This window comes from Dehalococcoidia bacterium (genome assembly GCA_035310145.1).
Lineage (GTDB): Bacteria > Chloroflexota > Dehalococcoidia > CAUJGQ01 > CAUJGQ01 > CALFMN01.
Genome location: DATGEL010000017.1, coordinates 1 through 55072, shown reverse-complemented (window position 1 = coordinate 55072; position 55072 = coordinate 1). Strand labels below are relative to the sequence as shown.

Below are 55072 nucleotides of genomic sequence, written 5' to 3'. Positions count from 1 at the left end.
GCCCGTCCTCCGTCATCCACTTCCCGTGTTGCGCGGCGCCGCGGCCGAGCACAGAGCCAGTATATTCAGCCGTGGAGCGTTTTCAGGGCCGGTAGAATCCGTGCAGCCGTACGACAGTTGCGAAGACGCACGATTCGCCCGTGCACACCAGGTTCCCGCCGGCACAGCGGCGGCGGCGGTGGCCTATCCTGAATACGGCGGCCGGCCATACCGGCCGGCCACACGGGGCCGCGGGAGGAACACGCATGGCAGGGCTGCCGGATGCGCTGACCGCCAACCTGGCGCCCGGCCCGACGGGCAATCCGATCACCACCCAGTTGCGCCCCTTCGAGGAAGACCCGCTGCGCTTTCTGCTGGAGATGCAGCGCGGCTACGGCGATGTCGTGCGCCTGCGCCTCTGGCCCCAGGTCTTTCACCTGATCAGCAGCCCCGGCGGCATCCGTCACGTGCTTTCGACGCACGCCGGCAACTACCACGGTCCGCCCGCTGCGCAGCGCGGCCGCCTGCGCGACCGCCAGCGCCTGCTGAGCGGCGGCATGCACAGCCTCTCCGATGACCTGTTCGTGCTCACCCGGCGCATGGAGAAGCTGGGGCGCGAGGTGTTCCACCGCGAGCAGGTCGAGAGCTTCGCGGAAACGATGACCGCCGGCAGCGCGGCGCTGCTCGACGGCTGGCGCGAACGAGCACGCGACAGCGCGGCCTTCGATGTCGAGGCCGAGCTGCTGCGCCTGACGCAGACGATCCTCGGCGACACGCTTTTTCACGCCGACCTCGGCGAGGTCGGCCTGGCGCTCGGCGGCCTGCTCGACCGCTCCGCGCCGCAACTGCGCGTCTCGCTCTTTCAGCGGCTGGAACGCTCGTCGGAGGAGGAGGAGCGCGCCTGGCATGCGGCGATGGCGGCTGTGGATCGCTTCGTCACCCGCCTGATCGCGGAGCGCCGCGAGCGCGGGCCGAGCGCGCGCGATCTGCTCTCGATCCTGATCTTCGACGAGGACGAGGTGACGGGGGAGCCGTTGCCGCCGCAGAAGCTGTGGGAGGCGGTCACGGTCTTCCTGATCGCGGGGCATACGGCGATCGCCAGCGCCCTGACCTGGACCTGCTGCCTGCTGGCGCAGCACCGCGAGGCGATGCGGCAGGCGCAGCGCGAGGTCGATGCGGTGCTGGCGGGGCGCGTGCCCACCCTGGCGGACTTGCCGCGGCTACGCTTCACACACATGGTCGTGCAGGAGGCGCTGCGCCTCTACCCGCCGGTGTGGATGTTTGCGCCGCGCATGGCCGCCGCCGACGACACGATCGAGGGCTTCCGCATTCCCGCCCGCTCGATGGTGCTGATCAGCCCGTACGTGCTGCACCGCCATGCCGCCTACTGGCAGCAGCCCGAGGCGTTCCTGCCGGAGCGCTTCGCCGCGCCCGCGCCGCCGGTGTACATGCCTTTCGGCAGCGGGCCGTGGGGCTGCGTGGGCAGCCAGTTCGGCCTGCTCGAAGCGCGGCTGGTGCTGCCGATGCTGCTGCAGCGCTACGACTGGGAGCTGGCGCCGGGCCAGGCGATCGCGCTGGACCCGCAGCTCGCGCTGCGGCCGCGGGGCGGGCTGCGCATCATCGCGCACGCGCGTTCAGAGCCGCCGGCATAGCCGCGAGCGCAGGGTGGAGCGGGTGGCCGCGTCCGTCTTCAGCAACGCGGCGGCGTCCTGCAGCCGCTCACGCAGGGTGCGCAGCGCGTCGTCTCGGCGCAAGACGCGTGCTGGGGCGGGTATCGCCTGCGCCTGCCTGCACCGCAGGAGCTACGGCTCGCGCTGCAGGATGTTGCGCCGGTCGCGGCTCAACGGTTCGAGGCGATTCTGCACAACGCCCCAGACGAGTTCGAGATCGACCGCATAGTAACCGTGGGCAAGAATATTGCGCATCGCTCGAATCGTAGCCCAGGGCGCCGCGGGATAGTGATCGCGAATCTCCGCGGGCACTCGTCCGGCTGCCTCGCCGATGACTTCGATGTTGCGCACCACTGCGTCGACCTTCTCCTGATTCGCGACGAAGGCGTCGTACGAGACGGCCTGCGTGTAGGCCAGCGCCCGCTCGACGCTGCGCAGCATATCTTCGATGTACAGCTTCCATTCTCTACTCGGCAGGGATTGCCTCCGCGAATATTCGCTCCCGGAGTTGCGGCCTGACACTTCGCTCCAACACTAGGTCGACCTCCCGGCCAAGCAGCTTTTCAAGCAAGAGCTTGACATCGGCAAGATCGAAGAGATCGATCGGTTGGCTGAACGTCACCAGCAGATCGACGTCGGAGTCGGGGCGGGCCTCGTCGCGGGCGACGGAGCCAAACAGGCGCAGGCTGGCCACCTTCAGCGCCGCCAGCTCCGCCCGGTGCTCGCGCAGGATGCGCAGCGCATCCTCCCGGCGCATTATGAGTGCAACTCCTGCAATGATCTGAGGACAACAGCCCGATGGGGAATGACGCTCACGGCTCTTCTCGAAGCATGCGTTCCAGAATCGGTGTGACCACTGGAAAGTCATCAGTCAGGGTGTTCCAGAGAGTATCGACGCTTATACCGAAGTACATATGAACCACAATATTGCGCATTCCGCGTATCTCCTGCCAGGGAACGGCGGGATATCGCCGCCGAAGCGCCAGCGGAACATGCGAAGCGGCCTCGCCCAGCACGCCAAAATTGTATGCGACTGCGTGAAGCGTCCGCAGATCACCGCGAAAATCCTCAACGGTCATCCCTTCTACGAACTGCCGAATGTTCTCGATGGCCTCCAGAATGTCATCGATCCGATCTCTCCAGTCCCTCGGTTGCAGGGATCGCCTCCCTCATGATGTGCTCTCGGTAGCGCGGCTTTAGGCCGTCCTCAACGATCAGGTCCACCGGCCGCCCGAGCATCGCGGCGATCTCGTCCTGCACGCGGAAGACGTGGAAGTAGCCCACGGGCGCGCTGAACGTCACCAGCAGATCGACGTCGGAGTCGGGGCGGGCCTCGTCGCGGGCGACGGAGCCAAACAGGCGCAGGCTGGCCACCTTCAGCGCCGCCAGCTCCGCCCGGTGCTCGCGCAGGATGCGCAGCGCTTCGTCCCGGCGCATGGCGTTTCCCCCTGCTGCCAGTCTACGCCGGGCCCGATGAGCTGCACGCATGCTCACTCGGCCGAGGCGAGGCCGTTACGGTAGGCGAAGGCGGTGGCGTCTGCCCGGTTTACCGCGCCGATCTTGCTGTAGAGGTTGGTGACGTGGCGCTCGACCGTGCCTTCGCTGATCACCAATCTGGCCGCGATCTCGTGCGTGCTGCAGCCCGCGGCGATGAGCTGCAAGACCTCGCACTCGCGCGGCGAGAGTTTGGCGCCGGCGGCGTCGGTGGTCTGTGCAACCTTGCCATCCTGTGCGCCAGCGCCGGCAACGAAGGCGGCGATCGCTTCGAATATCTGCGCCGTTTCCGGCTCTTGCGGCTGCGGAATGTGATTACGGCCGGCCAGCGGCAAGAACGTCGCGCCGGGAATCGTCGCGGCCAGCTCGCGGCCAAGGTCGAAGGGAACGCCCTGGTCATCGCGCCGGTGGATCACAAGCGTTGGCACACAGATCGATGGGAGCAGGCTGCGAACATCGATGGTGGGCAGTGACGCGATGTACGCGGCGGCCGCGGCTGGATCGATCGAGACGCGCTGCAGCTCGTTGAACCAGTCGTAGAAGGCGCTGTCTGCATCGGGGTGGAAGAGGGTGGCAAACAGCTGGCGCAGCGCGGGGCTGTTCTGGCCCCACAGGTGCCGCACCAGCATCTGCAAGCCTTCGAACTGCTCCAACGATGCGGGGTCGAGTCGTTGGTGCGCGAGTGCGCCATACAGGACGAGGTGGCTCACCCGTTCGGGGTGTGCCGCCGTGTAGGCAATCGCGGTGTAGCCGCCGTCGGAGCTGCCGACGAGGGCGAACCGCTCCAGCGCCAGCGCGTCCACGACCGCGGAGAGGTCCGCGATACGGGCTTCCAGGGTGAAGTCTGTAGCCTCGCGGTCGGAGAGGCCGATGCCGCGCATGTCATAGCGCACAAGCCGGTGGCGGCCGCCCAGGTGCCGCACCCACGGCTGCCACAACGGCCCGCCGCGCTCGAACTCCAGGTGCGTGAGCCAGCCGAGCACGCGCACGACCGGATAGCCCTCGCCGCTTGTGGCGAAGGCGATGCGCACGCCGTCTGCGGTTGTGCAGTAGCGGATCGTTTCCTGCATTGCGTCGTAGTATAGCGCGGTTGCAGGGCAGTTGGCGGCGCTGCAATGCCCGCATGCGCCGCGAGCGCGGAAGGCACCGGCCGCCGCTGCATCGCGGCGGCGCTCATGCCGACTCCGGTAGGCGCGGCAAGGCGGCAGCTTCGAGACGAAGCCGCCGCCCGTCGCGCCGCCATCGCGGCGTCTCACCAATGGCTACCAGGTGCGTTCTGCTAGCGCAGATCGATCACCTGCGCCGAGACCCCGTCTGCCGCGGACATGTAGTCGTTCAGCACGCTGCCGGCATCGGCGCTGCTGACGACGATGGCGAACTGCAACGCGGGCACGCCGCCTGTGGCGCGGATCGCGTTGTCCGCTGTCAGGCCCGTTTCCAGGTCGTTGGCGTCTGCCTGCGTGTTGACGATGTAGAGCGCCAACTGCGGCGCCGTGGCGCTGGTGTCGGTCTGCGCCAGGGCACGAAGCGTCAGCGGCGCCAGGGGCGTCAGCGTAGCGCTGGCCGCGTTGGCGGCGTCGATCGCCTCGGCCTCGCCGCCGCGGGGAATCGGCTGACTCGCAGCCGCCGGTTGGGCAGCCGTGATTTGCGCCGCTTCGGCCGCCGCTTCCTGGCGCAGGTGCGCCTGCTGCACGGCGTCCGTCACCGGCCCGTTGACCACGGCGCCGATCGGCTGACTGGCGGCGGCGACATCTGCGGGAGCCACGTCGGTGCCCGCGAAGCCGCCGGAGTTCGGGATCTCCCAGCCGCGGCCGTTCGTGGCCAGGGCGCTGTGGCCACTGCCGCTGTTGTGCTCGTGGATCCGCCAGATACCGATGCCCAGGCCGGCCGCAAAGGCGACGAGCGCCGCGGCGGCTAACCACCAGGGCAGCCATGTCCGGCGGGCGGCGCCACGGGCGGGGGCGGCGGGGGTTTGCGTGCTCATCTCATTGATCCTTGCTGAATGGTGCGCGAATACGCGGGTGCCCGCGCCATGCGCGGCGGCGCGGTCCAGGGCTCTCCCGACCCAGCTTCATCTTCACGGCGACTCCTTTCGGGCTGGCTCCGCGCCTTGCGGTGCGAAGGCTCTGCACCAGGGAAACATGGCCGGACCCGCTGCCGGCGGAGGGATGGGCCATGTTCCTCTGCACGCATCAACGAAGGCATTCAACGTTTTCTGCTGACGCGCTCACGATTGATGCTGTTACGCATGATCTCGTGCACGGAATGCAAGATAGTTGTGATCCGCCGCGCGCTGCCGTCGCGGAAAGCCCGCATTTCCGTGCAGGGGCAGCATCAACGGGGAATGAGGAAAGCCCGTAGGCGCTACGGTTGCGAGGAACGGTCGAGGCCGTGGCGGAAAGCATAAGCCGTGGCCTCGGCACGATTCGCCGCGCCGATCTTCCTGTAGAGGTTGGTGACGTGGCGCTCGACGGTGCCCTCGGCGATGGTCAACGCCGCGGCGATCTCGCGTGTGCCCTTGCCCGCCGCGATCAGCCGCAGCACCTCGGCCTCGCGGACGCTTAGATGATGCGGCGGCAACGCCGCCACTGACTGCTGGTCAGGGGGCGCGTCATGCAGCCACCGCTCCGCTTGCGCCTGCCGCAGCGCCGCGGCTGCCGCCTGGCCGGGCGAAAGCGCCCGCCCCGCCGCCCAGAGGGTATTGAACGCTTCCTCACCGAGACGTGCCTGCACGAGCTGCACGTCTTGCTCGTAACGCGCCTCAGAGCCCGGCCAGTGGGGCGCGTGGCTCGATTCACGGACCGCCGCGGCCGCTCCAATGATCCCGGCCGCCTGTTCGAATCGCTGGTCCAGCCTGCACAGACTGGCCCACCCTTCCAGCGCTGGGACGAGGAAGTAGGCGCTGCCCAGCTCGCGGGCGAGCGCGAGGCTCTGCGCGAAGCACGCCGTCGCCGCGGGCAGATCCAGACCATTTAGGGCGACGTAGCCGAGGCCAAGGCGGGCGAATGCTGCATTTCCCTTGTCATCCAACGCCGTCGCCAGCGCCAGGGCCTCGGCGAAGCGTGCCTGCGCCGTGCGGCCGTCGCCCTGCTGAAGGTCCAACGCTCCGGTCTGGTTAAGGACGCGCGCAAGCAGGTGACTGTCCTCGCTCGCCCGCAGCAGCGGTTCGCTCTCCGCAAAGAAACGGTGCGCCGCTTCTCGCTCGCCGGTGAAGAGGGCCACGTAGCCACGCCCGGACAGGGCTCCGCCGAGACCGCGCACATCGCCTGCCGCGCGCATCAGCGCTACCACCTCATCGCCCGCCGCGCGTGCCGCTTCGAAGCGTGACGTGTCACCCTGTGCGGCGATGTTGCTGCTGAACCAGCCCAGCGCCATAACCAGCCACCAGCCACGATGGCCGCGTTCGCGAAAGGCCGCGACACTCCGCCGCAGTGCGTCTTCGGCGTCGGGGAGCCTGCCTTGATTCGCACGCATTACCCCGAGCACACACAGGCCGCGCGCCCGCGCCAGCATGTCATCCGTTGAGCTCGGCTGCGCGAGCAACGTCTCCGCCCAGGTGGCTGCTTCGGTGAAGACCGCGCGCAGCTCCCAATAGTCGATCAAGGCACTCACGATCCGTAGGCCGGTCTCGGTCGCGCCGTGCTCGACCGACCATGCGAGCGCCGCGCGCGTCTCCGCGAGTTCGCGGTCGATCCGCCGCAACCAGTCGGCGGCGCGCGCGCCCTGAAGGCCTGCTTCGGCGCACTCGGCGAGCGTAAGCAGCCACGCGGCGTGGCGTTGCCGGAGGGCATCGTATTCCGCGGAAGCGGTGAGCTGCTCCAGGCCGAAGTCGCGAATCGTGGCCAACATGTGAAAGCGCGGCTCGGCCGCGGCGCCCGGCTGGCGCACGAGCAGATGCTGTTCCACCAGCGCTGTGACGCCGCTCAGCGCCGTCATCTCGTCGGGCGCGTCCGGCAGGCAGACGGCGGCGACGGCTGCAAGCGTGCAGCCGCCGGCGAAGACGGCGAGACGGCGGAAGAGCGATTGCTCCTCCGGACTGAGCAGGTGATAGCTCCAGGCGATCGTGTCGCGCAGGGTTTGCTGGCGTCCCGGCAGGTCGCGCGGGCCTGCGGTGAGTACGGCGAGCGCATGATCCAGCCGTGCCAGCAGCGCCGCCGGCGGCAGCACACGCACACGGGCGGCTGCTAGCTCGATCGCCAAAGGCAGCCCGTCCAGCCGGCGGCAGATCGCGGCAATGCCGGCCGCGTTCGCCGCCGTGAGCGCAAAGTCGGGGCGCACGGCGCTCGCCCGCGCACAGAACAGGGCCACCGCGGGCGATTCGGCCAGCGCCGCGGTCGCCGTTTCGCCCTCCGCCGGCAGAGCGAGCGGAGGAACCGGGAACTCGTGTTCGCCGGAGAGCCGCAGCGCCGCACGACTGGTTGCCAGCACCGTGAGCGTGGGCGAGACGGCGAGCAGCTCCGCCACCAGCGGCGCCGCGGCGAGCAGGTGCTCGCAGTTGTCGAGCACGAGCAGCAGCGGCTGCTCGCAGTGGCGCAGGTGGGCCAGCAGCGTTGCCAGCAGCGGCTGACCGCCCGCCTCTCGGACGCCCAGCGCCGTGGCGATCGTGGCCGCTACCAGCGCCGGGTCTGCCACGGGCGCGAGCGAGACGAAGACCACGCCGCCGGGAAACTCCTCCCGCACGCCGGCGGCGAGGGCGAGCGCCAGCCGCGTCTTGCCGGAGCCGCCGGCGCCGGTCAGCGTCAGCAGCGCGATCTCGTCGCGCCGCAGCAGCGACCGCGCGGCGGTCAGCTCCGCCTCGCGGCCCAGCAAGGGCGTGGGCGGCCGCGGCAGTGCGGCGCCGGGCGCAGCGACTGCCCCGCTGGCGGAAGCCTCATACGGCCGGCCGGCGCTGGCGGGCATAGCGTAGCGCTCCAGCGTGCTTGTCGTGGCTGTCCGCCAGGTGTCGGCCGTTGTTTGGATCGCCGGCGGCGGCTGCCTGGCGTGGCAGCATCGTCTGGTTGCGTGTCATCGTAACACCGCTGACTCGACGGCGATGCTGAGCGCCGGCGCCGGGAGACGGCTCTGCCGCCTCCGACGCCGGCTTGGTGGAGTGCGCGGCAGCTACGGCTGCCGCAGATCGACCACGCTCACCTGGAACTGCGGGTAGACGCTTTGCAGGTCCGCCTGCGTATCGCCGCCGCCGTCGTCCACGACGACGACCGTCTGCTGCGGCGCCACAGCATTCGCTGAGGCGATCGCCGCCGCATCGTCCAGCTCGCCCTGGACGGCCTGCCGCTGATCCTCGCTGGCGACGAGGTACACGGTCAGGGCGGGCGACGTGGTGACGCTGCCGGTGGCGGCGTCTGCCGGGAGGTCTTCGCCGACGCCCTGGCGCTGGGTCGCGGCCGCCGGCCGGCCGAAATCGATCGCCTCAGCCTGGCCGCCACGCGGCTCAGCAGCCTGAGCGCCGACGACCGCACCGCTGTTGACGCTGTCGACGGCCCCGTCGCTGACGAAGGGAGCGCCGCTGGCGCCGCCGGCCACGCTGCCGGCCACGACGGCGTGGTGGCCGCCGCTGTTGTGCTCGTGGATCTGCCAGATGCCGATGCCCAGGCCGGCCGCGAAGGCGGCGAGCGCCGCCACGGCCACCCACCAGGGCAGGCGCAGCCTGCGAGCGGCGCCGCGGGCGGGGACGACGGGGGTTTGTGTGCTCATCTCAGTGTTCCTTCTGTTGCCTGGTGATTGCCACGGAAGCCGCCGGGGCACGTGCCCCGTGCCTGGATGGCCGGAATCTGCTCGGCGCGAGTGCGCTCTCCAGCGCTGGCTCCTTTCTGCTGCGCCCTGCTCCCTCACGCTGTTGCGGCCATGCGGGATGGAGCCTTCTGCCCGACCGGCCCGGCCGCGCCTACCGCCGGCGGGCAGCGCGGGCCATGGTTCGGTATCCATATCAACGGGGGCCGCGCGCCGATTCGTGATTCGCTTCAGAAATTCGCCGAAGAAAATGATCTGCAAGAACAATGCGAGCCCGCGGCTCCGCCGCACCCACGGGCCGCGGCCCTTCAGGCGCGCCGGCGCGCTTCGATACTCAGATCGGAGAGATGGGACGGAACGCGGTGAGGCTGCGGGAAAGCGAACGCGCATGAGCGGGTTGACAGCCACAACGGGCACTGAACGCCTGGAGCGCGTGCTGCAGCAGCACGCCCTGATCCGCTCCTGCGGCGGCGGTTTCGCCCAGGCGATGCCGACGTTTGCCGAACTGTGCGCCGCCTACGATCTCCCCCTGGGCGGCGGCCAACCGGATCGCCGCGCCGAGCCGGGGCGTTCCCAGAGCGAGCAGCTCCCCCTGCGCCGGTCCGCATAGGCGCCGGGCCGATCTGCTCGTGCGGCTCGATACGCTGCCCCGCGGCTGCGGCGCCTACGCGGACAGGTGCTCGCGGAAGAAGGCGAGCGTGCGCCGCCAGGCGTCCTGCGCCGCTTCAGGCTTGTAGGCCGACGCGCTGGTGTCGTTGAAGAAGGCGTGGTCGCAGCCGGGGTACACGTGCAACTCCGCCTGCTTGCCCAGCGCCTGCAGCCGCGCCTTGAGCGCCTGCACCTGCGCGGGCGGCGTCCACTGGTCGTGCTCGGCGAAGATGCCGAGCAACGGCGCCTGCAGCCGCTCGATCTGGGAGTCGCTGCCCTCGAACACGCCGTAGAAATCGACGCAGGCGCCGAACGCGCCGGCATTGTGGCAGGCCTCGTACAGCGCCAGCCCGCCGCCCATGCAGAAGCCGACGATGCCCGCCTTCTGCCCGCCGGTCGCCTCGTGCGCCAGCAGATAGCGCACCGCGCCGTCCAGATCCTTCGCCGCTTCCTCCAGGCGCAGCGCCATCATCAGCTTGCCGGCCTCGTCCGGCTCGTTCGCCGCCGTGCCGTGATAGAGGTCCGGCGCCAGCGCCACGAAGCCCTCGCCCGCCAGGCGGTCGGCCAGGTCCTTGATGTGCGGCACCAGCCCCCACCACTCTTGCACGACGATCACGCCCGGATGCCGCCCGCCGCCATCAGGACGCGCCAGGTAGCCGTCCGTCTGCTCCCCGTTCCGCGCAAAGCTGACCATCTGCCCTGCTGTCCCTGCCATCAAGGGCCTCCCGCACTCCGACTCTTTGCCGCACCGTGGGCGCACGCATCGCCCAGGGCGCGGCGATCCGTTGCGCACTCTAGCGCATTCCGGCTCGTGCCGCGTACCACGACCGTGCAGCGGCCAGCGCCGGCGTAATCCCCGCGCAACACGAACGTCTTCGCAGCGTCATGTGCGCACAACAGCGCGGTAACCTGGCGCGGCTAGGCTGAAAGCGGAGCGGCGCCAGCGCGCCAACCCCGTGCAGCGATCAGCGCCAGGGCGGAACGGCGATGACGAGTCTTGCCACGGTCGAGCCCATCTACACGATCGCAACCGGCGCCGGCCGGAGCGAGGCCGGCATCGCCGAGCTGCACCCGCCGCGGCCGCTGGCGCAGCAGGAGCGCATCGAGCGCCGGCGGGCGGCGTTCGCGGCGCTGGGCGGCGCCGTCCGCCCCCTGCTGGCGCGGCTGGGCGGCGTGCCCTTCAGCACGCAGGAGCTGACCGTCTACGACGCGATCTACGCGGCCACGCCCGAGATCGGCGGCTTCTGGACGCTGGCCAACCGCCGCTTCGGCCTGCTCAGCCACCAGATCGCCTCCTACAGCGTGGCCCTCGCCTTCGACGAGCAGGACCGCCCGCGCTGCTTCGTGATCGACGCCGCGATCACCGTGAAGACCGAGGACGCCAGCCCGGCCGCGCTCGCGGCCGGCATCGAGCAGGCGCGCCGGGCCGGCCCGCTGCGCACCGCCGCCCGCCACGCCTTCCCCGGCTTCGCCCTGTAGGAGGAAAGAGGAACGAGGAAATAGGAAATAGGGGACGTTCCTCTGTTTCCTGCCCTGGAACCTGTCACCTGGCCAGCAGGGTGTCGCGGCCGCGGCGCGAAGGGCGCGTGGCCTCCCCCCGGCCCCCTCTCCATTTCATGGAGAGGGGGAGTTCTTGGCTTCGCGCTGCGACCTACGCCCTACGCCCTCTTCCTTGTTCCCTGTTCCCTCCCCGTGTGCTACCACCAGACCAGCGATGGCTGCACAAAATCAAGGCACCAGGGCGGTGCGGGAGGCGAACGGTGGGCTTCAAACTCTCGGTCGGGGTGAACTGGTCGGGCGGCGACCGCGACGCGGCCTTCGATCGCGTGCGCGCGGCGGACGAGGCGGGCGTGCATTCGGTCTGGGTGGCCGAGGCCTGGGGCTACGACGCCGTGCCGATGCTGACGCAGATCGTGGAGCGCACAACGCAGATCCAGGTGGGCACGGGTATTTTGAACATCTTCTCGCGCACGCCCGGGCTGATGGCGCAGACCTTCGGCACGCTCGATGCGCTCTCCGGCGGGCGCATGATCATCGGCCTGGGCACGAGCGGCGCCAACGTGATCGAGCATTTTCATGGCGTGCCCTTCAAATACCCGCTGGCGCGCATGAAGGAGTACGTCGAGATCATCAACATGCTCATGCGCAACGAGAAGCTGGTCTACAACGGCAAGATCTTCAAGCTCAACCGTGGCTTCACGCTGCGCTTCGACGTGCCGCGCCCGCACATCCCCATCTACATCGCCTCGCTTACGCCGAAGAGCGTGGAGCAGACGGCGCAGATCGCCGACGGCTGGCTGCCGATCTGGACGCCGCTGCAGAACATCGCCGCCGAGGTGCGGGCGTTCCGCGCGGCGGCGAAGGCGGCGGGGCGCGACCCGGCCGCGCTCAGCGTGCGGGCGCCGGGCAGCATCGTGCTCACCGACAGCAAGAACGTCGAGCGGGCGAAGCAGGGCGTGGCCGGCGGCCTCGCCTTCTACGTGGCGCGGATGGGCACGTTCTACTACGAGCACGTCTCGCGCCTGGGCTACGCCGACGAGGCGGCGGCGATCAAGAAGGCGTTCGACGAGAGCGGCTCCGGCGCGGCCACGGCGCTGATCTCCGAGGATCTGCAGCAGGCCGTGGGCTTCGTCACCGACTCGGTGGACGCGGCGCGCGAGCGGCTGGCCGCGCAAGAGGCGGCCGGCATCGATCTGCACGCGCTCGAGGTGCAGGCGGAAACCCCCGCCCAGATGCAGAAGCTCTACGAGCGGCTGGTCGCCTGAGGCGGCGGCCTGAGCACACGAAGGGCGGGCCATCGTTGCGGATGGCCCGCCCTTCGTCGTTGACAACGCCGTGTGCGCCAGCGCTCAGCGCACGCCGTACAGCGGATGGACCGGGCGTTGCAGCAAACGCCAGGGATCCGCCGTTGATGTCATCAGTATCAACGATTGCGCCGATTAAATCTGCCCGCCGCCGCGAATATTGTTGTGACTCCGCATAACGACGCGTGCAAGGACCGAACGGCTCAAGGGCTGAGCCGATTCTCGCGCTCGCCCCCATCCTCGATGACGTTCAGGACGTTCAGATAGAGCAGCGTCGCTTCCTCGATCGCGCGGAAGGCGTCCTGCACCGTGTCACCGCAACTGGCCACGCCCAGCTCGTCGCAGTACGCGGCGAATTGGCCGTCTTCGGCGCGAACCCGAAACGTGAGCAAGACATAGCCGAGCATGGCGGCTCCTCGCGCCGAGGGGCAACTTTCGGTGCGGCCAATTTTACACGATCAGGTTCACGTCGCCGAACTCGTGCCAGAGATAGCCCGCGGCCAGCGCCTGCCGGTAGGCGGGGCCGAGCAGCGCCGGCGAGACGAAGGCGCTGAGCAGGTCCAGGTGGCTGGCCCGCGGCTCGTGCAGGCCCGTCAGCAGGCCGTCCACCGCCCGCAGCTTGTGCGCGGCGGAGATGTAAAGGCCCGTCGTGCCGGCGGCCGCGTGCACGCGACCGCCGGCGTCGGCCACCGTCTCCAGCGTGCGCACCACCGTCGTGCCCACGGCGATCACGCGGCGGCCGTGCGCCCGCGCCTCGTTCACCCCCGCGGCCGCCGCCGGCCCGATGCGGTAGTGCTCCTCGTGGCCCAGGCGCAGCGCATCCAGCGCATCGTCGCGCACGCTGCTGAGGCCGGTGTGCAGGGTGATGAACGCGGTCTGCACGCCGCGCCGGCGCAGCGCCAGCAGCAGCTCCCAGGTGAAGGGCCGCCCGGCGGAGGGCATCTCGACCGAGCCCGGCTCGGCGGCGTAGACCGTCTGGTAGTCCTCGATCGGCAAGATCTGCGGCACGTAGGTGTAGCGCACCGGCTCGCCGGCACGGTAGACGCGGTCTAAAAGCTCGGCGCCGGCCGCGTCGAAACGCAGCCGCCAGAGCCAGGGCACATCGGGCCTGCGCTCGCTCACGTCGGCGTGCAGCCCCGCACGGAAGGCGATGCGCTTTCCGGCGTGCTCGCCGCCGTGCGGCAGCAAGAGCGCGTCCCAGGTGTTGGCATCGAGCTGCCGCGCCAGGCGCACCTCGATCGGCGTACCGTCCCCGAAGGTCCCGGGCAGCAGGGCCGGCAGGGTGCGGCTGTCGTTGAAGACGAGCAGATCGCCGGGCTGCAGCAGCTCGCCGATGCGGTCGAAGCGCGTGTGCAGGGTGGCGCCGCTGCGGCGGTTGAGCAGCATCAGCCGCACCTGGTCACGGCGCAAGCCGCGCCGCTCGGGCGGACCGGAAGCCTCCAGCTCGTGCGGGAGGGTGAAGCTGATGGGCGGGGCGGCCTCACCCCCCGGCCCCCTCTCCAGCAAGGCTGGAGAGGGGGAGATTGTGGTGGGAAATTGATTGGCGCGGTGGATGAGGGCGGGGTCGTGGCGCCGGCGGGCAGTTTCGAGGTGACGAATCTCTTCGTTCACGTAGCCGTCGAGTGTGGGCAGGCTAAACATGGCTGGTCTCCGTTTGTACTCCTGATGCCGCCAGCTCACGCAACTCGGCGAGCGCGGCGCGATCCTGCGCCTCGAAGCGACGGCCGTTGACGCGGCGCGGATCGGCCCGCGCCAGCAGCGCCAGCGCCGGCGCGATCGCGGCTGGATCGGCCCACTCCTCGGGATTTTCGTCCGGCTCGGCGTCGCGGTGCATGACGGTGTTCATCGAGCCGGGGTCGATGGCGGCGATGCCGACACCGGTGCCTTCCAGTTCGGCCGCCCAGACGCGGGTGAGCTGGTCGAGCGCCGCCTTGGAGACGCCGTAGGCGCCCCAGTGCGGATAGCCTACGGCGGCGGCGTCGGACGTGACGTTAATGATCAGCCCGGCGTCGCGCGCCAGCATCTGGCCGGCCAGCGCCCGCGTCAGCAGGAACGGTCCGAAGAGATTGGTCTCCAGCGCCGCGCGGAAGCCCTCCACCGGCGTGTCCAGCAGCAGCGGCAGCGGCAGCGGTCCCAGCGTCGAGGCGTTGTTCACCAGCAGATCGACGCGGCCGAAGCGGCCCAGCGCCTCCGCCGCCAGCCGTTCGACATCGGCGCGGTCGGCCACGTCGGCCGATACGGCCAGCGTTTCGGCGCCCAGCGCCCGTGCCTGTTCGGCCACACGCTCCAGCTCGGCGCGGCTGCCCTCGCGGCTGGCGAGCACCAGCTTCATGCCCGCTTTCGCCAGTTCCAGCGCCAGCGCGGCACCCAGCCCGCGCGAGGCGCCGGTAATCAGCGCCACGCGGCCGTGCAGGTCGCCGTCGCGGTTCGTCTTCTCGGTCATCGAATTCCTCCAGCGGCGGCGGTGGCCGCCGCGCACTCTTCGTGTGCTGCATGAAGTTGCGCCGAACCTGGCTCCGCGGCCATCGCCCTGTGCGCCCGCAGCAGAGCAGCAAGCGCAGAGAGCGGCACGTGGCGCAGCTCCGGCGGCAGCGCCTCGGCTTCCATCAGCGCCGCCTCGGCCGCCTGGATGAGCAGCGCTTCGCCCGAGCGGACGGCGGCAAGCGCCAGCGCCCGCGGTTCCGGCGCGGGCTCGCGCGCCTTCAGCAGTCCGCGGTCCGGCGTGGGTGAAAGCTCGGCCGCGACGCCCAGCCAGGCGGCCAGGGCCGGGGCGCCGCCGATCTCCGCCAGCCGGCGCACGGCATGGGCGGCGATCAGCCCCGTGGCTTCATCAGCATTCGGCCGGGCATGCAGGCGCAACGCCGCGGCCACGCTCAGCGCGTCGACCAGCGCGGCGAAGCGCAGGCCGCCGGCGAGCGCCTGCCGCGCCGGCTCCAGCGGCGGCTGCCCGAGGCAGCCCGCCCATCTCGCCGTCTCGCCATCGCGCGGCGGACGGGCGTTGCCTGCCGCCCAGGCATTCAGGCCACCGCGGGCCGCGCTGCTTGCCCAGGCGATGCGTTCGGGCGCCGCCGGCATGCCAAGCAGCAGGCTGTGCGCGGTGAGGCGCAGCCCGCGGACGGATCTGTGGTCGAGCCGCGGTTCAAGCTCCAGCAGGTGTTGCAGCAGCGTCACCGCCCGCGAGGTATCGGTCCGCGTGCCGGCCAGTCGAGCCAACGCGGTGATCGACGGCCGGCGCCTGCCGCGCCATGGCTGTACTGCTGCCGGCTCGGCGTTCGGCGTCGATACCTCGGAGATGAGGCGGCGGGCAGCGCTGGCCACTACGGCGGCGTGCTCGTTGGCGGGCAGGTAGTCGCGCAGGTAGAAGACCGCGTTCAGCGGGGCGAGCACCGCGAGCGCCGTGGGGTTGAGTCCGCCGCTCGTCCCGGCGACAACGGCCCGCAGCGCCGCGTCGTAGGCGGCGTCGGCCGCATCCGTTGTCTCGTTCTTCGCTTGCTCTGTTCGCGCTGCCATCGCGCCGTGCCTCGATCGGGCGGGCCTTACAGGTGGTTTCAAAACCGGCTCGAGTTCCCGCTTGTAGGTGTGCGATCGCACCTGAACGCTGGTTTTGAAACCATGTCTTAGATTCGCCCAATTCGATCGTAGACGCCGCCCTCCGACGCGACGACGGCCGAAGGCCACGGCGGGCCACTCGCAAAGAGACCGGCCACCCGGCCTGTCCTTGTGGACAGGCCGGGTGGCCGGCGGCGTGGACGGGTGCGCGGCGCGTCAGGCGTGCTGCGCGGCGACCTGGCTGAGATAGCTTTTCAGCTCGTTGGCCAGCAGCAGGCTCACGTGCTCGGGCGCCAGGCCGGCGGGCACGCTGGTGACGCCGACCACGCCGTGGCGGCAGCTCGTGCAGGCGCCGCGCCAGGCGTAGCGCACGGTATCGCCCTCCAGCGCGTGCACGGCGCGGTCGGTGATGGCAGCGGCGGGGTGACTGCAGCGCATGCAGGCCCTCCTGAACAGGTGTCCACGCCGTCTTCTGTCGACGGTCGCGGCGAAGCGTGGTGGGTTGCTTGCATGGTACCGGCTGGAACGCTGGGCGCAACGGCGTGCGCCGGCGGCACGCGAGCTGCATCTGGACCGGAGACATAAACTGCCCGGCGGCGCGCTGCACCGCCTCCCTCGCGCTTGTCAGGCCCCAACCCTGCTGTTACGCTATAACAACGCTTCCGGCGAAGCGACGAGGACGCGCATGCAGCAGCGCCGCTACGACGACGCAGGCGAGGAGCCGCGGCCGGCGCCCGCGCGCCCGCGCCTGCTCAGCGATGCCGACTTCGGCGACGCCGGCATGCAGAGCGGTACGACGAACGCCGTGCGCGACGGTGCCGGCGGCGAGGCGCCGGCCGTGCCGCAGCTCTGGCAGGCCGCCCTCGGCCAGTTGCAGATGCAGGTGACGCAGCCGATCTACGAGATGTTCCTGCGCGAGACGCAGGGCCTGCGCCTCGCCGCCGGCATGCTGACCGTAGCCGCGCCTTCGGACTTCGCCACCGAGTACCTGGCGCTGAAGCTACGCCCCACCATCCGCCAGGCGCTGGCCCAGATTGCGGGCGAGCCGCTCGACGTGACCTTCGAAGTGCTGGGCGCGCCCGGTCCAGCTCAGCCGGCGCCGCTTGCTGCTGGCACGGCCGCGCAGCCGGCCTCCGAGCCGGCGAGCAGCCTCTTCGGCGCCGGCGACGGCGGCCGCCTGCGCGACACCTACACCGATGCGCCCTACGCGCCGCCGCGGCTGAACGAGCGCTACACCTTCGAGACCTTCGTGGAGGGCGACAACAACCGCCTGGCGCTCGCCGCCTGCGTCGGCGCCTGCGAGCGTCCCGGCCAGACCTACAACCCCGTCTTTCTCTACGGCGGCGTGGGCCTGGGCAAGACACACCTGCTGCACGCTATGGGCCACGCGCTGCTCGCCCGCGGCCTGCGCGTGATCTACGTCACCTCCGAGCAGTTCACCAACGACATGGTGGCCGCGATCCGCTCCGGCCGCAACGAGGAGTTTCGCAGCCGCTACCGCAGCGCCGACCTCTTGCTGATCGACGACATCCAGTTTATCGCCGGCAAAGAGGGAACGATGGAAGAGTTCTTCCATACATTCAACGACATGCACGCGCACGGCCGCCAGATCGTGCTCACTTCGGACCAGCCGCCGAAGAAGGTGACCGGCCTGCAAGACCGGCTGATCTCGCGCTTCGAGTGGGGGCTGATCGCCGACATCCAGCCGCCCAGCCCGGAGACGCGGCTGGCGATCCTGCAGGAGAAGGCGCACGTCTCCGGCCGCGGCGTGCCGGAAGACGTGCTGGTCTTCATCGCGGACCGCAACCGCGAGAACGTGCGCGAGCTGGAAGGCTCGCTCAACCGCGTGATCGCGTACGCCGACCTGACCGGCGGCGCGATCACGCTTGACCTGGCCCTGAAGGCGCTGGGCGAGGCGCCCGCCGCCACGCGCCGCCGCGCCCCGCAGCCCGAGGAGATCCTCGACGCCGTGGCCGAGTACTACGGTGTGAAGCAGACGCAGCTCGCCGGCCAGGGGCGCGACAAACGCATTGCCCACGCCCGCCAGATCGCGATGTACCTGCTGCGCGAGGACGCCGGCCGGCCGCTGACCGAGATCGGCCGCATCCTCGGCAAGCGCGACCACACGACGGTGATGTACGGCAGCAAGAAGATCGAAGACGCCCGCCTGCTCGACCCCGAGCTGCGCCAGCAGCTCGCCGACCTCCGCGCCGCGCTAGGGAACAGGGGTTAGGAAGTAGGGAACAGGGATTAGAAGGAGCGATTCCTCTTCAAACGAACTACTTCCTGCCTACCCCTCTCCAGTTCCCGGAGAGGGGGCCAGGGGGTGAGACCACGCCGCTTGCCTCATCATGGACATCGCCGAAGACGGCGAAGGGCCGGCGCAGCGGCATCGAAGGCCGCGGGCTGTGCGCCGTCGCGCCGATCGCCGCGGGCGAGTTGGTCGCGATCAAGGGCGGGCACATCATCGACCGCGCCACGCTCGACGCCAAAGCCGCGCTGATCGGCGACTCCTACATCCAGATCGCGGACGACGCCTTTCTCGCGCCACTTCTGCCCGAAGAGGTCGAGCGCGTGATGCTCTTCCTCAACCACTCCTGCGAGCCGAACGTCGGCGTACGCGGCAACGTGCTCTTCGTCGCTATGCGCCCGATCGCGGCCGGCGAGGAGCTGACAAGCGACTACGCCATGATCGACGACGAAGACGGCGAGTTGACCTGCCGCTGCGGCAGAGCAAGCTGCCGCGGCACGATCGGCGGCCGCGACTGGCGCCGCCCCGAGCTTCAGGCCCGCTACGGCTCCTATCTCTCCGCCTACCTGCTGGCGAAGCTGCCCGGATCAGGGAACAGGGAATAGAGAATAGGAGGGCGGTCCTCGGTCTCTCCAAACAACTCAATCTACAGCTTCCCCCCTCTCCAGTTCCTGGAGAGGGGGCCAGGGCCAGAGCGCAGCGCGACCGTCGGAGACTTTGAATGAGGCCGCGCTCAGCCGCCGAACAGCCGCCGCAGCCAGCCGCGCGGCTCCTCCGTGCTCGCCGCGCGCAGGTCGTCCTCGCGCCGCTCGCGGGCCAGCTCGTCCTGCGGCCGGGCCTGCGCCGCCGTCACGGGGCCCTGCGCCATGAAGATCGTCGTCACGCGCACGTCGGGGGCGTAGACGCGCGGGTCGTCGCTGATGAAGGAGACGCCGCCATCGCGCCAGCCGCGCAGCTCGCGCGCCGCTTCCGATGTCACCGCGATCGTCAGATCGACGCTGCCCCGCCGCGGCATCTCCAGCTCCGGCCGCGACACCTCCAGCCAGGGCGAGCAGGTCGCGCGCAGCGTCACGGCAAAGGGCGCGTCGCTGTGCAGGGTGACAATGCGCGCCGGCGGCCGCTCCACGCTGATGACGGCGAGGTTGAAGGCGCCGGGCGCGGCGCGCACGATGTGCTCGGGCGGCGCCTCGGCGCCCTCGTGCAGCCCCCAGTTGTTGCCGCGGAAGTAGGGCCGCTGCCCGCGGCCGGCGCCGTGCGCGGGCGTGGCGCCGTTGGCGGGCGCCGCTGCCGCCAGCGTCGCGTCGTAGGCGCGGCGCCGCTCCGGCGCGTTCAGCACCGCGAACGCCTCGTTGATCTCCTGCATGCGCTGCGCCGCCGCCAGGTCATGCGGGTTATGGTCCGGGTGAAAGCGCTGCGCCAGTGAGCGGTAGGCCGCCCGGATCTCCTCGGCCGACGCCGAGGTCTCGACCCCCAGAATCGCGTACAGGTTCTCCACCCGGCCTCACCTCGCCTCCATCGTACGACAGGCTTCGGCCCTCATCCCCGTCCCTTCCCCCAATCCTGGGGAAGGGCGATCCTGCGGCGGGGGTTCCGGAGCCGAGTCGGGTGAGTCAAGCGCCGTGTGGCAAGGCTGCTGCCGCGAAGGACACGCGGGGTGCACCCTGACCGGCGCCCGCAGCGTTTCGCCTTCAGCCCCGGACCCCCGCGCCATGATCTCCCCTTCCCCTAGTATTGGGGGAAGGGGCTGGGGGATGAGGGCTCACGGCGCTACGCCGCCCCCTGGCCCTCCAGCAGCGCGATCGCTTCGCCAAAATCCTCGGCGGCCTGGTCCAGCTCCGTGCGCGGCACCGCGGCGGGCAGCGCCGCGGCGTAAGCGTCCAGCCGCTCGCGCGTCTGCCGCAGCGCGGCCAGCAGCGCCTGGTGCTCGCCCGGCCGGGTGTCGGGCACGCAGATCGCCGCCTCGCTCAGCGCCTCGCGCACGGACGCGGTGGAGACGGCCAGCGCCGCCGGCGCCGTTGGCAGCACGAAGTGCCGGAAGCGGCCCCAGGCGTGGTTGCCCGCGTCGAAGGCGGCGATCGCCTCCGCGAGCGTTGCCTGGGAGAGCGGTGGTCGCGGCGGTTGCTCACTCATGCGCCGATTGTATGGCGGCCGGGCGTGGCGCTCAGCCCTCCTGCCCGGCGTAGGCCGGCGCGGGCACGGGAGTGTAGGTGTAGTCGCTCTTGATGCACTCGTTAAAGTAGACGCCGAGCGACGGCGCCCGCAGCAATCCCTGATAGACGCGCCGCGGCACGCGCAGATAGCGGTAAACGTGGCCGTTGTTGAACTCGACCTCGAGCACGCCGCCGGCGGGCTGGAAACCGACCGATTTCAGACTCTCTGAGGTAACTGGTTGCCGTCGCATGCCGATCGCTCCGTGCGGCTGCCGCGCCGTGGTGCGCGGCGCCCGCTTCCAGTGTCGGCTGCCGCGGGCGGCTGCGCATACACCGTGCGGGCGAGGGCGCGGCGTCAGCTCAGCGGCACCACCTGGCCGGCCTCCACCCAGGCCCACTCGAAGGCGGCGAGGCCGGCGAGCGCCGCCAGCGCCCCGATGGCCAGCAGCGCGCCCGCGGCGCCTGCCGAGAGGTAGAGCAGCGCCGCCAGCAGCGGCAGGGCCGCGCCGCAGAGCACGGCGCCGAGCCAGAACCAGCGGCGGAAGCGGCCGAAGGCCAGCTCGTGCGCGGCGCGGGCCGCATCGGCCGTGGCATGACGGCTCACGGCCTCCGCCAGCGCCAACAGGCCGGTGGCCAGCGCGCCCAGCGCCAGCGCACGCGCCAGCGGCAGCAGCGTCTCGCGCCCCTCGCCACCGAGCAACGCGGCGATGATCAGCAGCGCCGCCCCGCCCGCGACGGCGGCGGCGATCAGGTGCGGCAGGAAGAGGGTGCTCTGCCAGAGGTCGCGCCCTTCTGCCTGCCCGAAGAGAAAGCCGGTGTAGCCCGCGGCCGCGATCGCGCTCAGCCCGCTCAGCCACCAGAAGACGGGCAGGGCGCCGCGCGCCCCGGCCAGGTTCAGCAGGAACCAGAGGCCGGCGAAACCGCCGAAGGCGATCAGACACCAGGCGCCGCGCACCAGCCACGAACCCGGATTGGGCTTGAGCAGCAGGTAGAGGAAGCGCTCCGGCCGCTTCAGATCCCAGACCAGCAGCCCGGCCGTCAGCGCGGTGAAGACGACGGCCAGCGCCGGCGCCGCGCCGTCCAGCAGCCAGGAGCGCGGCAGCAAGCCGAAGGCGAGCAGGAAGGCGGCGACCAGCGCCGCGCCCGCGCCCACGCCCTTCGTCCAGAGGTACGCCGCGACCTTCCAGCCCCAGGGCTTGGCGTGTGTCACGTCGTAGACCTTGCGGCCGACGGCGCCCGCGGCCGTGCCGTAGGCGGACGGGGCGGGCTGGATGGGAATCGGCGCGGCGGCCGGGCGCTCGGCCCAGAGATAAGCGCCGTCGTCGCGCAGGGCGCCGGGCTGCAGCGCGATCTCGTCCACGCCGACGTAGAACAGCTTGGGCCGCGTGCCCTGCTCCGGCTTGCGCACGGCGACTTTCTGCCGCCCCACGATCTGCGCGATGCGGCTCTCCGGGTCGTCAAGGTCGCCGGGGATGATCGCGTTCACCGGGCAGACGACCACGCAGGCCGGCTCCAGCCCGCGTTCGGTGCGGTGGGCGCAGTAGTTGCACTTCGCCGCCGTGTGCGTGTTGGGATCGAGATAGATCGCGTCGTAGGGGCAGGCCTGCATGCAGGCTTTGCAGCCGATGCAACGGCTGTTGTCGAAGTCGACGATGCCGTCGGCGCGGCGGTAGAGCGCCCGCGTGGGGCAGATCGTGGTGCAGGGCGCGTTGTCGCAGTGGTTGCAGCGCAGCACGGCGAAGTGGCGCGAGGTATCGGGAAAGCGCCCGCGCTCGACGTACTGCACCCAGGTGCGGAAGACGCCGACGGGCACGTTATGCTCGGCCTTGCAGGCCACCGTGCAGGCGTGGCAGCCGATGCAGCGGGTCTGGTCGATGACGAAGCCGTAGCGCACGCCGTGCCTCCGCGGGGGGTGCTTCCGAGCATACGCGAAGGGGCAGGGCAGAGGGTATGGGGCAGCGGGCATGGTCTGCGCCGCGCCCATGGAGTCTATCCGGAGGAGGCACAGTAATGACGGCGCCGCAGCTTCCGGCGATCGTGACGCTGGCCGAGCGGCTGGCGGCGGATCGCGGGCCGGACGGCCCCGCCTTCTCGCTGAGCAGCGGCGACCTGAACGTCAATCTCGTGCGTTTCGATGCCGGACGCGGTGTGCCGGAGCACGTCAACGCCGAGCTGGACGTGCTGCTGCTGGGCATCGCCGGCCAGGGCGTGCTGGAGATCGAGGGCGTAGCGCGGCCGTTCGGCGCCGGGCAGCTCTGCCTGGTGCCGCTGGGGGCGCGCCGGGCCATCCGCAGCGCGGGCGGCCCCTTCGCCTATCTCACCTGCCATCGCCGGCGCGGCGGCCTGATGCCCGTCTGAAGCCGTCCGCGCCGTGCCACGTCAGATGCAGATGATCGTGCCGAAGATCGTGAAGAAGCAGCCGGGCGGCAAGACGAAGGGGAAGAACGGCTGCTGCACGAAGACCACGGGCTGCTGCTGGGCGACGAGAAGCGGCTGCGCCGGCGCAAACGGCGAGGCGCCGTTCGCGCAGAGCAGGTCGCCGAAGGCGTCGAAGGTGCAGCCGGGCACCGGCGACTGGGTCTGCGCCGGCGTGAACGGATTGACGGTCTGGAAGCAGGTGACCACGCCGGTGAACGGGTTTTGCACACAGGTGACGCCGGTTTGCGCGTGCGCCGTGCCGCTGCTGAATGCACCGACGACAAAGACCGCCACGAGCAGGCTGGAAGCGAGCAGTGCCGTCCGCAACAGGGTCTTCCCCATGGCTATCCCCTCCCCGCACCACATCCCCAAAGCCAGAAGCCAAAGACCATATGGAGTATACGCGCCGCCACCGGCGGCAGCAGAACACATCCGCGCGTTTGTGAGCAGATTGCAAGCCACGGAGCGGACCGCAGGTCGGCGCACCGCATGTAAGAAGACAAAGGGATGGATCAGAATGAACCCTCAGCGAAGCATAGTGATGCCGACGCCGGCGCTCGGTGACGGCTAGCCGTCGGGCCTCGAATCGCGCGGGCAGCCGCCCAGGAGCCGTAACCGTGTCGCCTGTACGACGCGTAAGCGCCGACGGCCGGGAGCGCTGATGTGAGCGTGGATCTCCGGCAGCGCGGGGCGCGCTGCACGCGCGAGAGCGCGATCGTGCGCGCCCTCGTCCATCCCGACGCGATTCTTGTCGATTTGCCGCCCGCTCGTTCGTCGTCTGAGTAGAGGCGCCGTGGCGCCGGCGCTGCCGGGCGTCACCAGCACCGCGTCTCCGCAGGAGGCACCGAGCCATGACATCCGAACCGGCGATCTCTCCGGCCTTTCCGTACGCGTCGCACTACGTCGAGGTTGCGGGCACCAAACTGCATTACATCGACGAAGGCGCGGGGGAGCCAATCCTCTTCCTGCACGGCAACCCGACCTCGTGCTATCTCTGGCGCAATGTCATCCCCCATCTCACGGCGCAGGGCCGCTGCCTCGCGCTGGACCTCGCCGGCATGGGCAAATCCGAGAAGCCGCGGAGCGAGTACCGCTTCTTCGACCACGTGCGCTACGTCGAGGGCTTCATCGCGGCGCTGGGGCTGCGCAACCTCACCCTCGTCCTGCACGACTGGGGCAGCGCCCTGGGCTTTCACTACGCCAGCCGCAACGTGGCGAACGTGCGGGCGCTCGCCTTCATGGAGGCGATCCTCATGCCCTTGCCGGGCTGGGAGCTGCTGCCGGACGAGGTCCGCACCCTGTTCCAGGCGTTCCGCACGCCGGAGGCCGGCTGGGAGCTGAGCGTCAACCAGAACGTGTTCGTGGAGCAGGTGCTGCCCGGCGGTGTGCTGCGCGGGCTGAGCGAGGAGGAGATGAACCGCTACCGCCAGCCGTTCACCGATCCGGCCAGCCGCACGCCGCTCTGGCGCTGGCCGAACGAGATCCCGATCGCCGGCGAGCCGGCAGACGTGGCCGCCGCCGTGGCCGCCTACAACGCCTGGCTGCAGCAAACGGAGCTGCCGAAGCTGCTGCTCCACGCCACGCCCGGCGTCACGCTCGGCGCGCCGCTGGTCGCGTGGTGCCGCCAGAGCCTCAAGAACCTGACGACGGCCGATCTCGGGCCGGGCCTGCATTTCCTTCAGGAGGACAACCCGCACGGCATCGGCGAGGCGCTCGCGCGCTGGTACGCAGCGCTCTGAGCCGCCGTGTGGGGCGCTTCACATTCCGGCTGTGATGCTGGATATCGCCCGCGGCCAGCTTCGCGGCCGCGGACGGATACGCTGCCTCGCAGACGCCGTGTGCAACCTCCGGCATGCTGAAGGAGACGCGGGAGACGTTCTCCCGGCCCAGCATGATGAGGAGGCCACCATGCGCCCGTTGCCGTACCCGTTCCCGTACCCGTATCCGTTCCCCTTCCCGTACCCGTATCCCTTCCCCTTCCCGTACGGGCCGTTCGAGCCGGCGCCCATCCACATCCGCCCGCTGTAAGCGCGACGGACAGACCGCCATCGCCCCGCGAGCCGCACCCTCGCCGGGGCGATGCGGCGCGCCAGAGCGCCGCGCTTGCCACATGCGCCGCTCGCCCGCACACTGTGGCAATGGAACCGATCGCGCGCAGCTACACCTCGCAGCGCCTGCGGCTCAACTACGTCGTCTGGGGCGACGAGACCAAGCTACCGGTGCTGCTGGTGCACGGCGGCCGCGATCATGCGCGCAACTGGGACTTCGTGGCCGCGGCGCTCCTCCCCGAATACGCCGTCTACGCCGTCGATCTGCGCGGCCACGGCGACAGCGACTGGGCCTTCGGCAGCATGTACAGCCTGCCGGAGTTCACGGCGGACGTCGCCGCCTTCGTCGATCACCTGGACCGCGGGCCGCTGCCGCTGGTCGGTCACTCGCTGGGCGGCGCGATCGTGCTGCAGTACGCCGGCACCTTTCCCAGCAACGTCACGCGCGTGGCCGCCGTCGAAGGGCTGGGGCCGGGCGTGCGCGAGCCGCGGCCGGCGCACCTGCGCATGGCGGAATGGATCGAGCAGGTGCGCGACTTCGAGCAGCGCCGGCCGCGCCCCTACCGCGCGCTGCAAGACGCCGTGCAGCGCATGCAGGAGGCGAACCCGCACCTGACGCCCGACATGGCGCAACACCTGGCCGAGCACGGCGTGCGCCGCCACGAGGACGGGTCCTACACCTGGAAGTTCGACAACTACGTGCGCATGCACTCGCCCTACGAGTTCGCGCTGCACGACGCGCGCGAGCTGTGGAACCAGATCCGCTGCCCCGTGCTGCTGATCCGCGGCGACAAGTCCTGGGCCAAAGACCCGGAGACGGACGGCAAGGCCAGCGCCTTCCACCAGTACCGCTCCGTGCAGATCGCGGACGCCGGCCACTGGGTGCACCACGACCAGCTCGACGCGTTTCTCACCATCCTGCTGCCGTTCCTGCGCGGGGAGGCGTAGCACCGATGGAGGTCGCCAACGAGCTGCTGGTCGGCGGCATCGTCGTCGGCGTCTTTCAAGAGAACTGCTGGGTGATCGGCTCGCGCCGCACGGGTGAGGCGATCTGCATCGACCCCGGCGACCAGCCGGACGAGATCCTGGCGCTGGCCCGCGAGCTGGGCGTGACGATCAAGCTGATCGCCAACTCGCACGCGCACATCGACCACATCCTCGGCGTGCGCGGCGTGCAGGCCGCAAGCGGCGCCCGTTTCCTGCTGCACGCCGAGGACCACGCGCTGGCCGCGCAGGCCGCCGGCCAGGCCGAGCGCATGCTGCGCATGCGTGTCGAGCCGCCGCCCGCACCCGACGCCGCGCCCGCCGACGGCGACGTGGTCGAGGTCGCCGGTGTGCGGTTGCAGGTGCTGCACACGCCGGGCCACACGCGCGGCAGCCTCAGCTATTACCAGCCCGACGCGAAGCTGCTGTTCAGCGGCGACACGCTGTTCATGGGCTCGATCGGCCGCACGGATCTGCCCGGCGGCGACTATGCGCAGGAGATGGACAGCATCATCACGAAGCTGCTGGCGCTGCCGGACGAGACGCGCGTGCTGCCCGGCCACATGCTGGAAACGACGATCGGCCGTGAGCGCCAGACCAACCCCTTCGTTTTGCAAGAGCTGCGCGGCCGCGGCTAGCGTCGCCGGCAATTACGATCTGGTGATGCAGGGAACATTTTTCCAAATTAGCGAAGCAATCACTTCGTTAATTCGTTGAATGGCGCCGCGCACGCCTGTAGGATGGCCGCAGGAAGTCCGGCAGCAGCCCAAATCTGCTCGCACCGCGAGCCTCAGGAGCAGCGGCAATGACCTATATCATTACCAATCCCTGCATCGGCACCAAGGACAAGTCGTGCGTCGAGGTCTGCCCGGTGGACTGCATCCACGACGACGGCGACGAAGACAAGATGCTCTACATCGACCCGAACGAGTGCATCGACTGCGGCGCCTGCGAGCCGGCCTGTCCCGTCACCGCCATCTACGCCGAAGACGATGTGCCCGACGACCAGAAGGGCTACATCGAAGTGAACACCCTCTGGTACACGGACAAGGCGGCCGCACGCGCCAAGGTGGACGCGCTGGCCGGATAGCCGGGTTCGCGCGACCGGCGGTCCCGCAGCAGCTCGCGTCGGGGCCGGCGCCGCTCGGGCAGGAACGCGAAGCTGCGGCCGCGGCCGTCCATACGCGGCCCGTTTGCGGGACCGCCTTGCCAGCCTGCACAACCAATGAGGCGGAGGCCGTTCAAGCGGCCTCCGCCATTTCTCTTCCCGGAGACTGTGCGATCGCCGCTGTGCAGCCGGCGGCGGCGCGGCTTACCGCCCGATCAGCATCTTGGCGCCGATCAGCACCACGGCACTGCCAAAGACGCGGGCCAGCATGCGGTCGGAGAGGCCGACCGAGAAGCGCGCCCCGAGCAGGCTGCCGAAGAAGAAGCCCGCGGCGATCAGCGCGGCGAGGCGCAGATCGACGTAGCCCTGCCGGTAGTACGTCCAGGCGCCGAGCAAGCCGATCGGCGGCACGAGCAGCGCCAGCGTGGTGCCCTGTGCCTGGTGCTGCGTGAGGCCGAAGAGGAAGACGAGCGCCGGCACGATCAGGATGCCGCCGCCGATGCCGACCATGCCGCTGAGCACGCCCGCCGAAAGCCCCAACGCCGCATACGCGGCCAGGTTCGCGTCCACCCTCTCGCTCCTTGCTGTGCCGGCGCCGCGCCGTGGCTCCGTGTCTTCAGTGTCGGGCACGGCTGGCAATAAGACAAACTCGTACTAATAATGCATAGCATCAGCCGTGCTTCTAGAATCTCGGACCTGCCGATGAACAGCCACCAACTGCGCCTCTTCCTCGCCGTGGCGCGGCAGCGCAGCTTCAGCCGCGCCGCCGAGGCGGAGCACCTGACGCAGTCCGCCGTCAGCCAGCAGATCGAGGCGCTGGAGCGCGAGCACGGCCTGCGTCTGTTCGAGCGCCTGCCGAGGCGCATCGAGCTGACCGACGCGGGCGAGGCGCTGCTGCCCTTCGCCGAGCGCGTCACCGCGCTGCTGGAGGAGGCGGGCCACGCCCTGGCCGAGGTGCGCGGTGTGGCCCGCGGCCGGCTGCGCGTGGCGGCCAGTCCGACGCCGGCGACCTACCTGCTGCCGCCGCTGCTCGGCGCCTTCGCCCGCCGGCATCCCGCGATCGAGGTGCTGCTCGATGTCGATGTCAGCGCCCGCGCGGCGCAGCGCGTGGCCGACGGCGAAGCGGCGCTCGGCGTAGTCGAAGGTCTGGCGGAGGACATCCGTCTCAACGCCACGCCGCTGCTCGAAGACGAGCTGCTGCTGGTGACGCCGCCGGCCTTTGTACCAGAGCGAACCGACAGGGACGGCGTGCTGGCCCTAGACGAACTGCCGCGCCTGCGCTACCTCGCGCGTGAGCCGGACGCCTTCACGCGCACGCTGGTCGACGAGCGGCTGCGGGCGCGCGGCGTCGCCTGGCGGCCGGCGATGGAGCTGGGCAACATCGAGGCGATTAAGCAGGCGGCAGCCGCCGGGCTCGGCGCCTCGTTCATCTCGCGCTACGCCGTGGCGGAGGAGATCGCCGCCGGCCGGCTGCGTGGCTGGCGCGTCGCCGGCCTGGACCTGCGCCGGCCGTGGTACCTGCTGCAGCGCGCCGGCGTGCGGCCCTCGCCGGCCGCCGCGGCGTTCGTGGCGATGCTGCAGGCGTCGGCCGGCGCCGGCCGCGGCGCGTAACCCTGCGCGGTCCGAGCGAAACGCGGCCGCCGCGGGATCAGGCCGTTCCGCTGTGCGTGACGCCGGGCGAAGGGCTCAGCCGAAAGACCGGGTGCCGCGGCGTCTCGCGCACGAGGGCGTCGAGCGGCGAGTCTGCCTGCGCGTCGAAGTACTGTTTCGTAATCGGGGTCTCGCGCAGGTACTGCTGCAACACCGGAGCGGCCTCTTCCAGCGGCAGCTCAACGAGACCGAGCGTCTCAACCCTCTTGCCACGCCGCAGCTGCACCCGTCCGCTCGACTGGGCGTTCTTAACCCACTCCCTCTCGCCGTACGGCGCGACCAGGAAGCGCTCAGCCGCCGCGCATACAGGACCAACTGCGCGATGCTATGGTCGAACACTACCGGAAACGTGTGCCAGCAACTGCGTCAGAAAGCGTTCGCCACTCAAATCCGGAGCAGGTTCGAGGTAGTTGGGCTCTGCGTCAGCCCTGGTTGGGTCGGAGATGAGGAAGCACGCAGCGCTATACTGGCGCTCGCGTACCAGTTTCCGACACAGTAACTCGTAGCGACGGGCATAGGACGCTCCTGCAAATTCTGGAAGGATCGCGAAGTGTGGCGAGATGGTTAAGATCGGTCGCCGAGAGGCTTCACAGTCTTCCAGCAAGAATACGTATCCAAGCCAAGGCGTGGGTGACGACCCAAATGTACCTTCGCGGTAGGCCACCCAGATATCGGCGGCCGTCCCGATTGCCTCTTCAGATCGGTTATTGAAATTGTTCCCGAACGACGGCCCAACCTGAGACTTGAGTTCAAGTGCCGCTACCAGATTTCCATCTACGACAACCAATAGATCCCAGTTCTTGGTTGCTCGATAGAAACCTGGCAAGCTCATAGTGCTGCGTACCGCAACGTCTTCAGGAAGCGATCCACGCGCGGCAAAAATGTGCTCTGGCCTCACGCCAATGTTCACCAGCAGCGTGATGATGGTCCGCGCAAAGCCGTGCAGGTGGGCGCCGCCCGTCACCGATCCGCGTTTGCCTTGATCGGTGGCCCCACGAGCTATCTGAGCGCCGGACTGGGCAGTGCGAGTTCCCCAAAACGTGCGCACAGCATCTGTGAAGACGTTCGAGGGTACGAGAAACATGCCGATCAGTCTCCCGCGGCGAGTGACAGCTGGACACCGTCATGCGCGGCCATCCTGCGCTGCGCGATGTCGTAGTACTCCGCGATGATCTCCATGCCAATGCTATTCCTGCCCCAGCGGCGGGCGGCCAGATTCGTCGTCCCCGTGCCCATGAACGGGTCGAGCACGGTATCTCCCACGAATGAAAACATCCGCACAAGGCGTTCAGCAAGCGAGAGCGGAAACGGCGCCGGATGCCTCCGCGTCGACGCGCCGGCAAGCGTCCAGATCTGCTGAAACCACTCCTTGTGGGCATCCGCCGGAATCACCGACAGCACGCGCGCCGGGACGGACGGTTGACGGTAACCGCCTGATTTCCTTTGAAAGAGGATGTATTCTATATCGTTCTTGACAATGCCATTCGGTTCATACGGTTTGCCAAGAAAGCTTGAGCCGTTCTCGACCTCGAGCTTTGCATTGGCGATCTTGTGCCAAATGATCGGCGCGAGGTTATCGAATCCAATGACTCTGCATCGTTCCTGAATACTGGCGTGCAGGGGAAACACCACATGGCGGCCGAATCGACGGCGCGGCAGGCACACATCGCCGACGACGACGACGAGACGCCCGCCCGGTACAAGTACTCGATAGACTTCACGCCATACCTTGTCCAACTCACTCAAAAAGTCTGTGTAGTCATCGACATGGCCGAGCTGCGCGGGGTGGTCGACATACTCCTTGAGCGTCCAATACGGCGGAGACGTTACGACGAGGTGAACGCTCGCATCCGCGATTTCAGCCATCGCCCGGCCGTCACTGAGTAGCAGGTCATGCGAGGTAGGCAAGGATCGGATGGCCTCCTCGATTCCACGGAGTAACGTCGGATCCTTCGCGATGGCAGGAATGGCTCTCTGGTTATCTTTGCTCACCAATGCCCGCGCCTCGCCAGGCACCAGCTTGTCGAGCAAACGGTCATCGAAGCAAACAGGCGCCAACACGGTCCCCTTGTGGCGATGAGCCTGCTCCATCATAGGGTCTGGGGCACTGCGTCGCTCCAGGGACGGTGATCATAAGGCACTCGCTCGGCATGGAGAGCCAACGTGGTCGATTCTAGGCATTGGCCGACGATCGGCTGTCTCCGCCGCCGTCTGCTCCCTCGGCGCGTCGATCGCGAAGCTCGAGCTGCGAAACACGCGCGGACGTGCGCTCATCCACGTCCGTCAGAAACGTCGCGTGTACGCGGTTGACGAGCGCGGCGAGGCTGACGGCCATGCACAGCTCGAACAATTGGCGCGGCGCAAAGCGGGCTTCGAGCGCCGCGTACAGCTCGGCGTCCACGCGGTTCTCCCGGGTCAGTGCGTCGGCGTAGCGCAGCGCCAGGCGGTCGCTCTCGTCGAAGACGGGCGCCGCCTCCCAGCCGTTCAGCCACGAAAGCTCTTCGTCCGAGATGCCGGCGCTCGACCCGAGCGCAAGATGCGTGGGCACTCAGTAGTGGCAGCCGTTGAGCTGCGAGGCGCGCAGATAGGCCAGCTCGCGCAGGCGCGGCGGCAACGCGTTGTGCCGGTACAGGCCGTCCACGAAGGCGTAGAAGCCGGCGAGGAAGTCGGCCTGGCTGGCGAAGAGCCGCGCCACGTTGCGCTGCCCCCGCCCGCCGTGCGCATCGAACAAGGCGCGGACCTCGGGTGGGGCCGTTTCATACTCGACCAGAGGAATGCGCGCCATCGTGCCGAAAACCTCGCAGACGCCGGGCTCAGGACGGCATGCGACCAGGCACCAGCGGCGTAATTTGCTCTGTGTCGTAGCGGCGACGCAGCTCCGCAATCGCTTCATGGTCAGGAGGACCGCCGCCAGAAAGAATCTCACCGAGCCCCTCGAAGTAACGCTCGTGTCCGGGAGGCGCCGCCTGGAAGAAGACCCGCGCCGGGCTCGTGCCCGGGTTCGCAAAGGCATGCGGACAGCCAAGCGGCACGAACATCAAGGTGCCCGGGTCGCCGCGTATGACTCGCTCGCCGGTGTGTGATTCCCACAGCCGCCAGTCCGTCGCCGTTCGCACGCGCGGTTCAAACGCCAGCAGATCGAGTTCGCCCTCGACGATATAGAACAGCTCCTCCAGCCGGCTATGCACGTGGGCGCCCACGTCGAAGCCAGGCCAGATCGTCAGCTCGAAGCTTGAAGCGCTGCGTGCCTGATCGGCGATTACCTTCGCGCTCACTTCCAAACCAGCCGCCCCGACTTTGCTCCCACCTCCGTGTGGGACGATGAAGCCGTCCGGCATCGCCTCGCCTCCTACAGACGACTCCTTCGCGCTCGCTGTGCAACGAACCCGATGGCATGCCGCGGACGTAATGCCGCCGGACTGCGCGCCATCGTGCCGAAACCCCTCGGTATTCTGCGCGAAAGCTGCCACATCGCACTCGGAAATTGTATTCTCTGCGCGGTGGCCGAGACAGCCACGCGGGAGGATTGCGATGGCGGTGGACCAGGCTCTGCTCAAAACCATGGAGTGGCGGATGATCGGCCCTCCGCGCGGCGGCCGCGTCGTCGCCGTGGCCGGCGACCCGGCCGAGCCGGCGACCTTCTACTTCGGCGCCTGCGGCGGCGGCGTCTGGAAGAGCACGGACGGCGGCACCTACTGGGAGAACGTCTCCGACGGCTTCTTCAAGACCGCGCCGGTCGGCGCGCTCGCCGTCTCCGAGGCCGATCCGAACGTGATCTACGCCGGCACGGGCGAGGCCTGCATCCGCGGCAACGTGATCCACGGCGATGGCGTCTACCGCTCCACCGACGCCGGCCGCAACTGGCAGCACCTCGGCCTGGCCGACACGCGCCACATCAGCCGCGTGCGCGTGCATCCCAACGACCCGGACACGGTCTACGTCGCGGCGCTGGGCCACGCCTTCGGGCCGAACAAGGAGCGCGGCGTCTTCCGCTCCAGCGACGGCGGCAAGAGCTGGCAGCAGTCGCTGTTCGTGAGCGAGCGCGCCGGCGCCGCCGACCTTTCGATGGACCCGCACAACCCGCGCCTGCTCTTCGCCGCCATCTGGCAGGCGCTCCGCACGCCCTGGACGCTGGAGAGCGGCGGGCCGGACTCCGGCCTCTACCGCTCCAGCGACGGCGGCGAGACGTGGAGCGACCTCTCCGACAGGCCCGGCCTGCCGAAGGGGATCAAGGGCCGCATCGGGGTCGCCGTCTCGCCGGCGAAGGCGGGGCGCGTCTGGGCGATCGTCGAGGCGGAAGAGGGCGGTCTGTTCCGCTCGGACGACGCCGGCGAGAGCTGGCAGCGCGTCTGCGAGGACCGCGACATCCGCCAGCGGCCCTGGTATTACATGCACATCTTCGCCGACCCGCAGGACGCCGAGACGGTCTACAGCCTCAATCTGAAAATGTGGCGCTCCAGCGACGGCGGCAAGACGTTCACGCCCGTGACCACGCCGCACGGCGACAACCACGACCTCTGGATCGACCCGGCCGACCCGCAGCGCATGATCGAGGGCAACGACGGCGGCGCCTGCGTCAGCTACAACGGCGGCGCCAGCTGGTCCACGATCTACAACCAGCCAACCGCGCAGTTCTACCACGTCGCGATCGACACACAGTTTCCCTACCGCGTCTACGGCACGCAGCAGGACAACTCCGCGATCTCCGTGCCCAGCCGCTCGGCCGCCGGCGCCATCCCCTGGGGCGAATGCTACGCCGTCGGCAGCTCGGAGAGCGGGCACATCCAGGTGCGGCCCGATAACCCCAACGTCGTGATCAGCGGCGCCGTGGGCAGCTCGCCGGGCGGCGGCGGCTCGCTCTTGCGCTACGACCACGGCACGGCGCAGACGCGCATCATCACCGTTTGGCCGGAGGTCTACAGCGGCTACGGCGCCAAGGACCTGAAGCACCGCTTCCAGTGGACCTTCCCCATCCTGATCTCGCCGCACGACCCGAATACGCTCTACGCCACCGGCGAGCGCGTCTTCCAGTCGTTCGACGAAGGCTCGAGCTGGGAGCCGATCAGCCCGGACCTCACCCGCAACGACGCCAGCAAGCTCGGCCCCTCCGGCGGGCCGATCACCAAGGACACGACCGGCGCCGAGCACTACTGCACCGTCTTCGCCCTGGCCGAGTCGCCGCTTGAGCGCCGTCTGCTCTGGGCAGGCTCCGACGACGGCCTGATTCACCTCTCGCGCGACGGCAGCAGCTGGCAGAACCTCACACCGCCAGAGCTGCCCGAGTGGAGCACGATCTGCACGATCGAGCCCTCGCCGCACGACGCCGCCGTGGCCTACCTCGCCGCCACGCGCTACAAACTCGACGACTTCCGCCCGATCCTGCTCAAGACCGGCGACTACGGCAAGAGCTGGCAGCCGATCACCAATGGCCTGGGCGACGGCGACATCACCCGCGTGATCCGCGAGGATCCAACCCGGCGCGGCCTGCTCTACTGCGGCACGGAGCGCGGCGTCTACGTCAGCTTCGACGACGGCAACGAGTGGCAGCCGCTGCAGGGCAACCTGCCCGCCGTGCCCGTGCACGACCTGCAGGTGAAAGACTCGGACCTGGTGGCCGCCACGCACGGCCGCTCCTTCTGGGTGCTGGACGACCTCTCGCCGCTGCGGCAACTTGCGGGCGAGATCGCCGGCAAGGCCTCGCACCTCTTCCAGCCGCGGCCCACATATCGCACGCGGCCGCTGCCCGGCGCCGGCCGGCCCGCCGATCCGGGCAAGAACTACAACATGGGTCTCGGCTGGGCCGTCACCTTCACCGAGAAGAAGGGGGAGCACGGCGAGCTGATCCGCACCCCGATCGACGCCGGCAAGAACCCGCCGGACGGCGTGATCGTCACCTACTGGCTCAAAGAGGAGCCGAAGAGCCCCGTCACGCTCACCTTCCTCGACGCGACGGGCAACGAGCTGAAGAGCTTTACCAGCAAGCCGGACGAAGCCGTGCAGCAGCCGGTCGCGGAGGCGCCGGCCGAGGGCGAGGAGGGCGAGGAAGGCGTCGAGGCGCCCGCGGCCGAGGCGCCGGAAGAGCTGCGCGTGCCGAAACGGGCCGGCGCCAACCGCTTCCTCTGGAACCTGCGCGCCGCCGACGCCCGCCGCTTGCCCGGCGAGACGCTGACCGACGTGCAGGTGGCCGGCCCCGCGGTGCCGCCCGGCAGCTACCAGGTGCGGCTGAGCGTGAACGGCGAGAGCCAGACGCAGTCCTTCGAGATCCTCAAGGACCCGCGCGTGGCCGCCTCGCAGGCCGACCTCGAGGCGCAGTACGCCTTCGCAAGCGAAGTGCGCGACCGCATCTCCGAGGCGAACGGCGCCGTAATCCAGATCCGCGACCTGCGCGACCAGGCCGACCGCTGGCTGGCGCGGGCGCAGGGCGACGCCAACGGCACGGCGCTGCGCCGTGCCGCGACGGCGCTGAAGAAGCGGCTTTCGGAAGTCGAGGCGGAGCTGATCGACAGCCGCGCGAAAGGGGCGCTGGACCGGCTGAACTACCCGGCGAAGCTGGTGCCGAAGCTGGCCGGCCTGCCGCCCGTGATCGCCAGCGCCGACGCCGCGCCGACCAGGCAGTCGCGCGAGGTCTTCGCCGAACTCTCGGCGCAGCTCGAGGTGCAGCTGGGCAAGCTGCGCGATCTGCTGGCCAACGAGGTCGCGGAGCTGAATGCCGCCATCCGCGCCGCCAGCCTCGATCCGGTGGCGCCGCCTTCGCTGGACGACAAGGCGAAGGCGAGCGCTGGCGCGGGCGACGGGCGGTCCGCGTAACCGTCGCGGGCCGCAGGGCGCGGGTGGCTTCAGCGCCTGTGCGGCCCTGCTCTCCGATCCGCAAGAGGCTCTTCGTTTACGGAGCGTCTGCCGCGGAAGCGGAGGGCAGGGCCGCGGCCCGTGCGCTGCCGCCGTACCTGGCGAGCGTGTCGCGAGCCAGGGCAACGAGGCGCCCGCGCAGCTCCGGCGGCTCAAGCGCCTCGGCCAGGGCGCCGAAGGAGAGGATGTAGCCGCACGCTTCCGCCTCGGACTCGAAGGAGAGCCGCAGCACGCTCCAGCCGTCATCCCCTGGCGGCGCCTGCGCTTCCAGGCGCAGGTAGGCGCCGACGCTGCCCAGGCGCGCCAGCATCTCCGGCGCGACACGCAGCGTCACCGGAAAGCGGGGCAGGTTCGCGGCGAACGTCGCGCTCGACGCGGCCCAGTGGGCGGCGAGGTCGAAGCCGGGCGGCCGCACCGCTGGCTCCGCCAGCACCGCCGCCGCGCGCACACGCGAGACGCGGTAGGTGCGCGGCTCTCCCTCCACCGCGGCGACGAGATACCAGACCCGCCCCTTGGCGACGAGGCCGAGCGGATCGACGATGCGCCGCACCGTTGCGCCGTCGCCGCGCTCGTAGGTCAGCTCCAGACGCCGGTCCTGCCAGACCGCCTCCTGCAGCGCCGGCAGCAGCGGCACGGGCTCTGCGCCGCGCCGCCAGCCGCTGGTGTCCACGTGGAAGCGCTGCCGCGCGTACTCGGCGTCGTGCCGGCGCAGCGAGGGCAGCGCCAGCAGCAGCTTGATCAAGCCGCTCTCCGAAGCGCCCTGCAGGCCCAGGTCGGCCAGCACGGCGGGCGGCATGCTGAGAAAGAGCGCCTGCACCTCCGCCTCGCTCAGGCCGGGCACGTCGATGCGGTAGCCTTCCGCCAGAACCCAGCCGCCGCCGCGGCCGCGCTCGGCGTAGACCGGCACGCCGGCGGCGCCCAGCGCCTCCATGTCGCGGTGGATTGTGCGGGCGGAGACTTCCAGCCGCTCGGCCAGCGCCCGCGCGGTCAGGCGGCGCTGCGCCTGCAAGAGCAGCAGGATCGAGAGCAGACGGTCGGCGCGCATCGGCGGCCGGTCCTCCAGAGATCGCAGAGTCCAGCATAACGCGAAAATAAGACATCGGTTGACATCTTTTAGCAGATACGCTGAAGCGAGCGGGCGCCGGAGGAACGGCGCCCGCATGAGGAGGGCGATCGATGACCGAGCAGCAAACCGTGACCACGCCGCCCGAACTCGTCCGCGACCGGCCCGGCATTCCGCAGAGCTACGGCATTCAGAGCGGCGAGGAGGGGATGCTGCCCTGGGCCTGGGCGCGCCGCCGGCTGGAAGTCGCGCAGAACTACTGGATCTGCAGCACGCGCCCGGACGGACGGCCGCACGCCATGCCGGTCTGGGGCGTGTGGGTGGACGACGTGCTGCTCTTCGGCACTGGCCGCGACACGCGCAAGGCGCGCAACATCGCCGCCAATCCGCACGTCGCCATGCACCTGGAGAGCGGCGACGACGCCGTGATGGTCGAAGGCGTGGTCGAGGAGCTGCGCGACGCGGCGCTGCTGGCGAAGGGCGATGCGGCCTACCTGGCTAAATACATCGACCCGGCCACGGGCGAGGGCTTCCACCTGGCCCAGGTGGAAGGCGGCGACAGTGGCGTCTACTGCCTGCGCCCGCGCCTGGCGCAGGCCTGGCGCGAGGCGAACTACCCCGTCAGCGCCACGCGCTGGCGCTTCGGGATCAGGGGCGTTGCCTAGGGCCACCTGTGCGCTCGGCCGCGGCGTTGAGACGATCGCGCCTTTCGGCATGGCCGGCTTGACAACTAGTTGTTTAGACAACTAAAATGGGGCGTATCCCAGTAGTGAGCACGGCCGGGGGCCGCGCTCGAAAGGTCTCGCTCCATGCCAGCCGCATCCACCGAAAACATTCTCGCCCTGCCGCGCATCGCCCGGCCCGACGCCGCGCAGCGCCAGCGCCCCGTCGCGGGCATCGTCGCCGCGCCCAGCATGCTGGAGGGCGCCGGCTTCCGGGTGCGCCGCCCCTTCCCCGGCATCGACCTGCGCCTCACCGATCCGTTCCTGCTGCTCGACCATCTCGGCGCCGTCGAATATGCGCCGGGCGAGGCGAAGGGCGCGCCCTGGCACCCGCACCGCGGCTTCGAGACCGTGACCTACGTGATGGACGGCGCGCTCGCCCACCACGACTCCACCGGCGGCGGCGGCGTGATCACGGACGGCGCCACACAGTGGATGACGGCCGGCGCCGGCATTCTGCACGACGAGATGCCGACCGAGGAGCTGGTGCAGAAGGGCGGCCTCTTCCACGGCGTGCAGCTCTGGGTCAACCTGCCGCAGAACCTGAAGTGGACGCCGCCACGCTACCAGGACATCGCCGGCAGCCGGCTGCGGCTGCTCAGCTCCGACGACGGCGGCGCCCTCATCCGGCTGATCGCGGGTGAGCTGGGCGGCTACGCCGCGCCGGGCGTGACCTGGACGCCGATCACCTACGCGCACGCCACGATCTCGCCCGGCGCGCGGCTGAGCCTGCCGTGGCGGCCGGAGTTCAACGCCATGATCTACGCCCTCTCCGGCAGCGGTTCGGTGGGCGCGGAGGGCGTGGCGCTGCGCGAGGGCCAGCTCGCCGTCTTCGGCGCGGGCGATGCGATCACGATCGCCGCGGACGCGACGCAGGAGAGCCGCTCGCCCAACCTGGAGCTGCTGATCCTCGGCGGCCAGCCGATCCGCGAGCCGGTCGCCTCGTACGGTCCCTTCGTGATGAACACGCACGAAGAGATCGTGCAGGCCTTCGCCGACTACCGCGCCGGCCGCATGGGCACGATCCCAGCGACGGAGCTTGAGGCGTAGCCTCTGGCAGACCAGCGTAGCAGGGCGGGCGGTCCACGGCGGACCGCCCGCCCTTTTCTGTTTTGCCGGTAACCCGGCGGCCTCGCCAGGTTGTTTTGTTGTACTTTGGAGCCGCCGAATGCAACAACCTGCACGAGGTTGCGGCGATGCCCGCTCCCGCCTTCTGTCTGCTCTGTGGCGGCGCCCTGGCCGAACGGCTGGTCGACGGCGAGCCACGGCTTGGCTGTACCGCCTGCGCCTGGGTGCACTTCGACAACCCCGTTGCCGTGGCCGGCGTGATCGTGCGCCGCGGCGACGAGGTGCTGCTGGCGAAGCCGCGCGGCGGGCAGGAGTACGTGCTCGTCTCCGGCTTTCTGGAAGCGTTCGAGTCGGTGGAGATGGCCGCCGTGCGCGAGGTGCGCGAGGAGACAGGCTTCGAGGTGGCGATCGAGCGTATCCTCGGCAGCTACTCCTGCCGGCCGATCGGCAAGAACATGGTCTTCATCGTCTGTGTCGCGCGGCTGTGGGGCGGCGAGTTGCGCGTGGACGAAGAGCTGGACGACGCCCGCTGGTTTCCGCTGGACGCGCTGCCGCGCTGGCCGGCGGAGTGGCCCGTGGCGCGGGCGTTCGCGGACCTGATCCCCATATCGGTGTAGTGACGGGCTGCTCGTCTTTGGCGGCGCGGTTCGACCGCGCCGCGCGACGGCCGGCCCCGCCGCTCTCCTCGCCGCCCTCTCCGTGTCGGTCGTTCCCATGCCTGGTAGGGTCCCAGGGCCTACCTGCCCGCGCCCGGGTTCGCGCCCCACCTAGCACGACCGTCGCCTCTCCGTGAGCCAGGAGCGGGCGCAGGGACGGTGGTGAGGATGAGGCCCACCGCGATTGCCACGATTTCGCCCGCCACGCCGAGTTCGTGTATATCTTGACACCAAGTGCCGCTGGTGATAGTACTTAGTGTGTAGATAACACTTACTGCGGTCGGCCGCGGGTCGGAGGGCAACCATGGTCACCACCATCTCTTTGGACGCTGCGAAGGACGGCGCGGGCATCCCCGACGCCGCCTGTGAAACGGGCATCGCCACCGTGCCGCTGGTCGAAGAACGCAGCTTCCGCCAGTGGCAGGTCGAGATTCCCGCCCGCTACCGCGGCGTCGGTATCGACGCGTTGACGGCGCGCATCCGCGCCGCCCGGGCCGCCGTCGGCAGCCGCGCCGTGATCCTCGGCCACCACTACCAGCGCGAGGACATCATCCAGTTCGCCGACGTGCGCGGCGACTCGTTCAAGCTGGCGCAGTGGGCGGCGGAGCAACGCGGCGTCGAGTACATCGTCTTCTGCGGCGTGCACTTCATGGCCGAGAGCGCCGACATCCTCACCGCGCCGGAGCAGCAGGTGATCCTGCCCAACCTGGCCGCCGGCTGCTCGATGGCCGACATGGCGCAGCCGGGCGACGTGCTCAAGGCCTGGGCGAGCCTGCAGCGCGAGGGCATCGACGGCATTGTGCCCGTCACCTACATCAACTCCGCCGCCGCGCTCAAGGCGTTCGTCGGGCGCAACGGCGGCATCGTCTGCACCTCCAGCAACGCCGGCGCCGTGATCGAATGGGCGTTTCAACGCGGCAGGCGCGTCTTCTTCTTCCCCGACCAGCACCTGGGCCGCAACACGGCGCTCAAGCTCGGCATTCCCGACGATGAGATGGCGCTCTGGGACTATGACTGGCCCTTCGACGACCTGGGCGGCAACCGCGTCGAGCAACTGCGCCGCAGCCGCGTGATTCTCTGGCAGGGCCACTGCAACGTGCACGCGCGCTTCAGCGTGCCGCAGATCGAGCAGGCGCGGCGCGACTATGCCAACGTGCGCGTGATCGTGCACCCGGAGTGCACGCGCGAGGTCGTGGCCGCGGCCGACGCCTCCGGCTCGACCGAGTTCATCGCGCGGCAGGTGGCGGAGGCGCCGGCCGGCAGCGTGCTGGCGATCGGCACCGAGATCAACCTCGTCAACCGCCTGGCGAACGAGCACCCGGAGAAGACCGTCTTCTGCCTCGACCCGATCTTCTGCCCCTGCTCGACCATGTACCGCGTGCACCCGGCCTACCTCTGCTGGGTGCTGGAAGAGCTGGCCGAGGGCCGTGTGGTCAACCGCATCCAGGTCGACGATGAGACGGCCCACTGGGCGCGCATTGCGCTCGAGCGCATGCTGCAGGTGCGGTGAACGCCATGAGCACCTACGACCGCTTCGATCGGATCATTGTCGGCTCCGGCGTCGCCGGGCTGAGCGCCGCGCTGGCGGCGCGGGGGCAGGGGCGTACGCTGCTGCTCGCCAAGGATGCCCTTGAAGAATCGAACACGCGCTACGCCCAGGGCGGCATCGCCGCGGCGCTCGGCGCCGACGATTCGCCCGCCCTGCACCTGGGCGACACGCTGGCGGCCGGCGCCGGCCTGGTGGACGAGCCGGCGGCAGCCGTGCTCACCGCCGCCGCGCCGCGGCGCATCGACGAACTGCTGGCGCTGGGCGTGCCCTTCGATCGAGATAGCCATGAAGGCGGCCGCGTGGCGCTGGGGCGCGAGGCGGCGCACAGCGCCCGCCGCATCGTGCACGCGGGCGGCGACAGCACCGGCGCCCGCCTGGAGGAGACGCTGGCCGGCCGCGTGCGCGAGGCCGCGGGCGTCGAGCTGCGCGAGCAGACGCTGGTCACGCGCATCCTGGTCGAGCATGGCCGGGTAGGCGGCGTGGAGGCGCTCGACGGCCGCACGGGCCGGCTGGAACAGATCGCGGCGCCGGTGGTGATTTTGGCCACGGGCGGCGCCGGTCAGCTCTACCGCTACACGACCAATCCCGCCGTTGCCACCGCCGATGGCGTGGCGCTTGCGTATCGGGCCGGCGCCGAAGTGCAGGACCTTGAGTTCTTCCAGTTCCACCCCACGGCGCTGCGCCTGTCCGGCGCCCCGACGTTCCTGATCTCCGAGGCGGTGCGCGGCGAGGGCGCGATCCTGCGCGACGCCGCCGGCCGCGCCTTCATGGCCGAGTACGACGCGCGCGCCGAGCTGGCGCCGCGCGACGTGGTCGCCCGCGCGATCCACGAGGAGATGACGCGCGAGGACGCGGACCGCGTGTACCTCGACCTCACACACCTGCCGGCCGAGCGCATCAGGGCGCGCTTCCCCGGCATCGCCGCCGCCTGCCTCGGCTACGGGCTGGACATCACCCGCGAGCCGATCCCCGTCGCGCCCGCCGCGCACTACCTGATGGGCGGCGTGCGCACCACGCCCTGGGGCGAGACCAACGTGCGCGGCCTGTTCGCCTGCGGCGAAGTCGCCTGCACGGGCGTGCACGGCGCCAACCGCCTCGCCAGCAACTCGCTGCTCGAGGGGCTGGTCTTCGGTGAGCGGGCGCTAAAGCGGTCATTGGAGAACGTCGAGCCCGCCGTGCCGGCAGCGGAGGCGCGGGCGCTGCCGGCCGCGCGGCCGGGCGAGGCCGGGCCGCCGGCGCTTGATGAATTGCAACGGCTGCTGTGGGACGAGGCCGGCATCGTGCGCCGCGGCGAGAGGCTGGCGTACGCCTGCAACGTGCTCGGCGCCTGGCAGTGCAGCCTGCCGCCGGCCGGGGATCGCGCCGCCCACGAGCTGGCGAACCTGCTGCTGGTTGGGCGGCTGCTGAGCGAGGCGGCGCTGCGGCGGCGCGAGAGCCGCGGCGCCCACTTCCGCAGCGACTTCCCGCTGCCCTCGCCCGCAGGGCTGCGGCACTTCACCTGGCGGAGGGACGCCGATGCCCGCGACTGAACCACCACCCAACGCGACGCTGATCGATCCGCGCCTCGGCGCCGCGCCGGAGGCCGGCACGCTCGACCCGGCGCTGCTCGCCGATCTGGCGCGGCGGGCGCTGGCCGAGGACGGCGCCTTCCAGGACGTGACGACCGCGGCGACGGTCGAGCCGTGGCAGCGCGGCACGGGCACGGTGCTGGCGAAGGCCGAGGGCGTGCTGGCCGGCCTGCCGGTGATGGCCGCCGTCTTCGCGGAGGTCGATGCGCAGCTCGCGTTCACGCCGCTGCGGCTGGACGGGGAGCGCGTGCGGCGCGGCGACCGGATCGCCACGATCGAGGGCTGCTTCGCGGCGATGCTGCGCGGCGAGCGCACGGCGCTGAACCTGCTGCAGCGGCTCTCCGGCGTGGCCACGGCCGCGGCGCGGGCGGTCGCGGCGGTCGAGGGGCTGCCGGTGCGCATCGTCGACACGCGCAAGACGACGCCCGGCCTGCGGGCGCTGGAGAAGTACGCCGTGCGCGCCGGCGGCGGCCATAACCACCGCTTCAACCTCACCGACGGCGTGCTGGTCAAGGACAACCACCTGGCGGCGCTGCGGTCGCGCGGGCTCGGCATCGCCGACGCGGTGCGGCTGGCGCGGCAGCGCGCCCCGCATACGCTGCGCGTCGAGCTGGAGGTGACGACGCTGGCCGAGCTGGACGAGGCGCTGGCCGCGGGCGCGGAGATCATCTTGCTGGACAACATGCCTGCCGCGGAGATGGCCGAGGCGGTGCGCCGCTCCCGCGGCCGGGCGCTGACCGAGGCCTCCGGCGGCATCACGCCCGACACGGCGCGCGCCGCCGCCGAAACCGGCGTCGACCTGATCTCGCTCGGCGCCCTCACCCACTCCGCCCCCGCGCTCGACATCAGCCTGGAGTTGGCGCTGGCGGACTGAGCGACCGCGAGCTTTGGCAGGCTGCTGAAAAGTCCCCGGCGGGCCAAATCCAGCGTCGTTATGGCGAGCTGCAGGCGTGTCTTGTCAAGACCTCCTGGCGTTCCGGAGGGGTTTTCAGCACCCTGTCAGGGCGGGAGCTTCTAACAGCCGCGATCCGTTCCCGGTGCAACATGAGTGGTGCCCTTCCGCGTCGCTCCGATCTCGTCTTGCGATTTCTGCAAACTGGTCCGCGGAGCTGTGGAAGATGCCGTGTACGTCGGCCTCTGCCAGCTTATCGCCCTCACCACCCACGGCAATGCTGACCGATCCGTACAACCGCTGGAACTTCTGTCGATCTCTCGCCCCCTGTTGATTCCGTCTGAAAACTGACCCACCGTCCGCCGGAAACCTGACCCGTCTCCCCAGGACGCCGACCCTCGCTGTGAGACCACAGCGAGGAGACCACTGAGGAGATGCTGCCGTTGGACGCCTGGACCACGATTCGCTACCTGCACGCCCAGGGCAAGCCGATTCGCACCAGTGCCCGCGAGTTGCGGCTGGCCCGCAACACCGTCCGCGCCGCGCTCAAGGGCGACACGCCGCCGCACTACACCCGCCCGCCAAAGCCCAATCCGCAGCTCGTGCCGTTCCACACGGCGATTCGCCGCATGGCCCTGGAGCAAGGGCTGATTGGCACCCGCATCCTGCGCGAGCTGCAGGCGCAGGGCTACACCGGCGGCAAGACCGCGCTCTACCGCTCCTTGCACACGCTCACCGCCACCCAGCCCGACCCCCGCGTGACGGTCCGCTTCGAGACGGCACCGGGCGAGCAGGGCCAGTTCGATTGGTCGCCCTACACCGTCACCCTCGGCGAGCAGCCGACCAGCATCGTCGCCTTCGGGCTGACGCTGGGCTACAGCCGGCGCAAGCATCACTGGGTGAGTTGTGACGAGACGCAGAGTTCGGTCTTCGAAGCGCTCGCGGCCGGCTTCCAACATTTCGGCGGCGTGCCCAAGGAGTTGCTCGTCGATAACGCCCGGGTCTTCGTGCAGCAGGCGCAGCCCGAGCGCTTCACCTGGAACCCGCACTTCCTCGCCTTCTGCGGGCACTACCGCGTCGAGCCCATCGCCTGTGCACCCTACTGGCCGCGCACCAAGGGCAAGGTCGAGCGGCCCTTCTTCTATCTGGAGCAGCACTTCATCAAGGGCGGCAGCTGGGCCAGCTTCGAGGCCTTCAGCGCTGACCTGGCCCAGTTCGTCGCCGAAGACCTGGATGTCCGCGTCCACGGCACGACCCGAGAACGGCCGCTCGACCGCTTCGTGCGCGAGCAGCCGCAGCTCACCCCGTTGCCGGCGACGGCGTTTGTGGGGACGCACGAGCACACCCGGACCGTGAGCTGGGACTGCCTCGTCGCCTTCGCCGGCAGCCGCTACTCGGTGCCCTGGGCCTACGCCGGCCAGCCGGTCTGGGTACGCAGCTCCCAGGGTATGCGGCTCAGCGCACGCAATCAGCAGGGTGCCGTCATCGCCACGCATCTCCTGGCGACGGTCAAGGGCAGCACGGTCAGCGACCCGGCGCACTACGACGGCCTCGCCCCGCGCTTGCCCAAGACACGCGCCTTGGCGACGCAGGCCTTCCGGCACGCGCTTCCCGGAGTACGACTGGTTCCTGGAGGGGCTGTACACGCAGCACGTCCCCAACGGCACGGCCCACCTGCGCGCCATCCTCGGGCTCGCCGAGCTCTATCCCGGCGAGGCGCTCTGCGCCGCCTTCGCCGCAGCCCGCCAGTACCAGAGCTTCAATCACGCGTTTGTGCGCGGGGTACTGGAAGCCGGGGGGAGCACGGCCACACCGCCGGTGCCGAGCACGGGACCGCCGCGCGCACCACGTGGCAGCATGACCGCCGACCTGGGCGTCTACCAGGCGGTGTTGGAGGGGCGGCGATGAGCGAGAGTGAGAGCGAGCGGCTGCGGAGTCAGCTCAAGCGGCTGGGGCTGTCGACGATGGCGGCGCACTTCGAGGAGGCCGCATTGCTTGCGGCGAAGAGCGAGCTGAGCTACACCGCCTTCCTGGCACGGCTGGCCGACGAGGAGCTGGCGAGCAAGCACGACCGCGGCGTGAGCCTCCGCCTGCGCAAAGCCGGCTTCCCGGCGCTCAAGACGCTGGAGCAGTTCGACTTCCGCTTCCAGCCCACCCTGCCCGCCGCCCGCATCCGCGAGCTGGCGAGCCTCGGCTTCGTGGAGCGCAAGGAGAACGTCGTCCTGGTCGGCCGGCCGGGCGTGGGCAAAACCCATCTGGCCACAGCGCTGGCGATGAAGGCCTGCCAGGTCTCCCAGCGGGTGCAGTTCGTGCCGGCGCCGCTCTTGCTGGACCAGTTGCTGGCGGCCGCGGTCGCGCACGGGCTGGCCAAGCAGCTCGAAGCCTACGGGCGGCTGCACCTGCTGGTCGTGGATGAACTCGGCTATCTGCCCATGGACAGCCAGCGGGCGACGCTGTTCTTCCAGCTGATCAGTCATCTGTACACGCGCACGGCGGTGATCGTCACCAGCAACGTGGCGTTCGAGGGCTGGGGCCGGGTCTTCGGTGGGGACGAGCTGATCGCCGCGGCGATTCTGGACCGGCTGCTGCACTACAGCCACGTCTTCTTGATTACGGGCCCGAGCTACCGGATGCGGGACAAACAGGCCATGCTCGGCGAGCCGCCCGACCCCACGGCCAGCCCCCCGGCGGCCTAACCGGCGCGCCCGGCGCCACGGCGTGGCGCAGGAGGTGTACGCTTTCGACACTTCGAAATTTCGAAGGAGCCGGTACCCAGAGACCAAGGAGGGGGGTCACTTTTCAGGCGGACGCACGGGTCAAGTTTCACGCGGAATCTACACCCCCTTCACCAGCCGGAGGGGCGAACGACTCTGCAGCCGCAGCATGGCTCCTGTGAGCTGCCCCTCAGCAGTATGACGTGGTCGGCCGTGGCGACGGTGCCTTACGCTGTGACTGCGTCTCGCGTGGCCATGCGCCAGGCTCACCCAAGAGCCACCCCGCGGAGACCCGCAACGCTGCGGCCAAGCCCACCAGCTCGATGTCCGTCACTTCGCGCAGGCCGATTTCAATCTTGGCCACCGCCACCTGGTCGAGGGGATAGCCGGCGACCTGCAGCCGCGCGGCGAGCTGCAATTGCGTGAGGCGAGGCAGGTGGCGATACCGTGCTTCGCGCACCCGCGGGCCGACCAGGTTACGAGCGGGCATAGATTCAGTGCATGTTCCGTGCAGGGAACCAAAATGCCCGGCAATCCTATGCCCACGCCTTGCATTTTTGTTCCACCAGAGGAACATGAACAGCATCGCTCACCAATTCGTCACCAATCGTGCAGCGGCCGTGCGCACAGCCGCGCCGCCCAAGTCGCGATGAGGACTCCGCGTGATGCGCAAGCTTGCATCGCATGCCGGTGCCGACGGAACGGCGCCGCGTTATCCGGTAGGTATGCAGACTCTGCTGATCAGGACCGTGAGTGGCTGTCGCGCGGTCCCTGTCTACTCCCTGCGCAATCCCCAGCACCACGAGCCGATTGGGCGGGCCCTGGCCACAGGCCAAACCGCAGCCTTCTACGTTGGTCTGTACGGCATCGTCAAGGCCGTCCGGGCAGCGTGGGTCGCCCACGACGCCGCCGAAACCTACTGGCGGATCAAGGCCGGGCGACCACGCTACGCCAAGGTGCCGCTGCTCGCCAAACCGCAGCAGGCGCTCCGGCTGATTGACTTTGTGCCCGTCCACCCCGCCTTCCGACATCTGGCCCGGCGCGACCGCTTCGAGCGGCTGTGGACGAGCCACGGCGCACCACTCCACGTCATCGCGCCGTTGCGACAGCCGCTCCGCTTTCTCGACCCGGCCTTCGTCACCTCGCCGGCAGACCTCGACGCCTACCGACGAGACGATGCCCGGGCCGTCGACCGAGCTGTGGCCGCGCCGACGGCCAGCTTCTTCTGGATGGCCGACCCAACCTGGGAAGACCTCGCTACCTTTACCCAACTCTTCAGCACCGCGCGGGCGTTCTACGGTGCGTCGTCGTTCAACGAACACGGCCAGCCGCCGCCGTACACCTTTGCCCAGCTCGCCAGCTACGTTGAAGGAACAGAAGGGAACCAATTCGACCTCGTCATCAACGACGAGCTGTACGAGCGGACCGGTGCCTTCAGCTCGCACACCCAAGTTCGGCTGCCCCTGGTCGACGAGCCAGCCGAACTCGTGGTGGTCCGCCGTGGTGCCGTGAGCCCCGAATGGTTAGCCGACAGTACCGGCTACCCAGTGCGCGTCCTCGGCAGCGCCGGGGTTGCCTCGCGCTCGCCCGGTCTGACGGACGCGGAGCTGCGCGCCGGGCTGGAACGGCTGCGGGCGTGGCGCAGCGCATGAGGAGACTGTCCGCTTCACCACCACTCAGCGTGTTTGGCAGTGGCCGCTTGCGGCTCGATGAGCGCCTGGTCGTCGCGGCGCTCGCCGTCATCGCCGCCGCCTGGTTTCACGCCGCCAGCTACACGGCGGCCGAAGGCGCCCACCCAGCGAAACGCTGGCTTTTTCGCCGGAGCGCCGACGCCTTCGCGCTCGTCGCCTGCTACGCCCTCGTCCGCCTGTGGACCTGAGTTCAAACGCACCGTGAGGCCTGCCATGGCTGTCTCATCATCACCCGCCGCCCCAGCCGTCCATCGCTGGTCGGCGCCGACGCTGCGCCAGCGGCGCTTCCGCTTGCTCGACACGACGCTGCGCGATGGCGTCCAGGCGCCGCACATCCGCCAACCGACCCTAGCCGAGAAGCTGCGCATCATTGACTTCGACGCGGTGCTGGGCATCGCCGCCATCGACCTCTGCCTGCCCGGCGTCGGCGGCCAGTATTTCGCCGAGGGCGTGGAGTGTGCACGCTACGTGCGTGCGCGCTATCCAGCCATCGATGTTGTGGTGCTCGCACGCACGTTGGCCAGCGACATCGATGCCACCCTCGACTTCGCCAGTCAAATCGGCGGCCCCCTTTCAGCCATCCTCTTTCGCGGCAGCAGCGACCTGCGCCTCGCCGCTGAGGATTGGAGCGAAGACCAGATTGTCGCCGACATGCGGCGCTGCGCCGCCCGGCTCACCGCCCACGGCCAGCGGGTCATCTGTGCCACCGAGGACACCACCCGCTCCCGACCCCAGCTCCTGACGCGGCTCTTCGCCCCCGCGCTGGACATCAGCCTGGAGCTCGCGCTGGCCGAATAGAAGAGGCAGAGGCCGGCATCGTTTGACGCGATTTCTGCGCGAAACGTATAGTCGCGATACCGCGAGGCGAGCGGGCGAGGGCTGGCGATGCGCGATTTTTCTGCTTACACGCTCGATCAAGTCTGCCGGCTCACAGGGCTGACGCGCCGGCAGCTCGCGTACTGGGATCGCACCGGCTTCTTCTCTCCTGCTTGCGCTTCAGAAAACCGGAGCGCACCGTACAGCCGCGTGTACACGTTCAAGGATGTGGTGGGTTTGCGGACGATTGCGCGGCTTCGCAAGGCGCCGCACAGCATCCACCTGCGGGAGCTGCGCCAGGTGGCATCCTGGCTCGATCAACATCCTGCCGAGTCCTGGCCCAGCCTGGTCTTTTTCATCGCCGGCAAGCACGTGTACTTCGACGATCCTGAAAGCGGTGTCCGGCTCGCGGCCAGACCGAAGGGCCAGAGCGTGCTGCCCATCAGCATGGCCCCGATCATGGCCGAGATGCGAGCAGAGATTGAGAGCCTCAAGCAACGTACGCCGGACATGATCGGCCGGGTCGAGCGGCGCCGCTACGTGGCGCACAATGCGCCGGTGCTCGCAGGCACCCGCATCCCGACTTCCGCCGTCTGGAACCTGGCGAAGGCGGGCTACGATGCCGCCGCGATCGTCCGCGAGTATCCCCGTCTCCATGCAGAAGACGTGGAGGGAGCGCTCGCTTACGAAACCAAACGCCACCTCCGCGCCGGCTAACCGCGGTGCCGATGCTGCTGCTCATGGACGAGAATGTGCCGGACTCGGTCGCGGCCTTCTTCCGTGAGCGCGGGCATGAAGTCCATCTCGTTCGTGACCTGTTTCCCCCCGCCACACCCGATCAGGTCATTGCCCTTGCCGGCGATCGCGAGCATGCGATCGTGGTGACCTGGAATCATAAGGACTTCAAGCGCCTTGCCGCGCGCATCCCGGTCGGCGAGCGCTTGCATTTCCACCATCTGGGCCGCATCAACTTCCGCTGCAACGAGGCGCATGGCCGCCGGCGCGCCGAAGCGCTAATCGAATGGATCGAGTTTGAGTTCGAGCAAGTGCAAAGGCGCAGCGACAAGCGCTTGATGATCGAGATCGGAGAAACGAGCTTCCGCGTAATCCGCTGATCCTCCTCACCGCCGGGCCAGAGGCAGCCCCGGTAGGGCAGGCAAAGCGTTCGTCGCTCATGGCGCTCACCAGGCGCCGGGCGCCTGCCAGACGTTCTCACCGCCGACGACGGTGAGCAGCACGCGCGCCTGAGCGATCTGCTCCGGCGGGCAGGTGTAGATGTCACGGTCCAGCACGACGAAGTCGGCGTACTTGCCCGGCTCGATCGCGCCGGCCACGTCCTCGTCGAAGCCGGCGTAGGCCGCCCAGCGCGTGAAGGAGAGCACCGCCTCGGCCCGCGTCATGCACTGCTCCGGGCGCCAGGGCTGCAGCGGGCCGCCGGGGCGCGATCGCGTCACGCCCGCGGCGATGCCCAGCAGCGGATTCGGCGACTCCACGGGGAAATCCGAGCCGCCGGCGATCGTCACGCCGCTGTCCAACAGCGACCGCCAGGCGTAGGCGCCGGTCACGCGGTTGCCCAGCCGCTTGTCCGCCCAGGCCGAGTCCGAGGTGCAGTGCGTCTGCTGCATCGAAGGGATCGCGCCCAGGCGGCGGAAGCGCGGAATCTCGGCCGGCGCCAGGATCTGCGCGTGCTCCACCCGCGGCCGTTTGTCGCGGTCGCCGGCCAGCGCCCGCTCGTAAGCGTCGAGCACGCTGCGGTTGGCGCGGTCACCGATCGCGTGCGTGCAGACCTGGAAGCCGTGCTGGATGGCGTCGCTCGCCCAGCGCTCCAGGTCGGCGCTTGACGCCAGCTCCAGGCCGCTGTTTTCGGGGTCGTCGGAGTAGGGCGAGAGCAGCGCCGCGCCGCGTGAGCCGAGGGCGCCGTCGGCGTAGAGCTTGATCGCGCTGATCGAGAGCCGGTCGCGGTAGCGCCGCTCCGGTCCGCGCTCGCGCCAGGCCTGCCAGGTCTTGCCCGGCCCGTTGATCGCGCCCAGCACGCGCAGCGGGAAACGGCCGGCGTCGATCAGGCCCTGATACGTCGCGATCGTGCGCTCGTCCACGCCCATCTCGTGAACGCCGGTCAGGCCGAAGCGCAGACACTCCTGCACCGCCGCCTCGACCGCCACGCCCAGGTCATCGTCGCCCAGCGGGGGAATCAGCTCGCGCACCAGCCCCATCGCCTGATCGATCAGCACGCCGCTGGCGTGGCCGCCGGCGTCGCGCAGGATGCGGCCGCCGGGCGGATCGGGCGTGCCGTCGTCGATGCCGGCCGCCTTCAGCGCCGGCGAGTTCACCCAGAGCGCGTGGCCGTCGACGCGGGTGAGCGCGACGGGGTTGTGCAGCGTGAGGTGGTCAAGCGCGGCGATCGTCGGGAAGGCGCCGCCGGGCCAGGTGGTCTGGTCCCAGCCGCGGCCCGTGACCCAGGCGCCGTGCGGCCGCTCGGCGGCGCGGGCGGCCGCACGGCTCGCGGCGTCCTCGGCCGAGGCGGCGCCGCTCAGGTCGACGTTCAGCCGCGACTCTGCCAGGTTGCGCAGGTGCGCGTGCGCGTCGATCAGGCCGGGCAGCACCGTGCGGCCGCGCAGGTCGATCTCGTCGCCGCGCGGCGGCAGTTCGTCGGCCGCGCCGACGGCGGTGAAGCGCCCACCCTCGGCGGACATCGCGGCGGCCAGTGTGCCGGCGCGGGCCTGGGTGTAGATGCGGCAGTTGACGAAGCGCATGAAGCACGTCTCCAGAGTCGTGGCTCGGCGGGGCCGGTCCCGCGTGATCGCGCGGTCAGGCTTGCGCCCGCAGTCGTGGTGTTTCGAATGCCGCGGACCCGCGATATGCTGTTCGTGTACGGTCAATCCCCCGTTTGGTCTGCCGGGTATGAGCGGCAGACTTCGCGAGTACTAGGGCGGGAGTAGCGCGGCGCTCGCCTGTTTCGGTCATGATCGACGCCGGCACGGCACGCGTATTATGTGCGCGGAACAGTTCTCATTGGTCAAACAGTGGTCAAACAGTGGTCAAACGGCGCTCAAACGGTCAACTGGTTCCACGGTCGAAAGGCAGACGCTCATGGCAGGCCCGACAGGCGACTCCCTGCACCCCGCCACGTCCCAGGCTCCTCACCAGATTCGCGTGCTTGTCGTGGATGATAACGTGCTCTTCCGTGAAGGGCTGGTGGCCCTGCTCAAGCAGTACGACGACATCATGATCGCCGGGCAGGCCACCAACGGCCACGACGCCGTGCGCAAGGCGACGCTGGTGCGGCCCGACGTGATCCTGATGGACATCTCCATGGCCAACATGGGCGGCGTCGAGGCGGCGCAGCACATCCATCAGGAGGTGCCGCACGTGCCGATCGCCATGCTCACCGTCTCCGACCAGGACGACGACCTCTTCGGCGCGATCCGCGCCGGCGCACGCGGTTATCTGCTGAAGACGGTCGGCATCGAGGAGCTGCACGAGGCGCTGCACACGCTCTACGAGGGCGGCACGACGATCACGCCGCACCTGGCGCGGCGGCTGCTCGAAGAGTTCAACCGGCTCACCGCCGGCCGCCGCGCGGGCGGTGAGGAGGAGGTTGCTAAGCTCACGGCGCGCGAGCGCGAGGTGCTGGAGCTGGTGGCGATGGGCCAGAGCAACCAGGAGATCGCGGACAAGCTGGTCGTCGCTGTCAACACGGTGAAGGTGCATCTGCGCAATACGCTGGAGAAACTGGAGCTGCGCAACCGCCAGCAACTCGCGGCCTTCGCCGTCTCACACGGCCTGATCACCGACATCCGTGGTGAAGGTCGCGACGACGAGTAGCGCCCTGGCCCACCGCATCCGTCTCTGGACCGACCGCGCCGCCGGGCGTCCGAGTGCGCCTCTGGCGCTGCCAGCGCGGTAGGATGGGAGGGTGACTGTACAGCATTCTCCTCCATCCCCGGCCGAGAGCGGCGCGGCCTTGCCCGTCGTCGCCATCGTGGGCCGGCCCAACGTGGGCAAGTCGGCGCTCTTCAACCGGCTCGTCGGCGGGCGCGTGGCGCTGGTGGAAGACCTGCCCGGCACCACGCGCGACCGCATCTACGGCTCCGTCGATTGGCCGCGCCGCCCCTTCCGCCTGATCGACACCGGCGGCCTCGAAGACGGCGCCGCCGGCGGCTACCCGGCGCTGATCCGTATGCAGATCCGGCGGGCGATCGACGAGGCCGCCGTGATCGTCTTCGCGGTAGACGCCCGCGACGGCCTCACCGCGGCCGATCTCGAAGCCGCCGAGCTGCTGCGCCGCGCCGATCGCCCGGTCGTGCTCGTCGCCAACAAGGCGGACAACGCGGCCCGCCGCGCCGACCTGGCGCAGTTCTACGGCCTCGGCTTCGGCGAGCCGATCGCCGTCAGCGCTTACCACGACAGCGGCATTCCCGACCTGCTCGACGCGCTGGAGCCGTATCTGCCCGCGGCCGAGGCGCCGGCGGACGCGCAAACGCTGCGCATCGCCATCGTCGGCCGGCCCAACGTGGGCAAGTCGGCGCTGCTCAACGCGATCCTCGGCGAAGAGCGTGTGATCGTCAGCAGCGTGCCGGGCACCACGCGCGACGCGATCGATACGGCCTTCAGCTTCGAAGGCCATGAACTCGTGCTGGTCGATACGGCCGGCATCCGCCGCCGCGGCCACATTGATCCGGGTGTGGAGAAGCACAGCGTGCTGCGGGCGCAGGAGGCGATCGAGCGGGCCGACGTGGTGCTGGCTGTAATGGATGCGACGGAAATGCTGACCGCGCAGGACGGCCACATCATCGGCTTCGCCGAAGAATCGCTCCGCTCGCTGGTGATCGTGCTCAACAAGATCGACCTGATCGAGCGCGTGGGCGAGTGGCGGGCGGACCTGACGCGGCTGATCCGCCGGCGCGTGAAGTTTGCGCCCTGGGCGGAGGTCGTCTTCGTCTCGGCGCGCGAGCGGCTGGGCATTGACGAGCTGCTGCGCGACGCCGTGGCCGCCGGGGAGGCGCGCAACGGCCGCATCGGCACGCCGCGGCTCAACCAGATCGTGAAGCGGGCGCTGGTGAAGCACAGCCCGCCGGCGGTAAGCGGCAAGCGGCTGCGCGTGTTCTACGTCACGCAGGCGGAGACGCAGCCGCCGACGTTTGTGTTCTTTGTGAATAACCCGGATCTGGTTCATTTCTCGTATGCGCGGTACCTTGAGAACTGCCTGCGCGAGGCGTTCGCCTTCCGCGGCACCCCGATCAAGCTCACGTTTAAGGGCAGGAGCGGCGCCGAATGACCTGGCAGTACGTCCTCGTCGCGGCGATCGGCTACTTCTGCGGCGCGGTGCCGTCTGGGGTGTGGGTCGGCAAGCTCGCGCGCGGCATCGACATCCGCGAGTACGGCAGCGGCAAGACGGGCTTCACCAACAGCATGCGCGTGCTCGGCTGGAAGCTCGCCGCCGTCGTCTTCCTGCTCGACCTGGCGAAGGGCGCCGTGCCGGTGCTGATCGCCCGCAGCTTCTTCGCCGGGGCGCCGGTACAGGCCGTGGCGGGGATCGCCGCGATGGTGGGCCACATCTGGCCGGTGTACGTCGGCTTCCGCGGCGGCCGCGCCGTGCTGGTCGCCTTCGCCGCCACGACGGTGATGATGCCGCTGCTGGGGCCGATCATGATTGCGATCGGCCTCGCCATCGCCCTGCCGTTCGGCTACATCTCGCTCGCCTCGGTGGTCGGCAGCGGCGTGATGGCGGGGATCATCGCCGCGCTCGCCTTCCTCGACCGCGTGCCGCCTGAGCTGCGCGTGCCGCACGCCTACGGCGTCTTCGGCGTGGTGGCCGCGACGATGATCGTGGTGCTGCACCGGGACAACATCCAGCGGCTGCGCGCCGGCACCGAGCCGAAGTTCGGCCACGGCGGCCGGCGCCGCCCCGGCCAGGCCGACAGCCGGCCGTAATCAACCAGCAAAATATCCTCCGTGCGACGGGCCAAGATGGCTTTTGACGCGGGAGCAGAACCCGCTGCCGGCGACGAGGCCGCCGATCGCCGCGCGCTCGAAGCGCTGGTGATCGACAATCCGGACCTCGAGTGGCTGGAGGTGCTGCTGGACGAGTTCAACATCTTCGAGGCCGCCGGCTGGACGCGGCAGGAGGCGCGCCACTCCGACTTCCTCGCCTTCCTGCTCGACCCGCGCCAGACGCATGGCCTCGGCGACACCTTCGTGAAGCGCTTCCTGCAGCGCGTGCTGCAAGGAGCCGGCGGCGCCCAACTGCCGATCAGCCCGATCGAGCTGGACCTCTGGAGCCTCGACGGCCTGCTGGTGCTGCGCGAGTGGCAGAGAATCGACATCCTGCTGCTGGACGAAACGCACAAGCTCGCCGTGATCATCGAGAACAAGATCGACAGCGGCGAGCACGACGACCAGCTCGATCGCTATTGGAAGGCCATCGCGGCGCAACATCCCGGCTGGACGCAACTCGGAATCTACCTGACCCCGGACGGCGCAGCGCCGAAACATCGGGCGTATCTACCGGGTGACTATGCCCTCGTCATCAACCTCATTGAAGCCTTGCTGGAGAGCCGAGCGGCGTCTCTTGGCGCAGACGTGCAGACATCGCTTCGTCACTATACGCGAATGCTTCGGAGATACATTGTGAACGACTCTGAGATCGGTGACCTTTGTCGACGTATCTACCAGAAGCATCGCCGGGCGCTTGAACTCATAATCCAGTACCGACCGAGCCTGGAATCGCGCCCGTTGACCATCATTTCGGATCTGATCGAGCAATCTTCGGATCTGCTGCGACTTCAAGTCCGCACGAACACTGTGTCATTCGCTCCCCTTGAGTGGGACATCCCGGAGCTGCGCACGGGCACGTCGCCTCTCCCCTCTCTGCCAACCTAAGGTGAGACAATCGAAGTCTCGAAATTAGTGTAGGGCGGGGAGAGAAACGCCTGATGGTTGCCGAACCAATCCCCGCAGACCGTTCCCCCCTTCAAGGCCGTCCCCCGATGGCGGCAGTTCCC

The 55072-nt window shown here is 69.7% G+C and carries 59 protein-coding genes; 30 read left to right on the top strand and 29 right to left on the bottom strand.

All coding sequences use genetic code 11. The features are described 5' to 3' along the window. Positions 1–245 precede the first annotated feature (245 nt). Positions 246–1631 (top strand): cytochrome P450, encoded by a 1386-nt coding sequence (locus VKV26_03435; protein ID HLZ68943.1) that lies wholly within the window; start codon positions 246–248, stop codon positions 1629–1631. A gap of 150 nt (positions 1632–1781) precedes the next feature. Here the strand turns inward: VKV26_03435 and VKV26_03430 are convergent, their stop codons facing one another. From VKV26_03430 to VKV26_03395, 8 genes are all read right to left on the bottom strand, one after another. Then, positions 1782–2090 (bottom strand): DUF86 domain-containing protein, encoded by a 309-nt coding sequence (locus tag VKV26_03430; GenBank protein HLZ68942.1) that lies wholly within the window; start codon positions 2088–2090, stop codon positions 1782–1784. Between the two features lie 25 nt (positions 2091–2115). Continuing rightward, a complete protein-coding gene (locus VKV26_03425; GenBank protein ID HLZ68941.1) occupies positions 2116–2406 on the bottom strand; it encodes a nucleotidyltransferase family protein in 291 nt (96 codons plus the stop codon). A 55-nt stretch (positions 2407–2461) separates the two neighbouring features. Next, positions 2462–2758, bottom strand: coding sequence for a DUF86 domain-containing protein (locus VKV26_03420; protein HLZ68940.1), 297 nt, complete (start codon positions 2756–2758; stop codon positions 2462–2464). Between the two features lie 13 nt (positions 2759–2771). Continuing rightward, a complete protein-coding gene (locus tag VKV26_03415; GenBank protein HLZ68939.1) occupies positions 2772–3086 on the bottom strand; it encodes a nucleotidyltransferase family protein in 315 nt (104 codons plus the stop codon). Between the two features lie 53 nt (positions 3087–3139). Further along, positions 3140–4213 (bottom strand): alpha/beta fold hydrolase, encoded by a 1074-nt coding sequence (locus tag VKV26_03410; GenBank protein HLZ68938.1) that lies wholly within the window; start codon positions 4211–4213, stop codon positions 3140–3142. Positions 4214–4422: 209 nt separating this feature from the next. Next, complete coding sequence (locus tag VKV26_03405; protein ID HLZ68937.1) at positions 4423–5127, bottom strand: hypothetical protein; 705 nt, start codon at positions 5125–5127, stop codon at positions 4423–4425. A 380-nt stretch (positions 5128–5507) separates the two neighbouring features. Then, a complete protein-coding gene (locus VKV26_03400; protein ID HLZ68936.1) occupies positions 5508–8042 on the bottom strand; it encodes a LuxR C-terminal-related transcriptional regulator in 2535 nt (844 codons plus the stop codon). A 201-nt stretch (positions 8043–8243) separates the two neighbouring features. After that, the gene (locus tag VKV26_03395) at positions 8244–8837 is read right to left on the bottom strand and encodes a hypothetical protein (protein ID HLZ68935.1); all 594 of its coding nucleotides are present in this window, start codon (positions 8835–8837) and stop codon (positions 8244–8246) included. Positions 8838–9261: 424 nt separating this feature from the next. Here VKV26_03395 and VKV26_03390 point away from each other — a divergent pair, with 424 nt between their 5' ends. Beyond that, positions 9262–9483, top strand: a complete 222-nt coding sequence (locus VKV26_03390; protein HLZ68934.1) for a hypothetical protein — start codon at positions 9262–9264, stop codon at positions 9481–9483. A gap of 54 nt (positions 9484–9537) precedes the next feature. Here the strand turns inward: VKV26_03390 and VKV26_03385 are convergent, their stop codons facing one another. Beyond that, positions 9538–10236 carry a dienelactone hydrolase family protein gene (locus VKV26_03385; GenBank protein HLZ68933.1) on the bottom strand — a complete coding sequence of 233 codons (699 nt, stop codon included), beginning with the start codon at positions 10234–10236 and terminating at the stop codon, positions 9538–9540. 272 nt (positions 10237–10508) lie between these two features. On the opposite strand from VKV26_03385, the gene VKV26_03380 reads away from it, so the two are divergent. Then, positions 10509–11000, top strand: coding sequence for a hypothetical protein (locus tag VKV26_03380; GenBank protein ID HLZ68932.1), 492 nt, complete (start codon positions 10509–10511; stop codon positions 10998–11000). Positions 11001–11281: 281 nt separating this feature from the next. Beyond that, complete coding sequence (locus VKV26_03375) at positions 11282–12286, top strand: LLM class flavin-dependent oxidoreductase (GenBank protein HLZ68931.1); 1005 nt, start codon at positions 11282–11284, stop codon at positions 12284–12286. A gap of 242 nt (positions 12287–12528) precedes the next feature. Here VKV26_03375 and VKV26_03370 read toward each other — a convergent pair whose 3' ends face one another. The 5 genes from VKV26_03370 to VKV26_03350 form a co-directional block, all read right to left on the bottom strand. Next, positions 12529–12732, bottom strand: coding sequence for a type II toxin-antitoxin system HicB family antitoxin (locus VKV26_03370; GenBank protein HLZ68930.1), 204 nt, complete (start codon positions 12730–12732; stop codon positions 12529–12531). A 43-nt stretch (positions 12733–12775) separates the two neighbouring features. After that, the gene (locus VKV26_03365) at positions 12776–13966 is read right to left on the bottom strand and encodes an S-adenosylmethionine:tRNA ribosyltransferase-isomerase (protein HLZ68929.1); all 1191 of its coding nucleotides are present in this window, start codon (positions 13964–13966) and stop codon (positions 12776–12778) included. Further along, positions 13959–14768, bottom strand: coding sequence for an SDR family oxidoreductase (locus tag VKV26_03360; GenBank protein ID HLZ68928.1), 810 nt, complete (start codon positions 14766–14768; stop codon positions 13959–13961). The genes VKV26_03365 and VKV26_03360 overlap by 8 nt, the downstream gene beginning before the upstream one ends. After that, on the bottom strand, positions 14765–15835 hold the full coding sequence (locus VKV26_03355; protein HLZ68927.1) for a hypothetical protein: 1071 nt from the start codon (positions 15833–15835) through the stop codon (positions 14765–14767). The genes VKV26_03360 and VKV26_03355 overlap by 4 nt, the downstream gene beginning before the upstream one ends. A gap of 255 nt (positions 15836–16090) precedes the next feature. After that, on the bottom strand, positions 16091–16312 hold the full coding sequence (locus VKV26_03350; protein ID HLZ68926.1) for a hypothetical protein: 222 nt from the start codon (positions 16310–16312) through the stop codon (positions 16091–16093). 247 nt (positions 16313–16559) lie between these two features. On the opposite strand from VKV26_03350, the gene dnaA reads away from it, so the two are divergent. Continuing rightward, complete coding sequence (gene dnaA, locus VKV26_03345; protein ID HLZ68925.1) at positions 16560–18107, top strand: chromosomal replication initiator protein DnaA; 1548 nt, start codon at positions 16560–16562, stop codon at positions 18105–18107. A 29-nt stretch (positions 18108–18136) separates the two neighbouring features. Continuing rightward, positions 18137–18730: an SET domain-containing protein-lysine N-methyltransferase gene (locus tag VKV26_03340; GenBank protein HLZ68924.1), complete on the top strand. Its 594-nt coding sequence runs from the start codon at positions 18137–18139 to the stop codon at positions 18728–18730. Positions 18731–18858: 128 nt separating this feature from the next. Here VKV26_03340 and VKV26_03335 read toward each other — a convergent pair whose 3' ends face one another. The 4 genes from VKV26_03335 to VKV26_03320 form a co-directional block, all read right to left on the bottom strand. Continuing rightward, positions 18859–19620, bottom strand: a complete 762-nt coding sequence (locus tag VKV26_03335; protein ID HLZ68923.1) for a J domain-containing protein — start codon at positions 19618–19620, stop codon at positions 18859–18861. Positions 19621–19892: 272 nt separating this feature from the next. After that, positions 19893–20255, bottom strand: coding sequence for a hypothetical protein (locus tag VKV26_03330; GenBank protein HLZ68922.1), 363 nt, complete (start codon positions 20253–20255; stop codon positions 19893–19895). A 31-nt stretch (positions 20256–20286) separates the two neighbouring features. Beyond that, on the bottom strand, positions 20287–20526 hold the full coding sequence (locus VKV26_03325; protein ID HLZ68921.1) for a KTSC domain-containing protein: 240 nt from the start codon (positions 20524–20526) through the stop codon (positions 20287–20289). 104 nt (positions 20527–20630) lie between these two features. Continuing rightward, positions 20631–22169, bottom strand: coding sequence for a 4Fe-4S dicluster domain-containing protein (locus tag VKV26_03320; protein ID HLZ68920.1), 1539 nt, complete (start codon positions 22167–22169; stop codon positions 20631–20633). A 116-nt stretch (positions 22170–22285) separates the two neighbouring features. Here VKV26_03320 and VKV26_03315 point away from each other — a divergent pair, with 116 nt between their 5' ends. Continuing rightward, on the top strand, positions 22286–22633 hold the full coding sequence (locus VKV26_03315) for a cupin domain-containing protein (protein ID HLZ68919.1): 348 nt from the start codon (positions 22286–22288) through the stop codon (positions 22631–22633). A 21-nt stretch (positions 22634–22654) separates the two neighbouring features. Here VKV26_03315 and VKV26_03310 read toward each other — a convergent pair whose 3' ends face one another. Further along, positions 22655–23035, bottom strand: coding sequence for a hypothetical protein (locus VKV26_03310; GenBank protein ID HLZ68918.1), 381 nt, complete (start codon positions 23033–23035; stop codon positions 22655–22657). Positions 23036–23356: 321 nt separating this feature from the next. On the opposite strand from VKV26_03310, the gene VKV26_03305 reads away from it, so the two are divergent. From VKV26_03305 to VKV26_03285, 5 genes are all read left to right on the top strand, one after another. Further along, positions 23357–23479 (top strand): hypothetical protein, encoded by a 123-nt coding sequence (locus VKV26_03305; GenBank protein HLZ68917.1) that lies wholly within the window; start codon positions 23357–23359, stop codon positions 23477–23479. A gap of 65 nt (positions 23480–23544) precedes the next feature. After that, positions 23545–24432: a haloalkane dehalogenase gene (locus VKV26_03300; protein HLZ68916.1), complete on the top strand. Its 888-nt coding sequence runs from the start codon at positions 23545–23547 to the stop codon at positions 24430–24432. Positions 24433–24831: 399 nt separating this feature from the next. After that, positions 24832–25689 (top strand): alpha/beta hydrolase, encoded by an 858-nt coding sequence (locus VKV26_03295; GenBank protein ID HLZ68915.1) that lies wholly within the window; start codon positions 24832–24834, stop codon positions 25687–25689. Positions 25690–25694: 5 nt separating this feature from the next. Continuing rightward, entirely contained in the window at positions 25695–26363 is a 669-nt protein-coding gene (locus tag VKV26_03290; protein HLZ68914.1) for an MBL fold metallo-hydrolase, read from the top strand. A 167-nt stretch (positions 26364–26530) separates the two neighbouring features. Next, the gene (locus tag VKV26_03285; protein ID HLZ68913.1) at positions 26531–26815 is read left to right on the top strand and encodes a ferredoxin family protein; all 285 of its coding nucleotides are present in this window, start codon (positions 26531–26533) and stop codon (positions 26813–26815) included. 222 nt (positions 26816–27037) lie between these two features. Here the strand turns inward: VKV26_03285 and VKV26_03280 are convergent, their stop codons facing one another. Continuing rightward, on the bottom strand, positions 27038–27403 hold the full coding sequence (locus tag VKV26_03280) for a sulfite exporter TauE/SafE family protein (GenBank protein HLZ68912.1): 366 nt from the start codon (positions 27401–27403) through the stop codon (positions 27038–27040). A 132-nt stretch (positions 27404–27535) separates the two neighbouring features. Here VKV26_03280 and VKV26_03275 point away from each other — a divergent pair, with 132 nt between their 5' ends. Next, positions 27536–28444 (top strand): LysR substrate-binding domain-containing protein, encoded by a 909-nt coding sequence (locus VKV26_03275; protein HLZ68911.1) that lies wholly within the window; start codon positions 27536–27538, stop codon positions 28442–28444. 37 nt (positions 28445–28481) lie between these two features. On the opposite strand, the gene VKV26_03270 is transcribed toward VKV26_03275, so the two are convergent. From VKV26_03270 to VKV26_03245, 6 genes are all read right to left on the bottom strand, one after another. Beyond that, on the bottom strand, positions 28482–28709 hold the full coding sequence (locus VKV26_03270; protein ID HLZ68910.1) for a hypothetical protein: 228 nt from the start codon (positions 28707–28709) through the stop codon (positions 28482–28484). Between the two features lie 99 nt (positions 28710–28808). Then, a complete protein-coding gene (locus VKV26_03265) occupies positions 28809–29567 on the bottom strand; it encodes a PaeR7I family type II restriction endonuclease (GenBank protein HLZ68909.1) in 759 nt (252 codons plus the stop codon). A gap of 5 nt (positions 29568–29572) precedes the next feature. Beyond that, positions 29573–30577: a site-specific DNA-methyltransferase gene (locus VKV26_03260; GenBank protein HLZ68908.1), complete on the bottom strand. Its 1005-nt coding sequence runs from the start codon at positions 30575–30577 to the stop codon at positions 29573–29575. 79 nt (positions 30578–30656) lie between these two features. After that, positions 30657–31031, bottom strand: coding sequence for a hypothetical protein (locus VKV26_03255; protein ID HLZ68907.1), 375 nt, complete (start codon positions 31029–31031; stop codon positions 30657–30659). Then, complete coding sequence (locus tag VKV26_03250; protein HLZ68906.1) at positions 31032–31268, bottom strand: carboxymuconolactone decarboxylase family protein; 237 nt, start codon at positions 31266–31268, stop codon at positions 31032–31034. It abuts the gene before it with no gap. A 28-nt stretch (positions 31269–31296) separates the two neighbouring features. Then, entirely contained in the window at positions 31297–31821 is a 525-nt protein-coding gene (locus VKV26_03245) for a cupin domain-containing protein (GenBank protein ID HLZ68905.1), read from the bottom strand. A 193-nt stretch (positions 31822–32014) separates the two neighbouring features. Between VKV26_03245 and VKV26_03240 the strand changes: the two genes are divergently transcribed. Continuing rightward, the gene (locus VKV26_03240) at positions 32015–35290 is read left to right on the top strand and encodes a glycosyl hydrolase (GenBank protein HLZ68904.1); all 3276 of its coding nucleotides are present in this window, start codon (positions 32015–32017) and stop codon (positions 35288–35290) included. A 76-nt stretch (positions 35291–35366) separates the two neighbouring features. Here VKV26_03240 and VKV26_03235 read toward each other — a convergent pair whose 3' ends face one another. Further along, complete coding sequence (locus VKV26_03235; protein HLZ68903.1) at positions 35367–36374, bottom strand: YafY family protein; 1008 nt, start codon at positions 36372–36374, stop codon at positions 35367–35369. Positions 36375–36505: 131 nt separating this feature from the next. On the opposite strand from VKV26_03235, the gene VKV26_03230 reads away from it, so the two are divergent. From VKV26_03230 to istB, 7 genes are all read left to right on the top strand, one after another. Then, a complete protein-coding gene (locus VKV26_03230; protein ID HLZ68902.1) occupies positions 36506–37057 on the top strand; it encodes a pyridoxamine 5'-phosphate oxidase family protein in 552 nt (183 codons plus the stop codon). A gap of 144 nt (positions 37058–37201) precedes the next feature. Continuing rightward, positions 37202–38164: a pirin family protein gene (locus VKV26_03225; protein HLZ68901.1), complete on the top strand. Its 963-nt coding sequence runs from the start codon at positions 37202–37204 to the stop codon at positions 38162–38164. A gap of 98 nt (positions 38165–38262) precedes the next feature. Next, positions 38263–38799, top strand: a complete 537-nt coding sequence (locus tag VKV26_03220; GenBank protein HLZ68900.1) for an NUDIX domain-containing protein — start codon at positions 38263–38265, stop codon at positions 38797–38799. Between the two features lie 343 nt (positions 38800–39142). After that, positions 39143–40348 carry a quinolinate synthase NadA gene (nadA, locus tag VKV26_03215; GenBank protein HLZ68899.1) on the top strand — a complete coding sequence of 402 codons (1206 nt, stop codon included), beginning with the start codon at positions 39143–39145 and terminating at the stop codon, positions 40346–40348. Between the two features lie 5 nt (positions 40349–40353). Further along, entirely contained in the window at positions 40354–41916 is a 1563-nt protein-coding gene (gene nadB / locus VKV26_03210; protein ID HLZ68898.1) for an L-aspartate oxidase, read from the top strand. Beyond that, positions 41903–42829, top strand: coding sequence for a carboxylating nicotinate-nucleotide diphosphorylase (nadC, locus tag VKV26_03205; protein ID HLZ68897.1), 927 nt, complete (start codon positions 41903–41905; stop codon positions 42827–42829). The genes nadB and nadC overlap by 14 nt, the downstream gene beginning before the upstream one ends. 452 nt (positions 42830–43281) lie before the next feature. Further along, the gene (gene istB, locus VKV26_03200) at positions 43282–45543 is read left to right on the top strand and encodes an IS21-like element helper ATPase IstB (protein ID HLZ68896.1); all 2262 of its coding nucleotides are present in this window, start codon (positions 43282–43284) and stop codon (positions 45541–45543) included. Between the two features lie 208 nt (positions 45544–45751). Here istB and VKV26_03195 read toward each other — a convergent pair whose 3' ends face one another. Next, a complete protein-coding gene (locus VKV26_03195) occupies positions 45752–46147 on the bottom strand; it encodes a helix-turn-helix domain-containing protein (GenBank protein HLZ68895.1) in 396 nt (131 codons plus the stop codon). Between the two features lie 79 nt (positions 46148–46226). On the opposite strand from VKV26_03195, the gene VKV26_03190 reads away from it, so the two are divergent. The 5 genes from VKV26_03190 to VKV26_03170 all read left to right on the top strand — a co-directional run bounded on the left by VKV26_03190 (position 46227) and on the right by VKV26_03170 (position 49183). Continuing rightward, positions 46227–47213 (top strand): hypothetical protein, encoded by a 987-nt coding sequence (locus tag VKV26_03190; protein ID HLZ68894.1) that lies wholly within the window; start codon positions 46227–46229, stop codon positions 47211–47213. Beyond that, positions 47210–47440 (top strand): hypothetical protein, encoded by a 231-nt coding sequence (locus VKV26_03185; protein ID HLZ68893.1) that lies wholly within the window; start codon positions 47210–47212, stop codon positions 47438–47440. Before VKV26_03190 ends, VKV26_03185 begins: the two co-directional genes overlap by 4 nt. A gap of 103 nt (positions 47441–47543) precedes the next feature. Beyond that, positions 47544–48050, top strand: a complete 507-nt coding sequence (locus VKV26_03180) for a hypothetical protein (GenBank protein ID HLZ68892.1) — start codon at positions 47544–47546, stop codon at positions 48048–48050. Positions 48051–48137: 87 nt separating this feature from the next. After that, a complete protein-coding gene (locus VKV26_03175; protein HLZ68891.1) occupies positions 48138–48785 on the top strand; it encodes a DUF433 domain-containing protein in 648 nt (215 codons plus the stop codon). An 11-nt stretch (positions 48786–48796) separates the two neighbouring features. Next, a complete protein-coding gene (locus VKV26_03170) occupies positions 48797–49183 on the top strand; it encodes a DUF5615 family PIN-like protein (protein HLZ68890.1) in 387 nt (128 codons plus the stop codon). A 66-nt stretch (positions 49184–49249) separates the two neighbouring features. Here the strand turns inward: VKV26_03170 and VKV26_03165 are convergent, their stop codons facing one another. Further along, positions 49250–50821 carry an amidohydrolase gene (locus VKV26_03165; protein HLZ68889.1) on the bottom strand — a complete coding sequence of 524 codons (1572 nt, stop codon included), beginning with the start codon at positions 50819–50821 and terminating at the stop codon, positions 49250–49252. A gap of 337 nt (positions 50822–51158) precedes the next feature. Between VKV26_03165 and VKV26_03160 the strand changes: the two genes are divergently transcribed. The 4 genes from VKV26_03160 (at position 51159) to VKV26_03145 (ending at position 54950) form a co-directional block, all read left to right on the top strand. Beyond that, complete coding sequence (locus VKV26_03160; GenBank protein HLZ68888.1) at positions 51159–51893, top strand: response regulator transcription factor; 735 nt, start codon at positions 51159–51161, stop codon at positions 51891–51893. A gap of 91 nt (positions 51894–51984) precedes the next feature. Continuing rightward, entirely contained in the window at positions 51985–53346 is a 1362-nt protein-coding gene (gene der / locus VKV26_03155) for a ribosome biogenesis GTPase Der (protein HLZ68887.1), read from the top strand. Further along, positions 53343–54002, top strand: coding sequence for a glycerol-3-phosphate 1-O-acyltransferase PlsY (plsY, locus tag VKV26_03150; GenBank protein HLZ68886.1), 660 nt, complete (start codon positions 53343–53345; stop codon positions 54000–54002). Before der ends, plsY begins: the two co-directional genes overlap by 4 nt. A 36-nt stretch (positions 54003–54038) precedes the next feature. Continuing rightward, complete coding sequence (locus VKV26_03145) at positions 54039–54950, top strand: PD-(D/E)XK nuclease family protein (GenBank protein HLZ68885.1); 912 nt, start codon at positions 54039–54041, stop codon at positions 54948–54950. The last annotated feature ends 122 nt before the right edge of the window (positions 54951–55072 follow it).

Excerpts from the sequence above, each read along its gene's own strand:
- VKV26_03435 (HLZ68943.1), top strand. The coding sequence starts at position 246 with ATGGCAGGGCTGCCGGATGCGCTGACCGCCAACCTGGCGCCCGGCCCG.
- VKV26_03430 (HLZ68942.1), bottom strand. The coding sequence starts at position 2,090 with ATGCTGCGCAGCGTCGAGCGGGCGCTGGCCTACACGCAGGCCGTCTCG.
- VKV26_03425 (HLZ68941.1), bottom strand. The coding sequence starts at position 2,406 with ATGCGCCGGGAGGATGCGCTGCGCATCCTGCGCGAGCACCGGGCGGAG.
- VKV26_03415 (HLZ68939.1), bottom strand. The coding sequence starts at position 3,086 with ATGCGCCGGGACGAAGCGCTGCGCATCCTGCGCGAGCACCGGGCGGAG.
- VKV26_03410 (HLZ68938.1), bottom strand. The coding sequence starts at position 4,213 with ATGCAGGAAACGATCCGCTACTGCACAACCGCAGACGGCGTGCGCATC.
- VKV26_03405 (HLZ68937.1), bottom strand. The coding sequence starts at position 5,127 with ATGAGCACGCAAACCCCCGCCGCCCCCGCCCGTGGCGCCGCCCGCCGG.
- VKV26_03400 (HLZ68936.1), bottom strand. The coding sequence starts at position 8,042 with ATGCCCGCCAGCGCCGGCCGGCCGTATGAGGCTTCCGCCAGCGGGGCA.
- VKV26_03395 (HLZ68935.1), bottom strand. The coding sequence starts at position 8,837 with ATGAGCACACAAACCCCCGTCGTCCCCGCCCGCGGCGCCGCTCGCAGG.
- VKV26_03390 (HLZ68934.1), top strand. The coding sequence starts at position 9,262 with ATGAGCGGGTTGACAGCCACAACGGGCACTGAACGCCTGGAGCGCGTG.
- VKV26_03385 (HLZ68933.1), bottom strand. The coding sequence starts at position 10,236 with ATGGCAGGGACAGCAGGGCAGATGGTCAGCTTTGCGCGGAACGGGGAG.
- VKV26_03380 (HLZ68932.1), top strand. The coding sequence starts at position 10,509 with ATGACGAGTCTTGCCACGGTCGAGCCCATCTACACGATCGCAACCGGC.
- VKV26_03370 (HLZ68930.1), bottom strand. The coding sequence starts at position 12,732 with ATGCTCGGCTATGTCTTGCTCACGTTTCGGGTTCGCGCCGAAGACGGC.
- VKV26_03365 (HLZ68929.1), bottom strand. The coding sequence starts at position 13,966 with ATGTTTAGCCTGCCCACACTCGACGGCTACGTGAACGAAGAGATTCGT.
- VKV26_03360 (HLZ68928.1), bottom strand. The coding sequence starts at position 14,768 with ATGACCGAGAAGACGAACCGCGACGGCGACCTGCACGGCCGCGTGGCG.
- VKV26_03355 (HLZ68927.1), bottom strand. The coding sequence starts at position 15,835 with ATGGCAGCGCGAACAGAGCAAGCGAAGAACGAGACAACGGATGCGGCC.
- VKV26_03350 (HLZ68926.1), bottom strand. The coding sequence starts at position 16,312 with ATGCGCTGCAGTCACCCCGCCGCTGCCATCACCGACCGCGCCGTGCAC.
- dnaA (HLZ68925.1), top strand. The coding sequence starts at position 16,560 with ATGCAGCAGCGCCGCTACGACGACGCAGGCGAGGAGCCGCGGCCGGCG.
- VKV26_03330 (HLZ68922.1), bottom strand. The coding sequence starts at position 20,255 with ATGAGTGAGCAACCGCCGCGACCACCGCTCTCCCAGGCAACGCTCGCG.
- VKV26_03325 (HLZ68921.1), bottom strand. The coding sequence starts at position 20,526 with ATGCGACGGCAACCAGTTACCTCAGAGAGTCTGAAATCGGTCGGTTTC.
- VKV26_03315 (HLZ68919.1), top strand. The coding sequence starts at position 22,286 with ATGACGGCGCCGCAGCTTCCGGCGATCGTGACGCTGGCCGAGCGGCTG.
- VKV26_03310 (HLZ68918.1), bottom strand. The coding sequence starts at position 23,035 with ATGGGGAAGACCCTGTTGCGGACGGCACTGCTCGCTTCCAGCCTGCTC.
- VKV26_03300 (HLZ68916.1), top strand. The coding sequence starts at position 23,545 with ATGACATCCGAACCGGCGATCTCTCCGGCCTTTCCGTACGCGTCGCAC.
- VKV26_03295 (HLZ68915.1), top strand. The coding sequence starts at position 24,832 with ATGGAACCGATCGCGCGCAGCTACACCTCGCAGCGCCTGCGGCTCAAC.
- VKV26_03290 (HLZ68914.1), top strand. The coding sequence starts at position 25,695 with ATGGAGGTCGCCAACGAGCTGCTGGTCGGCGGCATCGTCGTCGGCGTC.
- VKV26_03285 (HLZ68913.1), top strand. The coding sequence starts at position 26,531 with ATGACCTATATCATTACCAATCCCTGCATCGGCACCAAGGACAAGTCG.
- VKV26_03275 (HLZ68911.1), top strand. The coding sequence starts at position 27,536 with ATGAACAGCCACCAACTGCGCCTCTTCCTCGCCGTGGCGCGGCAGCGC.
- VKV26_03265 (HLZ68909.1), bottom strand. The coding sequence starts at position 29,567 with ATGTTTCTCGTACCCTCGAACGTCTTCACAGATGCTGTGCGCACGTTT.
- VKV26_03260 (HLZ68908.1), bottom strand. The coding sequence starts at position 30,577 with ATGATGGAGCAGGCTCATCGCCACAAGGGGACCGTGTTGGCGCCTGTT.
- VKV26_03250 (HLZ68906.1), bottom strand. The coding sequence starts at position 31,268 with ATGGCGCGCATTCCTCTGGTCGAGTATGAAACGGCCCCACCCGAGGTC.
- VKV26_03245 (HLZ68905.1), bottom strand. The coding sequence starts at position 31,821 with ATGCCGGACGGCTTCATCGTCCCACACGGAGGTGGGAGCAAAGTCGGG.
- VKV26_03240 (HLZ68904.1), top strand. The coding sequence starts at position 32,015 with ATGGCGGTGGACCAGGCTCTGCTCAAAACCATGGAGTGGCGGATGATC.
- VKV26_03235 (HLZ68903.1), bottom strand. The coding sequence starts at position 36,374 with ATGCGCGCCGACCGTCTGCTCTCGATCCTGCTGCTCTTGCAGGCGCAG.
- VKV26_03230 (HLZ68902.1), top strand. The coding sequence starts at position 36,506 with ATGACCGAGCAGCAAACCGTGACCACGCCGCCCGAACTCGTCCGCGAC.
- VKV26_03225 (HLZ68901.1), top strand. The coding sequence starts at position 37,202 with ATGCCAGCCGCATCCACCGAAAACATTCTCGCCCTGCCGCGCATCGCC.
- nadA (HLZ68899.1), top strand. The coding sequence starts at position 39,143 with ATGGTCACCACCATCTCTTTGGACGCTGCGAAGGACGGCGCGGGCATC.
- nadB (HLZ68898.1), top strand. The coding sequence starts at position 40,354 with ATGAGCACCTACGACCGCTTCGATCGGATCATTGTCGGCTCCGGCGTC.
- nadC (HLZ68897.1), top strand. The coding sequence starts at position 41,903 with ATGCCCGCGACTGAACCACCACCCAACGCGACGCTGATCGATCCGCGC.
- istB (HLZ68896.1), top strand. The coding sequence starts at position 43,282 with ATGCTGCCGTTGGACGCCTGGACCACGATTCGCTACCTGCACGCCCAG.
- VKV26_03195 (HLZ68895.1), bottom strand. The coding sequence starts at position 46,147 with ATGCTGTTCATGTTCCTCTGGTGGAACAAAAATGCAAGGCGTGGGCAT.
- VKV26_03190 (HLZ68894.1), top strand. The coding sequence starts at position 46,227 with ATGCGCAAGCTTGCATCGCATGCCGGTGCCGACGGAACGGCGCCGCGT.
- VKV26_03185 (HLZ68893.1), top strand. The coding sequence starts at position 47,210 with ATGAGGAGACTGTCCGCTTCACCACCACTCAGCGTGTTTGGCAGTGGC.
- VKV26_03175 (HLZ68891.1), top strand. The coding sequence starts at position 48,138 with ATGCGCGATTTTTCTGCTTACACGCTCGATCAAGTCTGCCGGCTCACA.
- VKV26_03170 (HLZ68890.1), top strand. The coding sequence starts at position 48,797 with ATGCTGCTGCTCATGGACGAGAATGTGCCGGACTCGGTCGCGGCCTTC.
- VKV26_03165 (HLZ68889.1), bottom strand. The coding sequence starts at position 50,821 with ATGCGCTTCGTCAACTGCCGCATCTACACCCAGGCCCGCGCCGGCACA.
- VKV26_03160 (HLZ68888.1), top strand. The coding sequence starts at position 51,159 with ATGGCAGGCCCGACAGGCGACTCCCTGCACCCCGCCACGTCCCAGGCT.
- plsY (HLZ68886.1), top strand. The coding sequence starts at position 53,343 with ATGACCTGGCAGTACGTCCTCGTCGCGGCGATCGGCTACTTCTGCGGC.
- VKV26_03145 (HLZ68885.1), top strand. The coding sequence starts at position 54,039 with ATGGCTTTTGACGCGGGAGCAGAACCCGCTGCCGGCGACGAGGCCGCC.